This is a genomic window from Streptomyces sp. NPDC031379 (assembly GCF_055569615.1).
Map to the genome: position 1 here is coordinate 130546 of NZ_JBVIIT010000017.1, position 57671 is coordinate 188216.

The 57671-nt window shown below is 72.7% G+C and carries 43 protein-coding genes and 1 riboswitch; of the genes, 25 read left to right on the forward strand and 18 right to left on the reverse strand.

The features are described 5' to 3' along the window. Window positions 1-116 precede the first annotated feature (116 nt). Window positions 117-590: a MarR family winged helix-turn-helix transcriptional regulator gene (locus ACZ5CW_RS24360; RefSeq protein ID WP_468604684.1), complete on the reverse strand. Its 474-nt coding sequence runs from the start codon at window positions 588-590 to the stop codon at window positions 117-119. A gap of 154 nt (window positions 591-744) precedes the next feature. Between ACZ5CW_RS24360 and ACZ5CW_RS24365 the strand changes: the two genes are divergently transcribed. The 3 genes from ACZ5CW_RS24365 to ACZ5CW_RS24375 all read left to right on the forward strand — a co-directional run bounded on the left by ACZ5CW_RS24365 (window position 745) and on the right by ACZ5CW_RS24375 (window position 4559). Further along, window positions 745-1629, forward strand: a complete 885-nt coding sequence (locus tag ACZ5CW_RS24365; RefSeq protein WP_468604686.1) for a hypothetical protein — start codon at window positions 745-747, stop codon at window positions 1627-1629. Further along, window positions 1626-3461, forward strand: coding sequence for a sacsin N-terminal ATP-binding-like domain-containing protein (locus ACZ5CW_RS24370; protein WP_468604688.1), 1836 nt, complete (start codon window positions 1626-1628; stop codon window positions 3459-3461). The genes ACZ5CW_RS24365 and ACZ5CW_RS24370 overlap by 4 nt, the downstream gene beginning before the upstream one ends. Before the next feature lie 93 nt (window positions 3462-3554). Further along, window positions 3555-4559: an urea transporter gene (locus ACZ5CW_RS24375; RefSeq protein ID WP_468604690.1), complete on the forward strand. Its 1005-nt coding sequence runs from the start codon at window positions 3555-3557 to the stop codon at window positions 4557-4559. Here the strand turns inward: ACZ5CW_RS24375 and ACZ5CW_RS24380 are convergent. Next, on the reverse strand, window positions 4552-5151 hold the full coding sequence (locus tag ACZ5CW_RS24380; RefSeq protein ID WP_468604692.1) for a hypothetical protein: 600 nt from the start codon (window positions 5149-5151) through the stop codon (window positions 4552-4554). The two genes, ACZ5CW_RS24375 and ACZ5CW_RS24380, sit on opposite strands and share 8 nt — an antisense overlap. Window positions 5152-5619: 468 nt before the next feature. On the opposite strand from ACZ5CW_RS24380, the gene ACZ5CW_RS24385 reads away from it, so the two are divergent. Further along, complete coding sequence (locus ACZ5CW_RS24385) at window positions 5620-6261, forward strand: alpha/beta hydrolase family protein (protein ID WP_468604694.1); 642 nt, start codon at window positions 5620-5622, stop codon at window positions 6259-6261. A gap of 30 nt (window positions 6262-6291) precedes the next feature. Here the strand turns inward: ACZ5CW_RS24385 and ACZ5CW_RS24390 are convergent, their stop codons facing one another. Further along, complete coding sequence (locus tag ACZ5CW_RS24390) at window positions 6292-6945, reverse strand: maleylpyruvate isomerase N-terminal domain-containing protein (protein ID WP_468604696.1); 654 nt, start codon at window positions 6943-6945, stop codon at window positions 6292-6294. 108 nt (window positions 6946-7053) lie between these two features. Here ACZ5CW_RS24390 and ACZ5CW_RS24395 point away from each other — a divergent pair, with 108 nt between their 5' ends. From ACZ5CW_RS24395 to ACZ5CW_RS24405, 3 genes are all read left to right on the forward strand, one after another. Next, the gene (locus ACZ5CW_RS24395; protein WP_468604698.1) at window positions 7054-8505 is read left to right on the forward strand and encodes a purine-cytosine permease family protein; all 1452 of its coding nucleotides are present in this window, start codon (window positions 7054-7056) and stop codon (window positions 8503-8505) included. A gap of 56 nt (window positions 8506-8561) precedes the next feature. Continuing rightward, on the forward strand, window positions 8562-10826 hold the full coding sequence (locus ACZ5CW_RS24400) for an FUSC family protein (RefSeq protein ID WP_468604700.1): 2265 nt from the start codon (window positions 8562-8564) through the stop codon (window positions 10824-10826). A 189-nt stretch (window positions 10827-11015) separates the two neighbouring features. Further along, the gene (locus ACZ5CW_RS24405) at window positions 11016-12656 is read left to right on the forward strand and encodes a sigma-70 family RNA polymerase sigma factor (RefSeq protein ID WP_468604702.1); all 1641 of its coding nucleotides are present in this window, start codon (window positions 11016-11018) and stop codon (window positions 12654-12656) included. A gap of 100 nt (window positions 12657-12756) precedes the next feature. Here ACZ5CW_RS24405 and ACZ5CW_RS24410 read toward each other — a convergent pair whose 3' ends face one another. Continuing rightward, a complete protein-coding gene (locus ACZ5CW_RS24410) occupies window positions 12757-13380 on the reverse strand; it encodes a TetR/AcrR family transcriptional regulator (RefSeq protein ID WP_468604704.1) in 624 nt (207 codons plus the stop codon). A gap of 155 nt (window positions 13381-13535) precedes the next feature. Between ACZ5CW_RS24410 and ACZ5CW_RS24415 the strand changes: the two genes are divergently transcribed. The 3 genes from ACZ5CW_RS24415 to msrA all read left to right on the forward strand — a co-directional run bounded on the left by ACZ5CW_RS24415 (window position 13536) and on the right by msrA (window position 17151). After that, window positions 13536-15668: an MMPL family transporter gene (locus tag ACZ5CW_RS24415; protein ID WP_468604706.1), complete on the forward strand. Its 2133-nt coding sequence runs from the start codon at window positions 13536-13538 to the stop codon at window positions 15666-15668. Between the two features lie 62 nt (window positions 15669-15730). After that, on the forward strand, window positions 15731-16450 hold the full coding sequence (locus tag ACZ5CW_RS24420) for an LmeA family phospholipid-binding protein (RefSeq protein ID WP_468604708.1): 720 nt from the start codon (window positions 15731-15733) through the stop codon (window positions 16448-16450). 179 nt (window positions 16451-16629) lie between these two features. Continuing rightward, window positions 16630-17151, forward strand: a complete 522-nt coding sequence (msrA, locus tag ACZ5CW_RS24425) for a peptide-methionine (S)-S-oxide reductase MsrA (RefSeq protein ID WP_468604710.1) — start codon at window positions 16630-16632, stop codon at window positions 17149-17151. A gap of 6 nt (window positions 17152-17157) precedes the next feature. Here the strand turns inward: msrA and ACZ5CW_RS24430 are convergent, their stop codons facing one another. From ACZ5CW_RS24430 to ACZ5CW_RS24440, 3 genes are read right to left on the reverse strand one after another with little or no spacing between them, the layout of a single operon-like run. Beyond that, entirely contained in the window at window positions 17158-18510 is a 1353-nt protein-coding gene (locus ACZ5CW_RS24430; protein ID WP_468604712.1) for an MFS transporter, read from the reverse strand. An 8-nt stretch (window positions 18511-18518) separates the two neighbouring features. Continuing rightward, window positions 18519-20531 carry a PEP/pyruvate-binding domain-containing protein gene (locus ACZ5CW_RS24435; protein WP_468604714.1) on the reverse strand — a complete coding sequence of 671 codons (2013 nt, stop codon included), beginning with the start codon at window positions 20529-20531 and terminating at the stop codon, window positions 18519-18521. After that, on the reverse strand, window positions 20528-21901 hold the full coding sequence (locus ACZ5CW_RS24440) for an ATP-grasp domain-containing protein (RefSeq protein ID WP_468604716.1): 1374 nt from the start codon (window positions 21899-21901) through the stop codon (window positions 20528-20530). Before ACZ5CW_RS24440 ends, ACZ5CW_RS24435 begins: the two co-directional genes overlap by 4 nt. A 275-nt stretch (window positions 21902-22176) precedes the next feature. Here ACZ5CW_RS24440 and ACZ5CW_RS24445 point away from each other — a divergent pair, with 275 nt between their 5' ends. The 5 genes from ACZ5CW_RS24445 to ACZ5CW_RS24465 all read left to right on the forward strand — a co-directional run bounded on the left by ACZ5CW_RS24445 (window position 22177) and on the right by ACZ5CW_RS24465 (window position 27072). Next, window positions 22177-23463 carry a PAS domain-containing protein gene (locus tag ACZ5CW_RS24445; protein ID WP_468604718.1) on the forward strand — a complete coding sequence of 429 codons (1287 nt, stop codon included), beginning with the start codon at window positions 22177-22179 and terminating at the stop codon, window positions 23461-23463. 280 nt (window positions 23464-23743) lie between these two features. Then, window positions 23744-24955, forward strand: coding sequence for a S8 family peptidase (locus tag ACZ5CW_RS24450; protein WP_468604720.1), 1212 nt, complete (start codon window positions 23744-23746; stop codon window positions 24953-24955). A gap of 188 nt (window positions 24956-25143) precedes the next feature. After that, a complete protein-coding gene (locus ACZ5CW_RS24455) occupies window positions 25144-25908 on the forward strand; it encodes an SAM-dependent methyltransferase (RefSeq protein WP_468604722.1) in 765 nt (254 codons plus the stop codon). Window positions 25909-26125: 217 nt separating this feature from the next. Further along, window positions 26126-26641 (forward strand): GNAT family N-acetyltransferase, encoded by a 516-nt coding sequence (locus ACZ5CW_RS24460; RefSeq protein ID WP_468604724.1) that lies wholly within the window; start codon window positions 26126-26128, stop codon window positions 26639-26641. Continuing rightward, entirely contained in the window at window positions 26638-27072 is a 435-nt protein-coding gene (locus ACZ5CW_RS24465) for an ankyrin repeat domain-containing protein (protein WP_468604726.1), read from the forward strand. The genes ACZ5CW_RS24460 and ACZ5CW_RS24465 overlap by 4 nt, the downstream gene beginning before the upstream one ends. A 9-nt stretch (window positions 27073-27081) precedes the next feature. Here the strand turns inward: ACZ5CW_RS24465 and ACZ5CW_RS24470 are convergent, their stop codons facing one another. Further along, the gene (locus tag ACZ5CW_RS24470) at window positions 27082-28467 is read right to left on the reverse strand and encodes a hypothetical protein (RefSeq protein WP_468604728.1); all 1386 of its coding nucleotides are present in this window, start codon (window positions 28465-28467) and stop codon (window positions 27082-27084) included. Window positions 28468-28580: 113 nt separating this feature from the next. On the opposite strand from ACZ5CW_RS24470, the gene ACZ5CW_RS24475 reads away from it, so the two are divergent. Continuing rightward, window positions 28581-29870: a molybdopterin-dependent oxidoreductase gene (locus ACZ5CW_RS24475; RefSeq protein WP_468604730.1), complete on the forward strand. Its 1290-nt coding sequence runs from the start codon at window positions 28581-28583 to the stop codon at window positions 29868-29870. Window positions 29871-30186: 316 nt separating this feature from the next. Here the strand turns inward: ACZ5CW_RS24475 and ACZ5CW_RS24480 are convergent, their stop codons facing one another. The 3 genes from ACZ5CW_RS24480 to ACZ5CW_RS24490 are packed head-to-tail and all read right to left on the reverse strand — an operon-like array spanning window position 30187 to window position 32305. Continuing rightward, on the reverse strand, window positions 30187-30987 hold the full coding sequence (locus tag ACZ5CW_RS24480; RefSeq protein ID WP_468604732.1) for a class I SAM-dependent methyltransferase: 801 nt from the start codon (window positions 30985-30987) through the stop codon (window positions 30187-30189). Then, window positions 30984-31601 (reverse strand): TIGR04282 family arsenosugar biosynthesis glycosyltransferase, encoded by a 618-nt coding sequence (locus ACZ5CW_RS24485; RefSeq protein ID WP_468604735.1) that lies wholly within the window; start codon window positions 31599-31601, stop codon window positions 30984-30986. The genes ACZ5CW_RS24480 and ACZ5CW_RS24485 overlap by 4 nt, the downstream gene beginning before the upstream one ends. Then, window positions 31598-32305 carry a glycosyltransferase family 2 protein gene (locus ACZ5CW_RS24490; RefSeq protein ID WP_468604737.1) on the reverse strand — a complete coding sequence of 236 codons (708 nt, stop codon included), beginning with the start codon at window positions 32303-32305 and terminating at the stop codon, window positions 31598-31600. The genes ACZ5CW_RS24485 and ACZ5CW_RS24490 overlap by 4 nt, the downstream gene beginning before the upstream one ends. Window positions 32306-32418: 113 nt before the next feature. Here ACZ5CW_RS24490 and ACZ5CW_RS24495 point away from each other — a divergent pair, with 113 nt between their 5' ends. Together ACZ5CW_RS24495 and ACZ5CW_RS24500 are read left to right on the forward strand one after the other, a co-directional pair. Beyond that, window positions 32419-33150: a response regulator transcription factor gene (locus ACZ5CW_RS24495; protein ID WP_468604739.1), complete on the forward strand. Its 732-nt coding sequence runs from the start codon at window positions 32419-32421 to the stop codon at window positions 33148-33150. 2 nt (window positions 33151-33152) lie between these two features. Beyond that, a complete protein-coding gene (locus tag ACZ5CW_RS24500) occupies window positions 33153-34262 on the forward strand; it encodes a sensor histidine kinase (RefSeq protein WP_468604741.1) in 1110 nt (369 codons plus the stop codon). Between the two features lie 132 nt (window positions 34263-34394). Here ACZ5CW_RS24500 and ACZ5CW_RS24505 read toward each other — a convergent pair whose 3' ends face one another. Then, entirely contained in the window at window positions 34395-35396 is a 1002-nt protein-coding gene (locus ACZ5CW_RS24505) for an NAD-dependent epimerase/dehydratase family protein (RefSeq protein WP_468604743.1), read from the reverse strand. 283 nt (window positions 35397-35679) lie between these two features. Between ACZ5CW_RS24505 and ACZ5CW_RS24510 the strand changes: the two genes are divergently transcribed. After that, a complete protein-coding gene (locus tag ACZ5CW_RS24510) occupies window positions 35680-38337 on the forward strand; it encodes a SpoIIE family protein phosphatase (RefSeq protein WP_468604745.1) in 2658 nt (885 codons plus the stop codon). Window positions 38338-38405: 68 nt separating this feature from the next. On the opposite strand, the gene ACZ5CW_RS24515 is transcribed toward ACZ5CW_RS24510, so the two are convergent. The 3 genes from ACZ5CW_RS24515 to ACZ5CW_RS24525 form a co-directional block, all read right to left on the reverse strand. Next, the gene (locus ACZ5CW_RS24515; RefSeq protein WP_468604747.1) at window positions 38406-40673 is read right to left on the reverse strand and encodes an MMPL family transporter; all 2268 of its coding nucleotides are present in this window, start codon (window positions 40671-40673) and stop codon (window positions 38406-38408) included. Between the two features lie 173 nt (window positions 40674-40846). After that, window positions 40847-42259, reverse strand: coding sequence for an FAD-binding oxidoreductase (locus ACZ5CW_RS24520; RefSeq protein ID WP_468604749.1), 1413 nt, complete (start codon window positions 42257-42259; stop codon window positions 40847-40849). 64 nt (window positions 42260-42323) lie between these two features. Further along, window positions 42324-45608 (reverse strand): AfsR/SARP family transcriptional regulator, encoded by a 3285-nt coding sequence (locus ACZ5CW_RS24525; RefSeq protein WP_468604751.1) that lies wholly within the window; start codon window positions 45606-45608, stop codon window positions 42324-42326. A 111-nt stretch (window positions 45609-45719) separates the two neighbouring features. Between ACZ5CW_RS24525 and ACZ5CW_RS24530 the strand changes: the two genes are divergently transcribed. Together ACZ5CW_RS24530 and ACZ5CW_RS24535 are read left to right on the forward strand one after the other, a co-directional pair. Then, window positions 45720-46277, forward strand: a complete 558-nt coding sequence (locus ACZ5CW_RS24530; RefSeq protein WP_468604753.1) for a DoxX family protein — start codon at window positions 45720-45722, stop codon at window positions 46275-46277. A 90-nt stretch (window positions 46278-46367) separates the two neighbouring features. Further along, complete coding sequence (locus ACZ5CW_RS24535; protein ID WP_468604755.1) at window positions 46368-48872, forward strand: DUF6185 family protein; 2505 nt, start codon at window positions 46368-46370, stop codon at window positions 48870-48872. 5 nt (window positions 48873-48877) lie between these two features. On the opposite strand, the gene ACZ5CW_RS24540 is transcribed toward ACZ5CW_RS24535, so the two are convergent. Then, a complete protein-coding gene (locus ACZ5CW_RS24540; RefSeq protein WP_468604757.1) occupies window positions 48878-49456 on the reverse strand; it encodes a TetR/AcrR family transcriptional regulator in 579 nt (192 codons plus the stop codon). Between the two features lie 275 nt (window positions 49457-49731). Here ACZ5CW_RS24540 and ACZ5CW_RS24545 point away from each other — a divergent pair, with 275 nt between their 5' ends. Genes ACZ5CW_RS24545 through ACZ5CW_RS24560 form a run of 4 tightly spaced genes read left to right on the forward strand, consistent with a single transcriptional unit; the run spans window position 49732 to window position 54584 of the window. Then, a complete protein-coding gene (locus ACZ5CW_RS24545) occupies window positions 49732-50331 on the forward strand; it encodes a 2Fe-2S iron-sulfur cluster-binding protein (protein WP_468604759.1) in 600 nt (199 codons plus the stop codon). Beyond that, on the forward strand, window positions 50328-51320 hold the full coding sequence (locus ACZ5CW_RS24550) for an FAD binding domain-containing protein (RefSeq protein WP_468604761.1): 993 nt from the start codon (window positions 50328-50330) through the stop codon (window positions 51318-51320). The genes ACZ5CW_RS24545 and ACZ5CW_RS24550 overlap by 4 nt, the downstream gene beginning before the upstream one ends. Further along, complete coding sequence (locus ACZ5CW_RS24555; protein ID WP_468604763.1) at window positions 51317-53452, forward strand: xanthine dehydrogenase family protein molybdopterin-binding subunit; 2136 nt, start codon at window positions 51317-51319, stop codon at window positions 53450-53452. Before ACZ5CW_RS24550 ends, ACZ5CW_RS24555 begins: the two co-directional genes overlap by 4 nt. After that, window positions 53445-54584 carry an XdhC family protein gene (locus ACZ5CW_RS24560; RefSeq protein WP_468604765.1) on the forward strand — a complete coding sequence of 380 codons (1140 nt, stop codon included), beginning with the start codon at window positions 53445-53447 and terminating at the stop codon, window positions 54582-54584. Before ACZ5CW_RS24555 ends, ACZ5CW_RS24560 begins: the two co-directional genes overlap by 8 nt. An 87-nt stretch (window positions 54585-54671) precedes the next feature. Here the strand turns inward: ACZ5CW_RS24560 and ACZ5CW_RS24565 are convergent, their stop codons facing one another. Together ACZ5CW_RS24565 and ACZ5CW_RS24570 are read right to left on the reverse strand one after the other, a co-directional pair. Beyond that, the gene (locus ACZ5CW_RS24565; protein ID WP_468604767.1) at window positions 54672-55550 is read right to left on the reverse strand and encodes an MBL fold metallo-hydrolase; all 879 of its coding nucleotides are present in this window, start codon (window positions 55548-55550) and stop codon (window positions 54672-54674) included. Between the two features lie 10 nt (window positions 55551-55560). Then, window positions 55561-55630: riboswitch (guanidine-III (ykkC-III) riboswitch) on the reverse strand. A 128-nt stretch (window positions 55631-55758) separates the two neighbouring features. Beyond that, window positions 55759-57561, reverse strand: coding sequence for a coagulation factor 5/8 type domain-containing protein (locus ACZ5CW_RS24570; RefSeq protein WP_468604769.1), 1803 nt, complete (start codon window positions 57559-57561; stop codon window positions 55759-55761). Between the last annotated feature and the right edge of the window lie 110 nt (window positions 57562-57671).

Below are 57671 nucleotides of genomic sequence, written 5' to 3' on the forward strand. Positions count from 1 at the left end.
CACCGCACCGTGATGGTAGGGGGCCCTGACCCTGCCCGACTCTCGGGGGGGGGGAGAAGAGAAGCCCCCGCTCCCCCCCTCCCCCCCCCCTTCCCCCCCCCCCCCCCCCCCAAGGCTCAGTGGGAGCGCGTGTGCAGGTGCTGGTCGAGTGCCTCGAGCGCGCCCAGGGCGGAGCCGAGGGCGTCCAGTTCGCCGTCGGTCAGGGCGTGCAGCGCGTGCACGACATGGGCGCCCATGAGCTGCTTGACCTCGGTGAGCCGTTGCCGGGCGAGCGCCGTCAGGTGCAGGTGGGCGACCCGCTTGTCCGCGGGATCGGGCCGGCGCTCCAGCAGCCCCTGCTCGGTCAGCTGCGTGACGAGTGCGCTGACGTTGTTCGGCTTCATCAGCAGCGCTTCGGCCGCCGCGCGCACGGTGACGCCGTCATGGGCCTCGACGTGCCGCAGCAGCGCGAGTTGCCCCTCGGAGGGCTTGGGGTGCGGGTAGACCAGGTCCACCCGGCGCTCGAGGGCGCGGGACAGCGCGGGCAGGCACGCCACGAGGCTCGCGGCCAGGTGGTCGAGGTCCTGTGCGGACGCGCTGTGCCGGGACATGGGCCGAATATAGGTAAGCCGATATACCTATGTCAACATACCTAAAGCTGAACGGGGAGCGTGATCATCGTGTGATCATTTCGGGTTATCGTCTGCACATCAGCCGCACATACGGCCTGATCTGCGTAAACGTTGGTGTGAGGGGTGGGCTTCCGTGAGCGGGAAGACGATCGAGGACCTCCGGGTCGAGGTGGACGAGTTGGCGCTGTCCCTCGTCGGATGGCAGGTGGACGACGTCCGGGCACGCCTGGTGACGGACAGCTTCGACGACGTGCACTTCCAGGAGGTCGTCGTCTCCGGAACCGTCAGGTTCCTGCCCGAGGACTGGACGGACCGCTTCACCGGCGACGACCCGGACAGCTTCCCTCCTACTCTGCTGATCGGTCTGAGCCGCGCCGGCGCCCCGGACGCGGTCACCTACACCTACGCCCTGCTGGAGACGATCAAGAAGGCCGGGAAGCGGCCGGTGCGGTTCTCCCGGTCCAGCCGCATCTGGGAGTGCGAGACGCCGCTGCGCCCCGAGGAGATCGCGCTGCGGATGACCTCCTTCGACCTGGAGGAGACGAACATCGACTTCGTCCTGCCACCGGCGGCCCCGCAGGCACTGCCGCTGGACGTGGTCGACGACACCACGCGCGAGGCCGTACGGTTCAAGCCCACCGCGGGCGCCGCCGTCCTGGCCGGCGAGGACACCGACCGCCGCCTGGAGGTCCGGCTCGGCGGCTTCGCCGAATTCCAGACCGCGGACCGGCTGCTCGCGGATCTCGTCGACATGGAGGAGTGGCGCAGCCAGGACCTCGCCGAGGAGTGCCCGTTCGAGACCCCCGTGCCCGGCGTGGCCGTCGAGATCCTGGACAGCACCGGCTTCCTCCTGGATCAGCGGGAGACCTCGCTGTACGGCAGGATCCCCGTCACGGAAGGCGGACGGGTGCCCTCGCGCCAGCCGCGCTGGATCGCCCAGTACTCCTTCGACCTGGACGACCTGGCCGGCGAACCGGACCGTGTCGTCGTGCGTCTCCTGGACGCGGAGGACCTGTGACCGACCTGATCAGGGACGTCACCGTCCTGCAGCGGACCCTCGTCGCCGAGCACGCCCAGGCCCCGGGGCTGTTCCGCGAGATCGCGCGCATGGAGGAACTCCTCGCCGACACCTACCGCGACCGCGTGCCGTACGAACTGCTGCAGAACTCCGACGACGCCGGCGCCACCCGCGTGGTCGTGGAAGACCTCGGAGACGGCCGCTTCCGCTGGGGCAACAACGGCCGGCCGCTGAACGCGTCCGACGTGGAGGCGCTGTGCCGCAGCGCCAACTCCACCAAGACCCGGGGCGGCGACTCGATCGGCTACCGGGGCATCGGCTTCAAGTCGCTCGCCGCGATCGCCACACGCATCGAAGTCCAGTCGGCCGGCGTGCGGTTCGCCTTCGACCGGACGACGGCGGCGGCGCTGCTCGGCGGGGCGGGAGTCGACGCCGTGCCGCTGATCCGGATCCCCGGTGAGGTCGGCGCCGACCCGCACACCGAGCAGGTCGCCTTCACCGTCACGTGCCGCGGCGACAGCGCGGGGGCCCCGGGCGTGCTCGACCCGCTCAGCGCCCTCTTCCTGCGCAACGTCACCGAGATCCGTACGCTCACCGCCGGCGTGGGGCACGACATCCAGGTCGACCGGCAGCCCGGCGGTGTCGTCCTCCGCCTGGACGGGGAGGAAGCCGCCTTCGCGTTGCTGACTCACGGTTCGGCGACCGTCGCCGTACCGCTCGACGCGCGCGCCCTGGCCCTGACCGGCGTCCGGGGACGCCTGGCCTGCTTCCTGCCGCTGCAGGACGAGGTGGGACTGCCCGTCGTCGTCTCCGGCGACCTCCTCACCGACCCCTCCCGTACCCACGCGGTGACCGCGGACGGCTCGACCCGCCGGGTGCTCGCGGACGCCGCCCGTGCGCTCGCGGACGGACTGCGCTCGCCCGGGCACTCGGTGTTCGAGCGGCTGTGGCACCTCGTCCTGGACGGCGAGGATCTGCGCACGGTGATGCTCGCGGCCACCGACTCACCCGCCAAGCTGCTCGTGGCCGCGCTGCGGGAGGACATGACGGCGCACCGCCCGCCGTTCGCCCACTCGCCGCTGCCCCTGACCCCGCACGACGTGGCCGTCCTCTTCCCGGCCGGCGCGCCGCACGTGCTGTACCAGGCGGGCAACCAGTCCGCCGCCCGCGCGCTCAAAGCGGTCCTCGGCCTCGCCGGCCTCGACTTCAGCAGCGTGCTCGCCGGAACCGACCCGTCCCTGCTGTCCGACGAACTCCGCACCCGGCTCGCCGCCCACCTGCGCGAACTCGCCCGGACTCACGGGCGCAAGCTCACACCGGCCGAGAGCCGCCTCGTGGACGACGGCACGGTCCAGCCCGCCGCACCCGCCCCCTTCCCGCAACCGTCCCGTGACGACGGCCCCCGTGTGACCAGGGCCGCCGGAGGTTCGGCCGGTTCCCTGGCCGCCGTACTGACCCGCTGGCGGGCGGCCGAGGTCGCCACCATGGAGTACCTCAACCGACTCGGCTGGAGCCTGCGCGACGTCAGCGCACAGAACGTCGGCTACGACCTGGAGGGGACCGATCCACGCGGGCAGCCGGTGCGGATCGAGGTGAAGAAGGTCGACCGCCCCGACGCACGGTTCGCCATGACCAACAACGAGATGTCGCTGATGCTGACGGAGCCGGGCGGCTATCTCCTGGCCCTCCTCGTCGGAGACGGCCGGCACGCCCGCCTCATGCTGCTCGACCCCTCCCGCAACGACCTCCCCAAGGAGCGCGTCTGCCGCCGCTGGGACTGGGAGTTCACCGACTGGTCACGCTTCGCCGTCCCGGTCGAGCCCACCGGATGAGCCTGCCTCCCAGCTCCTGCCGATATCGTATAGCGGAAATCTAATGCCGCGAAGCGGAATGGCAGGGTTGGGGGCGGGAGTATGCGGCGCCGGATGAGGGTGGGAGCGCTCGGTCGCGGGTCCGGGCCGCACGTGCTGCGCGGCCTCGGGCAGGTCATGTTCCAGGGCAACGCTTGGACGGGCGCCCTCTTCGCCGTGGCACTGTGCTCGGCCGACTGGCGGTACGGCGCCTACGGACTGGGCGGCGCCGCCCTGGGCACCGGCACCGCGGCTCTGCTGGGCGTGCCCCGCGACCGGGTGCGGATCGGGCTGGAGGGCTTCAACTCCTGCCTGACCGCGCTGTGCTTCGCGGTGTTCCTCGGCGCGGGCAGACCGTCCACGGTACTGCTCGCCGCCGCAGGCTGCGTCGTGGTCACCGTCGTCACGGCAGCGGTCGTCCGGCTGCTGGGCGTGTGGAACCTGCCGGCGCTGACCATGCCGTACTGCCTGCTGGCGGGCGCGGTGACCGTCGCCGCGCCCGCCTTCCGGCGGATCCGGCCCCCCGGCGACACCATCGCCGCCCTGCCCCGTGCGGCCTCCGGACCCACCGCCCTGAGCCTGCCCGATGTGGGGCGGGCGTTCTTCCGCAACGTGTCCCAGGTCTTCTTCCTGGACCAGTGGTACGCGGGGGCGCTGCTGCTCGCCGGCATCTTCCTGGCGAGCCGGACGGCGGGTCTCGCGGCCTGCTCCGGGAGCGCGACGGGCATCCTCACGGCCTGGGCGCTCGGAGCGCCGGCCGCGCGGATCGCCGACGGCACGATGGGCTGCAACGCGGTGCTCGTCGCCCTGGCGCTGTGCGGTGCGTTCCTCGCGGCCGCCCCGGCGACGCTGCTGTACGCGCTGCTCGGCGCCGCGACCGCGACGGCCCTCACACCGGCCCTCGCCGCCCTGCTCGCCCCGTCCGGCGGCCGCGCGTTCACCTGGCCGTTCGTCCTGACGGCACTCGGCTTCCTGCTGGCCGCCCGCTCCTTCCCGCGCCTGACCGGCCAGAATCCCGGCCGCGACGCGGCGCCGCCGCCCCGGTGGAGCCCGACACCCGGATGCGGCACCCCTAGGTGACGCGTGCCTTGTACGACTCCGGATAGCGCTGGGTGAACTTGACCACCCACACCAGCAGCGCGACGGGGATGACCCAGTTGAACCAGTCGCTCTGGGACGGGTGACGGATGGCCAGCCAGGTCGAGAGCGTCATCAGGGTGAAGGCCACGCCCCACACCGCTGTGAGCACCCGGTTGATGTGCTTGAAGACGGGGGAGTCCCAGAGGCTCTCAGGAGTCGACTCCCGGGCGTACTGGGCGGTGAAGGGGTCGAAGAGCAGCGATCCGAGCGCCACGACGGCCACCAGCCCGTTCGAGACCACCTGGGCGTACGTCTCGAGCCGGACGAGCTGCCCGCGGTCCAGGACCAGGGCGAGGACCGAGAGCACGGCGAAGAACGCGATGCCGGTCAGGTCGAGGACACGGATCTTTCCGCGGAGCAGGTCCTGCCCCGACAGCACCAGCGAGGCGATCAGCGCGGCGAGGGCGGCGTACTCCCAGGTGCTGGGCGAGGCGACCACCCCGAAGATGATCCAGGGCGCGAAAGCGAAGAACACACTGCCGCTGCCGACAGGCTTCCTGGCCGGGGCTTTCGTCGCCGGCTGCTGCACCATCGCAGCTCTCCCCTCGGATGCGCGACCGTCCCTCCGCCCCTTTCCGTCCATCATGCCGTCGGCCGCCACCGGTCGCATGCCGCATCGTGCGCGCGCCGCACGGCGGGCCCCTACGGTGAGAAGTGCGGTGCGGACGGGCGCGGGGGAGGTGCCGGCCGCCGCGTCAGCGGCGGCGGACGGCGGCGGGGAGAGCTGGTTCACGGTCTGGACGGAGCCGGCCCGGCGGGTACGAGTCCAGGCCGAAGACAGCGCGACGGCCGGGCACACCGTGAGCGCCCGCGACGCCTGGCTGCGAGCCGCCGGCTACTTCGGCACGGCCCTCGTCGCCGTCGACGCGTTCGCGGATCCCGAGGCACGGCTGCGTGAGGTGTTCCCGGAACACCGCGACTGCTTCGACCGTTTCCAGCGGGCCTGGGACCCGCCCGCGGGTACCGCGCCCTGCTGTTCGACGGCCCGGGCCAGCAGTCGATGCTGTGCGAACGCGGGCTCCCCTTCCGACCCGACTGGGAGAACGTCATCACCCCGGTCGTCGACTTCCTCCAGGCCCGCCCGGACGTCGACTCCCGGCGCATCGTCCTGGCCGGGATCAGCCAGGCCGGCTACTGGGTGCCCCGCGCGCTCGCGTTCGAGCACCGGATCGCCGCCGCGGTCGCCGATCCCGGGGTCGTGGGCGTGGTGGAGAGCTGGTGGCACAACCTCGGCCCCGACCTGCGCGCGCTGTGGGAGTCGGGCGACCGCGCATCCTTCGACGCGGTGGTCACCCAGGCGCTGGAGGAGGATCCCGCCCTCGCCGCGACATGGCACCGGCGGGCCAAGCCGTACGCCGTCGACTCCCCCTTCGACCTGCTCACCGAGGTCTCCCGGTACGACGTCACGCCGGTTATCGACCGGATCACCACTCCGCTGCTGATCACGGACCCCGAGGGCGAGCACTTCTGGCCCGGCGCCGCGCGGCGCCCGCACGACGCGCTGCCCGGCCCCAAGCGGCCGGTGCGCTTCACCGAGGCCGAGGGGGCGCATCTGCACTGCGAGCCGATGGGCCGCGCGCTGTTCGAACAACGCGTCTTCGACTGGCTGGACACCCTTCTGGCTTCCCTCGCGGACCGGTGAGCGACGACACCGGCCCCGGTCGGCGAACGCTCAGCCGAGGACGAGGGGGAGCCCCGCCGCGAGGTCGCCCAACGCGGCCTTCTCCGCGTCGTCCGGCAGACGACGCCCGGTGCCGATGAGCAGCGCGTCGGTGTCGGAGAACGAGGCCGGGAAGCGGGAACCGGCGATCTCCTCCAGCGCGGCCCGGGCCGCCGCGAGGGACTCGGCGGGCGGCCCGGCGGCCGACGGCCGATGCGCGATCAGGTCGAGGTGGTGCAAGGTCCATTCGAGCACGTACGCGCAGAGGTAGTCGCCGACGGTCAGCACCACGTCGCGGGTGTTCACCCGGAGCGTGCGATCGGCGAGTTCGGCGGCGCGGCCCGCGGCGGAACCGACGTCGTCCAAGTGGAACCTGAGCAACCCCGGATCGCCGTACGCGGCGGCCAGCCGGGGGATCAGCGCATCGAGCGGGTCCTCGCCGGTCGGAGGCGCGACGAGGTTCCAGTAGCCGACCGCGTCCACGGTCGGTTCGGTCTCGGCCGGCGTGACCAGGGTGATCAGGACGTCCTGGGCGTCGATGACCAGGTGGCACACCAGGTCCCGCACGAGCCAGCCGGTACATCCCGACGGCCGCTCGAAGTCCTCGTCCGGAGTCTCTGCGACCGCCTTCAGCAACGCCGTCCACGAGTGTGCGAAGAGATCCACTCCGGCACGGTAGTACCGGACCGGATCCCGTGGCACGTGGTTTTGTCACCGTGTCCGCGCGGGAGAAGAATGTGTCCGAGGGGAGGCGTCCCGGCCTCGGGAGGTGGCATGAGCACTTCAGCTGAACCAAGGGTCTCCGGCCTCGAGGTCCGGTCCATCGACTACGTCCCCCTCGACGAGCGGCACGGCAAGCTCTGGCATCTGGGCCCTCTGTGGTTCATGTCGAACGCCCAGATCGCCACCCTGGCGGTGGGGCTGATCAGCATCACCGAGGGCGGCAACCTGATCTGGTCGCTGCTGGCCATCGTCTCCGGCACCGTCATCGGCACCTTCTTCATGGCCTTCCACTCGGCGCAGGGCCCCCAACTGGGCCTGCCCCAGATGATCCAGTCACGGCCCCAGTTCGGCTACGTCGGCGCCCTGCTGGTGTGGCTCTTCGCGTACGTGCAGTACGCCGGCTTCAACGTCTTCAACAGCATCCTCGCCGCCGACTCCCTGCACACCACGCTGCACGGCAGCGTCAAGCTGTGGGTGGTCGTCGTCACCGTCGTCGCACTGGGCATCGCACTGGTGGGCTACGACGTCATCCACAAGGCCGAGCGGCTCCTGACCTACACCTTCCTGGTCGTCTTCGGCGTCTTCACCGTCGGCGTCCTGGTCGGCCTGCACTACCCGGCAGGCTCCTTCGACCTCGACGCCTTCGCATGGACGCCGTTCCTGGCCCAGTTCGGCGTGGTCGCCGGCTACCAGATCAGCTGGGCCATCTACGTCTCGGACTACTCGCGCTATCTCCCGCCGGACGTGACCGTCCGCAAGACCTTCTACTGGACGTACTTCGGCTCCGCGCTCGGCGGCATCTGGCTGATGGTGCTCGGAACGCTGCTCGCCGCCTGGGCCGGCAAGGACTTCGAGACCATCGCGTCCATCAACGCCGCCGGTGACAAGGTGTTCAGCGGCTTCGGCGCGATCGTGCTGCTCTTCGCCGCCCTGGGCCTGGTGTCCGTCACCGCGCTGAACATGTACGGCGGTTCGCTCACGCTCATCAGTGCCATCGACTCGTTCAAGCGGGTACGGCCGACGCTGGGCGTACGACTGCTGACCATCGGCCTGACCGCGGCGCTCTCGCTGATCGGCGCGCTGTCCGCCACCTCCAATTTCCTTGCGAACTTCAACAACTTCCTGCTGCTGGTGCTCTACCTGTTCATCCCGTGGACCGCGGTGAACCTCATGGACTACTACGTCGTACGCCGTGGCCATTACGCCATCGCCGAGATCTTCAAGCCGAACGGCATCTACGGGCGTTGGGGCCGGCACGGCATCATCGCGTACGTGGTCGGCTTCGCCGTCATGATCCCGTTCTTCTCCGTCGGCACGCTGTACGTCGGCCCCGCGGCCGAGGCGCTCGGCGGAGCGGACATCTCCCTGTTCATCGGGCTCCCGGTGTCCGCGGCGCTGTACTGGTGGCTGACTCGCTCCATCGACGTGGCGGCCGAGACCCGCCTGGCCCGGGCGGAGGAGGAGGAACTGGAGCGCGCGGCGCACGAGCACCGCGAGCCCTGACCCCGTGCGGCGCCGCCGCCCGGGGCGCCCTCCGGCAAGGTGCCGGGTGGGCGGCGGTGGGCGATTCTGTAAGGGTGTGGGGTGTCCCGGCCGGTCGCATACCGGCGGCCTACGCCGCCGCGGGCCGCCGGGCCCTGCGCGTGACGCTGGTCGCCGCGGCCGGCTTCTACCTCTTCCGCTACGGCCTCGGCCGCCCCGTCGCGGCGACCTACGCCCTGTTCGCCGCGGTGGCCCTCGGCGGACTCTCCCGCATCCCCGGCACCGGACGGCAGCGTGCCGCGACGGCAGCACGTCTGCTGCCGGTGTCGTGGGTGCTGGTGGTCATCGGCACCTACCTCTCGGTGCAGACGTGGAGCGCCGTCGTCGGCATGCTGGTGGTCGGCTTCACGCTGGCCTTCTCCGCCGTGGGCGGGCCACGTCCGGCGGGGGCGGCGCCGGGCCTCCAACTGCTCTACATCCTGCCGTCCTTCCCCCCGTACGACCCCGGCTCGCTCGGCGACCGGCTGACCGGCACGACCACCGGACTGGTGCTGTTCATCGCCGCCGAGGCGCTGATCCTGCCCGAGCCCGGTCCGCCGCCCTACCTCGACCGGGTCGCCCGGGCCGCCCGGACCGCCGGGCACTGCGCGACACTCCTCACCGCACCCCCGTACGCCCTGACCGACGCGGACTCCCGGGCGGCCCTGGAGAGCGGGCAGGCGCTGCGGCCCCTGACCGTGCCCGAGGCGGAGCGCCCGGCCGGGCCGGGGGTGCGCGATCGCGCCCTCGCCCACACCGGTCTGGCCACCCGGGCCCTGCTCAGCCGGCTGGCGCGACTGCCCTCCGTACCGGGGAGGCGTCCGGGAACCGAGGTGAGCACCGTGCTTCAGGCCGTGGCGCGACTGGCCACTGCGAGCGAAGCCTGTCTGCACGGGGGGCCGTCCCCCGTGGCGCCGCACACGTCACTGGTCGCCGCACGCGCACACCTCTCGGCCGCGTCCGCGGGCCCCGCTTCCACCAAGCCCTCCCGCGCCGTCGCCCGGGCTTCCGATCGCGTCAGCGGGGATGCCGACCGGCCCGCCACGGCTTCCGCCCTCCCGCCCGCCGTGCTCCGCCGGCACGCCGCCGTGCTGGAGATCGCCGACGCCGCGCTGGCCATGGGCACGGCGGCCGATCTGGCGGTACGGGGCCGCCACGCCTCGGTGGAGGTGGCGCGGGGCCGCTTCTGGTACGCCGGATCCCGGGCCCCCGTCCTGTGGTGGCACCGCATGCGCGGTCACGCCGGGCGACGGTCGGTGTTCTTCCAGAACGCGGTCCGTATCGCCCTGGCTCTGACGGCGGCCCGGCTCGTGGCCGGGGTGGACACGCTGCCGCACGGGTTCTGGGCCATGCTGGCGACGCTCACCCTCACCCGGACCACCATGGACGAGACCTGGAGCACCATCCGCCTGGCGCTCACGGGCACACTGGCCGGAGCCCTGGTCACCGCCGGCCTGTTCACCCTGGTGGGGGGCGACACCGCGGTGTACGCGGCCGTGCTGCCGGTGTGGATGCTGTTCACCTTCACGGTGGGACCGGTGAAGGGCGTGGGCTGGGCGCAGGGCCTGTTCACCGTGCTCGTGGCGCTCGTCTTCGCCCAGCTGGCACCGCCGACGTGGCGGTTGGCGGAGGTCAGGATGCTGGACGTGCTGGTCGGCAGCGCGATCGGCGCGGTCTTCGGTCTGCTGGCCTGGCCCCGTGGAGCCCACGACGAGCTGCGCCACACGGCGGCGGATCTGCTGCGCCGAGCGGCCGAGATCGTGGTGGCCACCGGTGCCTCGGTGGCGGGAGGCGGTGTGGTGGCCGCCGCCTCGACGGGGGTTCCCGGCCACCGGTCCCTGCAGCGTGCCCTCATCCTCGCGGAGTCCGCGTACGCGCAGTTCCAGAGTGAGCCGACGCCCTTCGGCGGCCGGGGGCGCCGTGCCGCCCTGCCCGCCGCGGACTGGCAGGCGTTGCTGATGACCGGGCACCACACGCTGTGGGGCTCCGACCGGTTGCTGGAGCCACCGCTCGCCACTCTGGACGCGGCGGCGGCGGAGTCGGTCGACGGGCTGGGGGAGCGGGTGGCCGGCCGGATGCTGCTCGTCTCGGCGGCGGTCGACCCCGGAGACGACACCCCGACCGCGCGGCTGCCCCTGATCGATCCGACCCTCGCGGAGTCCGGCACGGAACCACGCGATGCCCCGCGGCTCTACTACGCGACCGTGTCATGGCTGGACTCACTGCTGACCGACCTGACCCGTGTCGCCCACGGCGGACCCCCACCTGAAGCCGGCCCGGAACCGAAGCCGGCCCGCGGCTGACCCTCACCGGTCGGCGAGGACCGGGGACTGCGGCAAGGGGCCGCACCGCCGGCAGGGGGGGCGCCCCTGTCCTCGCCGCGAAGCCGTAGCGGCGAGAACTCGTTCACGAACAAGTGTTATCCGAGGCGCTCCGAGCGGTCTCCCAGGCATCGGACACAATCGTTCGGCGTCGAGGACGGGAAGCATTTGATGAGCGCACAGCACGCGGTGGAGACGGCGGCACTGGTGACCGCTGCCCGAGAGGGTGACACGCAGGCTCAGGACGCCCTGGTCAGCGCGTACCTTCCGCTGGTCTACAACATCGTGGGGCGGGCTCTGAACGGCTCGGTGGACGTCGACGACGTGGTGCAGGAGACCATGCTGCGCGCCCTCGACGGGCTGGGCGGGCTGCGTACTCCCGAGCGGTTCCGCTCCTGGCTCGTGGCGATCGCGATGAACCAGGTCCGGGGGCACTGGCAGGACCGGCAGTCCGCCCCGGGCGCGGTGGAGGAGGCGGAGGACCTGGCCGATCCGGGCGCCGACTTCGTCGACCTGACGGTGGTGCAGCTCCAGCTCTCCGGGCAGCGCCAGGAGACCGCGCGGGCGACGCGCTGGCTGGAGCCGGACGACCGGGGGCTGCTGTCCCTGTGGTGGCTGGAGTGTGCCGGTGAGCTGACCCGGGCCGAGGTGGCCGCGGCGCTGGACCTGTCGCCCCAGCACACGGCGGTCCGGGTACAGCGCATGAAGGCGCAGCTGGAGGCGGCCCGCGTGGTGGTGCGAGCGCTCGACGCGCGGCCGCTGTGCGAGGAACTCAGGGTCGTACTGGCCTCCTGGGACGGCAGGCCCTCGGCGCTGTGGCGCAAGCGAATAGCCCGGCACGCTCGCGGGTGTGCCGGCTGCTCCGGTCTGTGGAGCGGACTGATGCCCGCGGAGGGACTGCTGGCCGGCCTGGCGCTGGTCGCGGCCTCGTCCGCGCTGCTCGCGAGCGTGCGCTCCGCCTCGGGCGGGATGGCCGTGGCCGGTTCCGCGACCCGGCTCGGCACGTCCGGCGGCCGGAGCGGGTCCGCGCCGGGAACCGGCCGGCGCGCCGCAGGTCGCAGGGCCGCCTCCCGCAGCGAGTCCCGTCGGCGCCGGCGCCTGCGCCGCCGGGCCGTCAGCGGTGCCGTCGTCGCGGCCTGCGTGGCGGGCGGTGGCCTCTGGTACTTCGGCACGGACCCGGGGACCGGCGGCGACGGCGGCGCGACCGCCGAGCGGACCGCGGGCGTCCCGGTGGTGGACCTCTCCGCACCCAGCGCCGTCGAGACCTCACCGTCGGCCTCGCCCTCCGCGTCGCCGTCCGCGACGAAGTCGAAGAAGGCGACCGCCTCCAAGTCCCCGAGCCCCGTCAGGAAGAGCACGCCCACGCCCCGGCGGACCACCCGTCCCGCTCCGGTCCCGTCCGCGACGCCGCAGACGCAGTCCGCCCCGACGGACACCGTCGGCCAGGTGGTCGCGCTGGTGAACAAGGAACGGGCGGCCGCCGGCTGCGGCCCGCTCACCGAGGACCCGCAACTGGAGCAGGCGGCACAGAGCCACTCGGACGACATGGCCGCCCGCGGCTTCTTCGACCACACCAACCCGGACGGGGCCGACCCCGCACAGCGCATCACCGCGACGGGCTACCGCTGGTCCACCGAGGGGGAGAACATCGCGCAGGGCCAGCAGAGCGCGGAGTCCGTGATGGATTCCTGGATGAACAGCCCCGGCCACCGCGCGAACATACTCAACTGCTCCTACAAGGACATCGGCGTGGGCGTCCACAAGGGCGCGGGCGGCCCCTGGTGGACGCAGGACTTCGGCGCCAAGATGTGACACCGCCTCAGCGGTGGCCGCGGCGCGGTCCGACCGGGCCCCCGGCCGGCCTGAGCCGCCGCCTTCAGCCGCCGTGCTCGGCCGTCGTGCTCGGCCGCCTTCAGGACCGTTCGGCCGAGCCGATCTCGCGCAGTATCCCGAACGCGCGCAGCAGAGGCGCCGGGCCGGCGTCCGTGATGCCGGCCGCGCGCCGCGCCCGGCGCGTCCGCAGTACGGCACGCACCGCGGAGAGCGCGGCGCACGCGATCACGGCCGCCTCCAGGTCGGCGTCCGGCGTGTCCGCGGGCAGCCTGCGCCGCACCAGCACGGTGAGCCGCTCCTCGAAGTCGGAGAAGGCCTGCACCAGGCGGGCCGTGACGACGTTCTCGATGTCCTCCAGCGGGTGACCGAGGGCGGTCAGGGTGGAGGCCGCGAACGGCTCGGCCGCCTCCAGCAGGGCGTTGCACACCGCGTCCAGGGGTGCCTCGCCGGCCGGGCGTTCGGCCAGGGCGTTCTCGACGTAGGCGAAGATCTGGACGCCGTCGGGCAGCAGCAGCGCTTCCTTGCCGTCGAAATAGCGGAAGAACGTGCGCACGGAGACGTTCGCGTGCGCGGCGATGTCCGCGACCGTGGTGCCCTCGAACCCGCGCTCCGCGAACAGGCGCGCGGCACCTTCCAGCAGCAGGCGCCGCGTCTCCTCCTTCTTGCGTTCACGCAGTCCGGCGGGGGCGGTCTCACTCGGCATGGGCGAAGCCTGTGCCAACGGTGTCGCGACTGTCAATCGGCACGCGTGCCACGCGGAGGCATCGCGACAGCTAAAAGTCACTCATGCCAATTGTCATGCGTGCCACCTTGTCTCTACAGTTCGTGTCACTCGTGACACTTTCCTGGGAGGCGCCAGTGCCCCGACGTTCGCAGCACGGCCGCCTCGGCGCCTTCTGCGCCCGGCATCCGGCCGCGGTCATCGCCGCCTGGCTGCTGATCCTCGGCATGGCGCTGGCCGGCCGGCACCTCGCCGCGCCCGTGTTCAGCGACCAGATCAGCCTGCCCGGCACCGCCTCGCACACCGGTGCCGACCTCCTCGCCACCTCCATGCCCCAGGCGGGCCGGCCCAGCGGCAAGGTCGTCTTCCACAGCGACACCGGCACCGTGGCCGACCAGCGCTCCGCGCTCGACCGCACCCTGGCCGACCTGCGTGACCTGCCGCGCGTCACCGCCGTCTCCGCGCCCGTGACCAGCGACGACGGCCGCACCGCATACACCACCGTCTCCTTCGACGAGCAGCTGAAGAACCTCGGCCACGACTACACCGGGCGACTCGACAAGGCGACGCAGGCCGCCCGGAAGGCGGGCCTCGGCGTCGCCTACGGAGGCGACCTCGACCAGGTGGTCCGTGAACCGGCCGACGACAAGCTGAGCGAGGGCGTGGGCGTCCTCACCGCCCTGGTCATCCTGCTGCTGGCCTTCGGCAGCGTCCTCGCCGCCCTGCTCCCGCTGGTCACCGCGCTGATCAGCGTCGGAGTCGGCCTCGGTATCGTCGGCATCGTCGCCGCCACCCTCTCCTTCGCGACCTCCGCCACGACCCTGGCCGGCATGATCGGCCTCGGCGTCGGCATCGACTACGCCCTGTTCCTGACCACGCGCTTCCGCCAGGACCTCATCGAGGGGCACGATCCGGTCGAGGCCGCCGCCCGCACCACACGCACCAGCGGACGAGCGGTCCTCGTCGCCGCCCTGACCGTGGCCGTCGCGATGCTGAGCCTGTACGCGTGCGGGCTGAGCTTCATCGGCAAGATCGGCCTGGCGGCCACGCTCGCCGTGATCGTGACCGCCGCTGCCGCCCTCACGCTGGTTCCGGCGGCCCTGGGCCTGGTCGGCAGGCGCATCGACCGGCTCCGGCTGCGCCGCCCCGTCGCCGAGGGCAGGGGAGGGCACGACGGCCGGCACCGCTACGCGGAACTCGTCGCCCGGCGCCCGTGGACGTTCCTGACCCTCGGCCTCGCCCTCCTCTGCCTGTGCTCCATGCCGTTGCTGTCGATGCGCCTCGGCCACGTCGACGCCGGTGCCGACCGACCCGGCAGCAGCACCCGCACCGCGTACGACTGGATCGCGCGGGCCGAAGGGCCGGGCTTCGGAGCGGGCGCGAACGGCCCGGTCCTCACGGTGATCGACGTCAGCGAGGCGAAGACACCCGTCGACCGGATCGCGAACGACGTGACCACCGCACTGCGGCACACCCACGGCATCGCGTCCTTCACCCCGCTCAGGGCGAGCGCCGACCGGAAGGTCCTCGTCACCACGGTCACCCCGGCCGCGGGCCCGCAGGACGCCGCGACCGACACCCTGCTCGACACCCTCTCCGGGCGAACGCTGCCCGAAGCCCTCGACGGCACCGGAGCCGAGGGCCTTCTCACGGGCAGCGTGGCCGGCCAGGCCGACTTCCGCGACACGGTCGGCGAGCGGCTGCCCCTCGTCATCGGCATCGTCCTGGTCCTCGCCTTCCTGCTGCTCATGGCGGTCTTCCGCAGCGTGGTGATCCCCCTCAAGGCCGTCGTCCTCAATCTCTGCACCACGGCCGCGTCCTACGGCGTGCTCGTCGCGGTCTTCCAATGGGGCTGGGGCGACAAACTGCTGGGCCTGTCCGAACCGGTGCCCATCGAGTCGTACGTCCCGATGATGATGTTCGCCATCGTCTTCGGGCTGTCCATGGACTACGAGATCTTCCTGCTGTCCCGGATCGCCGAGGCCTGGCACCGCACCGGTGACAACCGGCTCGCCGTGGGAGAGGGACTGTCCGCGACGGCCCGCGTGATCTCCGCCGCGGCCTTCATCATGACCGCGGTGTTCCTGTCCTTCACCGCCTCGCCGACCGTGGTCGTGAAGATGCTCGCCCTGGGACTCGCGATCAGCGTGATCGTCGACGCCACGGTGGTCCGCCTGGTCCTGGTGCCGTCCGCCATGTTCCTCATGGGCGGGGCGAACTGGTGGCTGCCCCGCCGGCTCGACCGGGTCCTCCCGCGCCTGCACGCGTGAACATCCCCCACCCGTCCCCGATCCCCCGTCCCCGTCCCGACCGATCCGGAGCAAGTGACCACGTGACCTCGAACCGCCGGACGAAGACCCGCATCCTCGTCGCGCTCACCGTGACCCTGGCCGCCCTCGTGTGCGCGACCGATCTCCTGGTCGAGCACAGGACCGAGGAGCGGGTCGCCGCCCAGGCTGCGCACCGGCTGAAACCGGACGGGCCCGTGCACGCCGACCTCACCACGCCGCTCGCGGGGTTGCGCACCCTCGGCGGGGAGGTCGGCGACGTCGAGATCAGCGCCCGGGGTGTACGCCGTCAGCACACGGTGATGGACGTGACCGTCCGCCTGAAGGGCGTCACGACGGACGGTCGCAGCGCCGGCGGCACCGCAACCGCCACCGTGGGATACGACCAGGTCACCCGGCGCCTGGGCGCGCTGGGCGACGGCCAGACGGCCGGCGGCCGGGACGGCGACCTGATCCTCGGCGGGAGCGTCGGCCGCCTGGGTCTGCCCGTCACCGTGCGGGCCAGGCTGTCGACGACGCCGGACGCGTTCACCATCACGCCCACCACGGTGAGCGTCCTCGGCCGCGGCGTGGCGGTCGAGAACCTCGCCGGCCTGCCGGCCGCGGCCGGACTGCGGGACCGGCTCGAGCCCCGGACCGTGCACGTCACCGGGCTGCCCCATGGCGTCGCGCTCACCTCGGCGCACGCCGCCGGCAACGGCCTCGTCCTCGGCTTCTCGATCGCCGCCGGACCGACCCCGAGCGCGGGCGCGGGAGCCGCCTGACCGTCCGGGCGGCGGCGCCCGAAGGGGCGTCGACCGGGGAAGAATCCAGGCCTTCCGCCGGTTCCACCAGTACGTACCGAGCGGCCGTCGATCGGCCGCTCGCGGACGGTAATAGGCTGAGTGACCGTACGACCGGCACGTCGACGACCGTGCCGCGCCGAAGCGTGAGGGAGCGACCGATGACAGTGGGAACCGAGCGAGCCGTACTGGCGGGCGGTTGTTTCTGGGGCATGCAGGACCTGATCCGCAGGCAGCCGGGCGTCGTGTCCACACGCGTCGGCTACAGCGGAGGTGACACCCCGAACGCCACGTACCGCGATCACGGCGACCATGCCGAGGCCATCGAGATCCTCTTCGATCCCGCGGCCACGAGCTACCGCGACGTCCTGGAGTTCTTCTTCCAGATCCACGACCCGACCACGAAGGACCGCCAGGGCAACGACCTGGGGCGCAGCTACCGGTCCGCCATCTACTACGGCGACGAAGAACAGCACCGCGTCGCCGTGGACACGATCGCGGACGTCGAGGCGAGCGGCCTGTGGCCGGGCAAGGTGGTCACGGAGGTCGAGCCCGTGGGCGACTTCTGGGAGGCGGAGCCCGAGCACCAGGACTACCTGGAGCGCTACCCCGACGGCTACACCTGCCACTTCCCGCGCCCCGACTGGAAGCTGCCGCGCCGGGCCTCCTCCACGACGCACTGAGCGGGCTCACGGACGAGGCGCCGCACCTTCGTCGACCGGCAGGGGAACGGGCTCGTGCGGCGATCGCACACCGGTGTCGCGGTGGCCGGCACCGGTGTCGTGCGCCCCGGGCGAGACCCTTCCCGGACGGACTCGGTGCAGCGCCAGATGCAGCACCGGTACGAGGACACAGGTGACCGCGGCACTGTGCCACAGCAGCGCGTCGAGCCGGCCCGCGGCCAGATAGGCGCCCGCGGCGACAGCGGCCACCGCGCACACGCCGCGGTCCACGATGCTCTCCACCGACAGCAGCGTGGCCCGCGGGGCGTCCGCCGGGACGGCGTCGTTGACGAGCTTGCGCTGCACCGGATAGACGAACCCGGTGATCGCGGCGAACGCGCACAACAGCCCGACCACGGCCCAGGGCCCGCCGACGGCGGTGCCCGCGAGGGTGCCGGCGAGCGCCACGCTCAGCACGGACACCCACACCGCGGGCGACAGCCGACGCCCCAGCCACTGCGGGCGGGCCGAGGCCACCGCCTCGGCGACCGTCATCGCCGCGAGCACACCGCCGTGCGCGCTCTCCCCGATGCCGTGCTCCAGGAGCACCGGCTGGAACAGGTTGACCTGGCAGATCCGGGACAGCGTGAAGACCGCCACCCCCTGCACCATGAGCAGGGCCAGCCAGGGTGAGGACCTGAGGGCGCGCCAGGCGGCGCCCGTGTCACGCAGGAGGGTTCCGCCCCGCCGCGCACGGGCGCGAGGCCGGGCGTCCGGACCAGGCGCGACGAGCCGCGGCAGGGCCAGGGCGCAGCCGAGGGAACCGGCCGCGCTCGCCGCGCTGAGCACGTACGGCGTCTGCGGGGCCAGCGCCATCAAGGGCCCGACGAGCGGCCAGCACACGACCTTCGCGGCCAGCCCGAGGGCGCGCGCCGTGCCCTCGGCCCTCAGGTAGTGGGCGTCCGCCCCCTCGGCCCGCAACCCGTCGTAGAGGTAGGCGCTCGCAGCGCCCGACGTCAGGGACCGCCCGGCGGCGATGGCGAGGAAGTGCACGAGGAAACCCGTGTACGACGGGGCCAGTACCGGCGCCATGTTCGCCGCCGTCATCACCACCGCGCCCGCCCGCAGGCAGTTGCGGGCACCGATGCGGTCGGCGACGACTCCCGTCGGTATCTCGAACAGGCAGAAGGCGACGTAGTAGATGCTCTGGATGCCGAAGATCTGGCCGTCGGACAGGCCCGCGTCACGCTGGTAGGCGTAGAAGACGGGCATCCACCACAGCAGGTTGAACAGCAGTTGGAACCCGTTGTTGAGACGGATGACGCGCCGCGCGGCCGGAGTCGGAACCGGCCCGGGGGAGGGGGACCGCAGGAAGGGCATACGGCGCCTCACCGGGCGTAGGGGCGGACCTGCACGAGGTGGCAGGCCCCCTCGGCGGTCAGCAGCCACTCGATGTCCAGGGCCTCGTCCGGATCGTCCGCGCTGAAGTGCGACTGCAACAGCCGCCCCGTCAGCGCCAGCCGGCCCAGTGACGCGCGCGTCGCGGCCGGGAGGTCCTCGCCCGACGAGCCGACGTCGACCGTGCGCCCGCCGCCCTCGACGGTGTTGTAGAGGTACTGGTGCGGCAGGACCGTGCCGTCGACCACCCGCTCGGGCGAGCCGGGCGTGCAGTTGAGGTACACGTTGCGGAAGTCCTCGCGACGGGTCGGGTTGCAGGTCACCAGCACACCCCCGAGGCGGGCCGGCACATACTCCTGGACGATCACACCCATGTAGGTGTCGTCCAGGGAGATGCCGACCTGGTGCCGCAGCCGCACGCTGCGCGGCGACAGCAGCGACGCCCACACCTGCCGTACGGCGTCCATGAGTTGCTCCGCGCCCCGCACCGTGGTGACCGAGTCGTAGATCCCGGCGGCCGAGAAGCCGGGCAGGTCCTCGGCGTTCGAGGAGGAACGCACCACCAGACGACGCCCGTCGGCCACCGCACCCGCCACCGCCGCGGTGATCGCCCGCGCCACCTCCCCGGGCATCGGCGTACCGCGCATCAGGTGCTGGAGGCTCAGGCACAGAGGGTCGACCACGTCGAACGCCTCGAGTTCGAGCGCCATCTTCAGCTTGCCTATGCCCTGTTGCAGCGCGGGCGACGAGGTCAGGAAGAGATGGTGCAGACGGAACGGAAGCGCCACGCCCTCGGGGGCCCGGACCGTCTCCGCCACGTGTACGGCCGCCGCGGCCCGCAACCGCTCCGGCGCCGTGCCGGCCTCGCCGAGCCGGGCGGCGAGATGGCCCAGCAGATCGGGCCGTGGCGGACGCGGGCGCGCGTAGAAGACCGTCAGGTCCGCGGTGCGGCTGTCCAGGACGTGGTGGAGTTCCCCGAGGTTGGCCGCCTTGGTGCCGTAGCTGTCGCGGTCCGCGCGCCGCAGCCGGTGCAACGCGAGGATCGGCGCGTCCTCCAGCAGCGGTGTCTCGATGCGGATGCGCTGCTGGTGCCAGGTGGGCCTCTCCAGCGTCGGCGCGCCGGGCAGCCGCTCCAGGGTGATGGTGTCCTCCCGGACGCGGTAGCGCACCCACGCGCCGTCGAGGCGGCGCTCGCGCACCAGGGCGTCGAGGTCGCGCACGATCGCGTTCGGGATGTTCCAGCCCGAGGCGAGGACGTTGGTGTGCGAGAGCGGAGTGGTGGGGAGCGTGTTGATGAACCCGGCGACCCGGGGCACGTCGTCGGGCAGACACGGCATCGCGACGATGTCCGACCAGCCCAGTTCCGCGGCGGCCCGCTCGTACTCCGCCGTGGTGCGGAAGCAGCGCAGCCGGCCCTCGGCCTCACCGGGGTTGAGACAGGTGCGGGTCCGGTTGCCGAACAGTTCGTGGCTGAGGATGCGCGGTACGCGGATCTCGCTGACCGAGGCCAGCTCATGTTCCTGTCCGTGGTTGGCGGGCTTCAGCAGCAGCGGCAGGCGTCCGTCGACCCGTCCGCGCACGTAGAGGTAGAACTCCTCCAGCAGCGCGGCGGGCATGGTGTCCGCCTCGGTCGTCTCCAGCACGAGGAAGGGCCGCTCGGTGCCGTCCGCCTCCTCGTCGGTGTGCAGGGACAACACCCCCAGCAGGAAGCGGCGTTCGGGAGCCATGTACACGGAGGCGTTGAACGCGTCCAGATCCGCGTCCAGTTCGTCCAGGGTCAGGCCGAGGACGCGGGTCGCGATGTAGTTGACGTGGAAGGGATGCACCCGCGTGTCGAGCAGATGCCAGGTGTGCTCGGCACGGTCCACCACGACCTTGAGGTACGGGTGTCCGGCCAGCACCCCGGACAGGGCGCGGAACAGCGGCAGCGAGAGGTTGGCGCCGACGACGGTACGGTCGCCCGAGGCGTCGGGCACGCCCGCCTCTTCCGGTGCGAGCGTCATGCCCGGGCCCCCTCGGTGACGTCCGTGGGCAGGATGCGCGGCAGGGCGTCCACCAGGGCGGTGAAGTCGCGGACCACCGCCTGCGGCCGCTCGGCCGACAACAGGCACAGGCCCGCCATGGTGTTGGCGCCGGCGGCCGGATCGTAGACCGGCACCAGGGTGCCGTCCGGCAGCGAGGCCTCGCGGACGACGGACAGGGTGCTGCCCGCGGCGACCGGTGCGGAACGCACGACGGTCGCGGAGTCCCACCGATGGCGCCGGAGCCAGGGGGAGCCGTCGCCGTGCACGGCGAGGACCACCAGGGACCCGGCCGCGCCCTCGGCGTCCTCGGGCGTCAGCGCCCGTGCGGGCCAGACGGGACGGCCGCCGAGCAGCTGGTCGGTGAACATACCGACCAGGTCGAGACCGAAGACCTCCTCGATCTGCGGCACGGTCATCGCGCCGCCGAACCGCGCGGCCGTCTCGATCACCCACATCCGGCCGTCCGCGCCCAGCTTGATCTCCGTGTGGGTGCCGCAGTCCTCGAGCCCGAGGGCGTCCACGGAACGCCGGGCCAGCTCCACGATCCTGCGCTGGGCCGCACTCCCGAGCGCGGCCGGGGTGATGCCGGCCCGCTCGGTGAACGGCGCCACCGTGGGCATCCGTCCGCTCAGGCAGACCGGACGGAAGACCCCGTCGACGACCACGCCCTCGACACTGACGTAGTCACCCCAGCCGGAGCCGTCGAACCATTCCTCGGCGCAGCCGCTGACGATCTCCTCCACGATGAAGTCCTCACAGGCACCGGCCACGTGCAGTTCCGCGAACCCGAGCAGCGCCGACTCCGCCATCACCGCGTGCGACCGCTCCCAGGCGTCCCGCACGTCCCCGGGCGCCTCGATGATCTGGTGCGCGGTCGAACCGGCGCTCCAGGCGGCCTTCAGCAGCAGCGGGAACGACAACTGGTCTGCGGCGCACTCCAGTTCGGCTGCCGTGGCGACGGCGCGGAACCGGGGCTGCGGTATGCCGCGGCGCTCCCAGGCGGCGCGCATCAGCCGCTTGTCGCGGGCGAGCGCGGCGGCGGGCCCGGCCCCCCGCAGCCCGAGCCGCCGGGACGCCTCGGCGACCGCGACCACCGCGTACTCCGAGAAGGTGACGACCGCGTCCGCGCCCACTTCGCGGGCTCGGGTGGTGATCAGCTCGACGAGGTCGCGCCCCTGCACCTCGAGGGCGGTGACGACCGAGGTGCATCGCCGTCCGGCGTCCGCCGCCACGGTGGCGGGCAGTTCGCTGAGTGCCAGCAGGTGCACCACGGACCTCGCGGCCACCCGGGCCAGGGCGTACCCCGCCGGGGGCCCGCCCTTGGCATGCACGTACAGCACCTTGCTCACGAAGACCCAACTCCTCTGATTCTCGGGGACGTTCCGCCGTCTCCTTCCAGCGAACCAGCCCCGGCTCCCGTCCGAGGGGCCTCGCTGCGCCAACCGCTCAGGCAAATGCCCAACCGGTGCGCGCCGTGGCCGTCCTGCGCGGGTCCGGTGATGCGCTAGTGCCCTTCCGGCCCAAAGGGGCGCGACTCGGGGCCGTTCCGCATGGCTGCCGCGCTACGGGATACGCATGAGGTGTTACGCAAAGTAATGTGGTGGAAGCTTGAAGGAGTTGGGCCGTGCACGAGTCCGATCTCAAGACATTGCTCGCTTCCCTTCCGGTGTCCTGGTGGGAGGCCGACGGCGGACTGCGAGTGGTCGACAGCGGGGGCGGCGCGTTCGGTGACGAGCGCACCGCCCGCCGCTTTCTGGAAGCCCTCTGCGCCGACCGCGGAGGCCCGTCCGGTTCACCCGACGCCGGTCCCTTCCAGGCGTGCTTCGAGGGACGGGTCTTCGACGTGAACTGGCCGGCCCGCGGCGACGGCCCGGACCGGCCCGGCAGCAGGGGAGTGGCGGTCGAGGTGGGGGGCCGGCCGGACGAGGGGCCGTACGCCTCGTTCGCCGACCTCACCCCGGCCGCGGCCTTCGTACGGGACGCCACCGGCCGCTACCTGTGGGCCAACCACGCCTACGCGCACCTGTACGGCACCACGCGCGACGCCGTGATCGGCCGCCACCTCGCCGACCTCGACGGACCCGACGACGTCGCCCGGTTCCTCGCCCTGGACCAGGAGGTCCTGACGCGGGGCAGATCCGTACGGCACACCCTCACCTACCGGCGTGCCGACGGATCCCCCGGGCGCGCCGCGGGCTACCGCTTCCCCGTCCGCTGGGGCGAGGGGCGCTGTGTGGCCGGCATCTACGTCGACATCAGCGACTACACCCGGGTGCTGGACCAACGGCGCCGGGCCGAGGAGGACTTACGGGCCCTACGGGACCACAGCGGCCTGCCCTGCGTCCGGCTGTCCCCGGACGGACGGGTGGGGGAGGCCAGCACGGCGGCCGCCGAACTCCTGCGCCTGCGGCTCTCCGACCTCATCGGGCTGCCGGCCGACAGCCTGCTGGCCCGGACGCCCGAGCGGGGCACCCTGCACCGGATCTGGGCCGACCTCGTCGGCGGCCGGCGCAGGAGTGCCCGCACCTCCGCCGTGCTCGTCGACGGGGACGACGGACAGCGCCGGGCCCGGGTGCACCTGAGCGCCGTGTGCCGTACCTCGAATCGGGTGTCCGGCGTGTGGGCCGTCCTCACCGATCTCGGACTGCGCCACGCGGCGTACCCGCCCCTGACGGCCACCCAGGTGCGCATACTCGCCCTGCTGGCCGCCGGGCGCAGCAACGCGGACATCGCGGGGACCCTGCACCTCTCGCGGCAGACGGTGGACTACCACCTGAGCCGGCTACGCGACCTCCTGGGCGCCGCCACCCGCCCGGCCCTGGTCGCCCGCGCCTATGTGCTCGGCGTTCTCTCCCCCCAGGCCTGGCCGCCGCGGTCCGCCACGGCGGCGCATCCGCTGAGCCCGGTCTGAGCGAACCGGCCCCGGTTTCGGCCGGCCCGTGAACGGCCGGTGAAGAGATCGGCACTGATAATTCTTGACCGTTCCTTGGTGATTCAACCAGCGCGAAGCGCTGCGCGTTTGCTTTCGGGTTGCCTGAAACCTGCACATGTCCTGTGAAGATCGGCCCTTCCGGGGGCGTCGGGTCCGTGGCCAGGGGATTGATCTGCTCGCGACAAGTCGGCACGCTCCATGGCGCGAGCAGGAACTTCCCTGCTCGCGCGAATCCCCCCACACGACGAGGAGACCCCTCTTGACGGCGCAACACAAACGCATAGGCAGGGCCAAGATCGTCACCGCGATAGCGGCCGCTGCCACCGTCGCCGGCACCGCCCTGTACGTGTCGCCCGCCGCCCAGGCGGGACAGCCCGCGGAAGGCGTGGTCTACGGCCTGAACGCCGAAGGAGCCGTGGCCGGCAGCTACATCGTCCTGCTGGACCAGAAGGCCTCCCAGGCCGAGAAGCAGGATCTGGCCACGGAGTACGGCGGCCGGATCAGCCGGACCTTCGGCTCGGCGGTCAACGGATTCTCCGCCGGCAGCCTCACCGAGACGGAGGCCAAGCGCCTGGCCGCCGATCCCGCGGTCGCCACGGTGGTGCAGAACAAGAAGTTCCACATCGATGCCACCCAGGACAAGCCGCCGTCCTGGGGCCTGGACCGCATCGACCAGAAGGACACGGCCGGCGACGGCAAGTACACCTACCCGGACAAGGCCGGGGAGGGAGTGACCGCGTACGTCATCGACACCGGCGTGCGCATCAGCCACAAGGACTTCGACGGCCGGGCGAGCTTCGGGTACGACGCCGTCGACAAGGACGACTCCGCCGACGACGGCAACGGCCACGGCACCCACGTGGCCGGGACCATCGCAGGCACCGCCCACGGTGTGGCGAAGAAGGCCAAGATCGTCGCGGTCAGAGTGCTCGACGACAACGGCTCGGGAACCACCGAGCAGGTCGTCGCCGGCATCGACTGGGTGACCCAGAACCACAAGGGTCCCTCGGTGGCCAACATGAGCCTCGGCGGAGGCGCCGACCCCGCGCTCGACGCGGCGGTCGCCAAGGCCATCGCCTCGGGTGTCACGTTCGCGGTCGCCGCCGGCAACGAGTCGGCGGACGCGGGGCAGAGTTCACCGGCCCGCGTGCCCGAGGCCATCACGGTCGCGTCCAGCACGAAGGACGACGCCCAGTCGGACTTCTCCAACTTCGGCAAGCTGGTGGACCTCTACGCGCCGGGCTCGGACATCACCTCCGACTGGAACGACAGCGACCAGGGGACCAAGACGATCTCCGGCACCTCGATGGCCACCCCCCACGTCACGGGAGCCGCCGCGGTCTACCTGGCAGGGCACCCGGACGCCACACCCGCTCAGGTCGCGTCCGCGCTGACCGGCGGGGCGACCAGTGACAAGATCACCAACCCGAGCAGCGGAACGGCCAACAAGCTGCTGAAGGTGACCGAGTAGGGTCGGTCCCCCCTGGGCGACACGAACACCGCGGCCCGGTGGTGCCTGGAGCGCGCAGCGCGACGACACCACCGGGCCGTCCCCGTCCGAGCGTCTCACCGGCATCGGACACCACCGGCCCGAGTGAACCCGGCCTCGCCCCGGCCCCCCTGGACAACCGAGTGGTGGTTCGGCTTGAGTTCCTGCATGTGACTGCCTTGAGTGATCTTGTACGTCCGGACCGCTATCCCCGTTCGTCCCGCTACGACCCGGCGTGGCTCGTCGGTCTCGACATGGGGCCGAACCCGTTGTGGCTGCTGGAGGACCTGGCCGCGGACCTCGATCTGCGCCCGGGGATGAGGGTGCTCGACCTCGGTTCCGGCAAAGGGGCCACGTCGGTGTTCCTGGCCCGCGAGTTCGGCGTCAGCGTCGTCGCCGCCGACTGGTGGATCGCCGCACAGGACGCGGCAGCCGTCTTCGCCGAGGCGGGGGTCGGTGACAGGGTGGAGGCCGTGCGGACGGAGGCGCACGTCCTGCCGTTCGAGGAGGAGAGCTTCGACGCCGTCGTGAGCATCGACGCGTTCGAGTACTTCGGCACGTCGGACTCCTATCTGCCCTACCTGGTGCGGTTCCTCCGCCCCGGCGGCCAACTGGGCGTGGCAACTCCCGCCATGAAAAGGGAAGTCCGCGAACTCGGCTCGATCCCACCGCACATCAAGCGGGTGGTCGGCTGGGAGGCGATCGCGTGGCACACCGCGCAGTGGTGGCGCTTCCAGTGGGAGATCACCGAACTGGTGGACGTCACGTCCGCGCGGCTGCAGCAGGACGCCTGGCGTGACTGGCTGCTGTGGGCCCGGGCATGCGCCGAGCACCAGCCGCACGGCCGCGAGGCGAACCAGCCCGTGATCGACATGCTCACCGAGGACGGCGGGGAGTTCCTCTCCTTCGCCCTGGTGACCGCCCGGAGGAAGTGAACGCGACCGGGCGGGTCGGCCGACCTGGCCGTCCCGGGGAAAACCCTTTGCTCCGGCCGATGGCAGGTTGCTAGCCTCACGCGGCACAGGATGTACGTGATCACGGGACAGGGAGGTTGATGAATATGGCCGCCGACGGCCCTCCTCAGCATGCCCTTGTCCGGTCCGCGCGTCGGTACGGCGCGGACCGGGTCGTTCCCACGATCAGGAGTCACCCGTGCATTCCTCCGTCTCGGCAACCCACCCCGAGCTGACCACCGACCGTCTTCTCCTCCGCCCCTGGACCACGGCCGAGGCCACCGCGGTCCTCGACGACACCAGGTCGGCCCACTGGGCCGACGACTTCCCCGCCGAAGGCGACCGCGTCATCGCGGGCCTCTTCGCCGAGCATCCCGCCTGGCTCGGCGCACACGGCCACCGTCTGGTCATCGAACGGGACAGCGGCCTGGTGGTGGGCTCGATCGGCCTGTTCTGGCCGCCCCGCGAGGGAGTCGTCGAAATCGGGTACGGCATCGTCGCCTCCCGCCGCGGCCGGGGCTACGCCCCCGAGGCCACCAGGGCGCTCGCCGCGTTCGCACTCGGCGCGCCCGGTGTCCACACCGTGGTCGCCACCGTGGAGTCGACGAACCCGGCCTCCGCCCGTGTGCTGGAGAAGGCCGGCTTCCACCGACGGGCCACCGAGGAGAACCTGACCCATTACGGGATCACGAAGTCCGGCCATGGAGAACGATGAACCGGCGGCGACGCAAGAAGCTCTCCCGGTGCCTGTTCGCAGCGATCCTGGTCGGCGACCCCGCCCGCGTGACGGCGCTGCTGCGGTCCGGCGCCGGCCCGGAGCACGCCGACCGTGAGGGCACCACCCCCCTCTACCTGGCATCCGTGAACGGAGAAGCCGAGATCACACGGCTGCTCCTGGCGGCGGGGGCCTCCCCCGACACCGAGAGCGCCGGAGCCGGTTCCGAGGGCACACCGTTGTGCGCGGCCGCCTGCTGGGGACACACCGAGACCGTGCGCGAGCTGCTGGCGCACGGCGCCGATCCGAACCTTCGTGAGGATCACGGCACGGGTCGCTCGCCCCTGGACTGGGCGCTCGGCGGCCCGCACCCCCGGACCGCCGGCCTGCTCACCGCCGCGGGAGCGGTTCCCCGGGGAAGGGCCCGTTGAAGGCCGCCCTCACCAGCCGGTCAGCAGCAGGTGGTTGAGGAGCAGGGCGAGCACCGCCTGCGCGGTGAGCCAGGCGCGGCGGCGGGGCAGGAGCGCGCAGGCCGGCAGCAGCCACAGGGCGAACGGGAGCCAGATGCGTTCCGTCTCCGCCTTGCTCATGCCCGACAGGTCGGCGACGAGCAGCGCGAGCAGGGCGGCCGACACGAGGACGGCGAGGCGGAACCGTGCCGTCGTCCGCTCGGTCCGTGCTCTCGGCGAGGCGTCGTCGGCGCCGCGGCGCCGCAACGGTTGCCTGCGGCGGCGGAAGAGTTCCACCGCCGTCCGCCGCAGGCCGGCCGCCGTCGCCGGGCCGGTGATGAGCACCGTGCAGGCGAGGTTGGCCCACACCCAGTAGCCGTAGGGACGGGTGCCGCCCACCCCTTGGTAGTAGCGGACGATCAGCAGGCGGTAGGCCTCCCACCAGTCGAAGCCGGCCAGGGCCGACACCGCGGGGAACGCGGCCAGTCCGGCGAGGAGTGGCAGCAGCAGGGCGGGGCGCTCCCGGAGTTCGTGCCGGCCGAGCAGGAGTACCGCGGCACCGATCACCGCGAAGAGGGTCAGGCCGTAGGAGAGGTAGCAGGTCAGACCGAACAGCAGTCCCGAGCCGGCCGCCCAGGGCAGGGAGCGGCGGGTGAGCGCCAGGGCGAGCGTCGCGACCGCCCACGCGGCGACGGCCGCGAAGTAGGCGTCGGCGGACGTCCCCTGCCACACGGCCGCGGGTGCCAGCACCAGGAAGGGCGCGGCCCGCCGCGCGAGCGCCTTCCCGGCCAGCGCGCGAACCGTCACCAGCACGGCCACACAGCCCGTCGCGCCCACGGTGATGCACCACATCCCGGCCCAGCCGCCGCCCCGCAGCCCCACCCGGTCGAGCAGGACGAAGGTCAGGGTGGCCGCCGGGGGGTGGCCGGCGACATGGGCGGGCCAGGGTTCGGGAGTGCCACTGACGATGTGGTGGGTGAAGTCGCGCAAGGCGGCCGGGATGTCGTGGAAGCGGCCGATGACGCGCAGGTACTCGTTGTGGGTGGTCAGCCGGCCGGCGACGCCCTGGTGCCAGCCGTCGACCAGCGCGAGGGAGAGGATCCACGCCAGCGCGGTCGCCCAGGAGGCCGCCAGCAGCGCTCGCCAGGGAAGGCGGGTGGCGAGGGCGGGGCCGTAGACGACGGTGGCCACCGCCACCGCCGAGGCCGCCGCGGTGCCGGGGCCGACGTGCGGATCCCACTCGGCCAGGACCGGCGGCCAGTGCACGAACAGCGTGTGGCGGGTGCCCTGGACATGACGGCCGATCAGTACCGCCACCGTCACGAGCAGGGCGGCGGCACCGGCGGCGTACAGGTCGCGGCGGAGAGAGCGGGTCACGCCCGAACGCTAGGCCCGGGAAGCCGCGGAGAGCCGTCATACGGGCCGGACGTCAGCGTTTCGTCATCGGTCGCGCACCCCTTCCCGGGTGTGTCCCGGCCTACGGTCGGCACATGAGCGACCATCCCCGGCTCCCCACCTCTCCCGGCTTCTGGCGCAGCCCCCTGCGCGGCCCGTGGTTCACCTCGGTGCTCGGCCTGGTGCTGCTCGTCGGCATCACCGTGCTGTTCGTGACCGGCCTGGTGTCGTACGCCGCCTACAACCCGGGCCTGTCCCCGGTGAACGACCAGACACCGGACAAGGGCGCCCTCGGCTTCTACCTCTTCGCCTGGCCGACCGACCCGGTATGGCTGTACCGGTTCACCCAGGGCGTGCACGTCACGCTCGGCATCACCCTGGTCCCCGTTCTCCTGGCCAAGCTGTGGTCGGTGGTGCCGAAGCTCTTCGAGCTGCCGCCGGCCCGCTCCGTCGCGCACGCGTTGGAGCGGATCTCGCTGGTGCTGCTGGTCGGGGGCGGGCTGTTCGAGTTCACGACCGGGGTGCTCAACGTCCAGCTGGCCTACGTCTTCCCCGGCTCCTTCTACCCGCTGCACTTCTACGGGGCCTGGGTGTTCTTCGCCGCGTTCGTGGCCCACGCCATGCTGAAGGCACCTGCCGCGCTGCGCACGGTACGCCGGCGCCTGACGGCGGACGCCACCACGGGCGACGACCCGTCGGCCCCCCGGCAGGACCCGTCGGCCTCCCCGAGGGACCCGTTGGTCTCCCCGCGGCCCGATCCGCCGACGGTCTCCCGGCGTGGCGCACTGGGGCTGGTCGGCGGCGGTTCGCTGCTGCTGTTCCTGACCACCGTCGGGCAGAGCCTGGGCGGACCCTTCCGTCGCACGGCCCTGCTCGCACCGCACGGAACGGCCGACCCGGGCGGCGGCCCGAACGGCTTCCAGATCAACAAGACGGCCGGCTACGCCGGAATCACCCCGGCCGACACGCACGAGGACTCCTGGCGGCTCGTCGTCACCGGCCGCACCGGCGCGGTCCGGCTCGGCCGTGCCGAGCTGCTCCGGCTGCCGCAGCACCGTTCGTCGCTGCCCATCGCCTGCGTGGAGGGCTGGTCGACCGCCGACCAGTGGTGGCGCGGTGTGCGGCTGCGCGATCTCGCGGCGCTCGTCGGACACGACGGGGATCCGCCGGACCTGTTCGTGGAGTCCCTGCAACGGCACGGCGCCTTCCGCCGTGCGGCCCTGCGCGCCAATCAGGTGGCAGACCCGCGCTCCCTGCTCGCCCTGCAGGTCAACGGCGAGGATCTGTCCCCCGACCATGGCTATCCGGCACGGATCATCGTGCCCGCCGCGCCCGGTGTGCTCACTACCAAGTGGGTGGCCCGACTGACCTTCGGAGACCTGTGATGCCGCGCTGTCGTCCGCCCCTCGGCAGCCCGTTGCAGCTGCTGCCGCTCGCCTGCTCCTTCGCGCTCGCCGCATACGCGGGGGTACGGCTGTTCGCCGGTGACTGGTTCGGCGTGGCGCTGTGGTTCGTGGGCGCCGCCCTGCTGCACGATCTGGTCCTGCTGCCGCTGTACTCCGTGGCGGACCGGGCGGTCGTACGCAGTCTGGGGGCGGCCGGGCGACGCGGCCGGACGCCGTACGTGCGGGTACCGGCCGCGCTGTCCGCCCTGCTCCTCCTCGTCTGGTTCCCGCTGATCAGCGGCATGGCGGGAGCCCGCTACCGGTCGGCCACCGGGCTCTCGCCGCACGGCTTCCTCGCACGCTGGCTGCTGATCAGCGCCGTACTCTTCGGCGGCTCGGCGCTGCTGTCGGTGCTGCGCGCACGCAGGGCCGCGAAGCACCGGCCGCCGGCCCCCCACTGAGCGACGGCCCGCAGACCGGCCCCGCGCGCGTACCGCAGCAGAGCAGGGGTGCCCAGGCGGGCCCAGGGGAAGGGTGCGCCCATGCCGGCGCAGGCGTCGACGACGTCGACCACCTGGACCCGGGAGCGTTCGTCGACGTCGGCCGGCACGGTCTCGACGATCAGCAGACCGTCCGGGCGCAGCAGCCCGGCCACCCGCTCCAGCAGGGCGGCCGGCTCCCCGCCGATGCCGATGTTGCCGTCCATGAGCAGGACGGTGCCCCAGCGGCCCGCACCGGGCAGCGGGTCGAAGACCGAGCGGCAAAGCGCCTGCCCTGCCCCCCGCATCCGCCGACCCGGCCGAGGAGACCCCAACCGGCGTACGGTGTGCTCGACGGCGGCGGCGCTGACGTCGATGCCCAGCACGGTACGTCCCCGGGCGGCGAGTTCCGCCACCAGCCGGCCCGGCCCGCAGCCGACGTCGAGGACGGCGCCCTCACACCGGTCCAGGACCTCCCGGTCGACCGGATCGGCCCGTGCGCACCAGCGCTCCACCTCCAGCGGCAGCAGCCAGCCGTCCGCACGGCGCAGGAACAGCGGGCCGCGTCCGCTGCGCAACGCGGTGGAGTACGGGTCGGCGGCCGCCCACGCGAGGCGGGCGGCGGGCGGGCTGCTCATCGCCCGGTGGCCGACGTGCAGCGCGCCAGGCGCGCGGCGAACCGGCTGTGCGGCGCGAGAGCGGCCACGGCTCGGGCGTCGGCGGCGACGTCGACGTCCCGCAGCCGGGGCAGGTCCCGCACCCGCAGCCCGGCGGCGACCAGGCGCGCCCGCTGCACGGCCCCCGTCACGGGCGTCGACATGGGAACGCCGCGCAACAGTGCCGGGTCGGGCGCGGCCAGTCCCAGCGCCCAGAACCCGCCGTCCTCCGCCGGGCCGAAGCACGCGTCGTGGTCCGTGAGGTCGGCGGTCAGCAACTCCGGTGTCACCTGCGGGGTGTCCATGCCGATGAGGAGGGCCGGGCCGTGGCAGTGCGCGAAGGCGTCCGCCAGCCGCTCGTCCAGGCCGCCCGCGCACTGCGGCACCACCTCGAAGCCGGGCGGCAGCCATGGCCCCGGAGCACCGTCGAGGACGAGGAGGCGCCGGGAAGCGGGCGTGGCCGCCACCGCGTCCAGGGTGTCGGCGAGAGCCGCTTCGGCGAGTTCCGCCGCCTCCTTCGGGCTGAACGGCGGGGTGAGCCGGGTCTTGACCCGTCCGGGGCGCGGCTCCTTGGCGATGACGAGCAGCGTGGTCACCGCACGGTCCTCCGGCCGGCCGGGGCCGGGGCGGCCGGTGCCTCGGCCAGGACCCGGCTCATGTCCCGTACCGCCTGCCAGGTACCCCGCCATGTGCCGGTCACCTTCGAGGCTCCGGTACGCGGCAGATAGGGCACGTCGTGTTCGGCGACACGCCAGCCGGCGTCGGCCGCGCGTACGACCATCTGCAGCGGGTAGCCGCTGCGCCGGTCGGTCAGGCCCAGCGCGAGCAGCGCCTCGCGGCGGGCGGCACGCAGCGGTCCGAGGTCGTGCAGGCGCAGCCCGGTACGACGGCGCAGCATCCGGGCGAGCAGGAGATTGCCGGCCCGGGCGTGCGCGGGCCAGGCGCCCCGGCCCCGCGGACGCCGTCGGCCGAGGACCAGGTCGGCCTCGCCGCGCCGGACCTCGCGGACGAAGCCGACGAGCAGCGAGGGGTCGAGGGAGGCGTCGCAGTCGCAGAAGCACACGATGGCGCCGGTGGCCGCGGTCAGGCCGGCGTGGCAGGCGGCGCCGAAGCCGCGCCGCGGCTCGTGCACCACCGTCGCGCCGAGAGCGCGGGCGACCTCGGCGGAGCCGTCGGTGGAACCGTTGTCGACGACGAGGGCACGCCAGCCGGCCGGGATCCGAGCGAGCACCCACGGCAGGGCCTCGGCCTCGTTCAGGCAGGGGAGCACCACATCGACGTCCGTTGAAGGGGTCGTCACGGTTTCACCCTACGAACCGGAATCGGGCATAACGGGCGAGCGGTCCTTACGAAACGCGGACGCCGTACCCGCCGGCCCGGCGCCGGTAGGCGCGCCGGTGCGAGGCTGGGGGCATGCAACCGCCGTACGAGGCCCCCGGGGCCGAAGCCTGTGACGGTCCGGCCCGGGTCCTGGTCGTCGACGACGATCCGACCGTCGCCGAGGTCGTCACCGGATATCTCCACCGCGCCGGCTATGTGGTCGACCGGGCCGGCGACGGCCCGACGGCGCTCACGTGCGCCGCGGCGCACCGGCCCGATCTCGTGGTGCTGGATCTGATGCTGCCCGGCATGGACGGTCTGGAGGTGTGTCGGCGGATGCGCGAGCGCGGTCCCGTACCGGTCATCATGCTCACCGCCCGCGGCGACGAGGACGACCGCATCCTCGGGCTGGAGATCGGCGCCGACGACTATGTCACCAAGCCCTTCAGCCCCAGGGAACTCGTCCTGCGTGTGGAGTCGGTGCTGCGCCGCAGCCGTCCCGTCGGCACCGGGCCCCGGCTGGCCGGGGCGGGACTGTCGGTGGACGTCGAGGCCCGCAGGGCCACCAAGGACGGCAGCGAACTCGCCCTCACCCTGCGGGAGTTCGACCTGCTCGTCTTCTTCCTGCGGCATCCGGGCCGGGCGTACGGCCGCGAGGACCTGATGCGCGAGGTCTGGGGCTGGGACTTCGGTGACCTCTCGACCGTCACCGTCCATGTCCGCCGGCTGCGCGGCAAGATCGAGGACGACCCGGCCCGGCCCCGGCTCATCCAGACGGTGTGGGGCGTCGGCTACCGTTTCGAGCCCCGTGGGGCGGTGCGCTGACCATGCGCGACACCCTCCTCATCGCCCTGTACGCCTTCGCCGGCGCCGCGGCCACCGGCCTCGCCGGAGCGGGCGTGCTGCGGGTGATCCGGCGCCGTTCGCTCACTGCCTCGCTCACCGTGGTGGCGGCCGTCGGCGTCGTCGCGATGTTCGCCGGCACCCTCGCCGTCGCCCGGGCGATGTTCCTGTCCTCGCACGACCTCACCGTCGTCACCACCGTCGTCGCGATGGCGACCGTCGTCTCGCTGGCCACCGCACTGCTGCTCGGCCGCTGGGTCGTCGCCCGCAGCCGTGACCTCGCCGAAGCCGCCCGCCACTTCGGTGACGGCGGCGAGTTCGCCGCCCCCGCCGCTCCGGCCACCGCCGAACTGGACGCGCTCGGCCGCCAGCTGGCCGCGACCAGCGCCAGGCTCGCCGAGTCACGGGCGCGGGAGCGGGCGCTGGAGACCTCCCGGCGCGAGCTGGTCGCCTGGATCTCGCACGACCTGCGCACCCCGCTGGCCGGGCTGCGGGCGATGTCGGAGGCGCTGGAGGACGGCGTGGCCGCCGACCCCGAGCGCTATCTGAAGCAGATCCGCACGGAGGTCGAACGGCTCAACGACATGGTCGGCGACCTCTTCGAACTCTCCCGCATCCACGCGGGCACCCTCCCGCTGAGCCCCTCCCGCATCTCCGTGTACGACCTGGTCGGCGACGCGCTGGCGGGAGCCGACGCGCTCGCCCGGGAACACGGGGTACGGCTGGTGGGTGACCGCGTCGAGCCGCTGCCGGTGGAGGTGGACGGCAGGGAGATGAGCCGGGTACTGGGCAACCTGCTGGTGAACGCCATCCGCCGGACCCCGGCCGACGGAACGGTCGCGGTCGCGGCGGAGCGCATCGACGAAGGTGTGCTGCTGTCCGTCACCGACGGCTGCGGCGGTATCCCCGAGGAGGACCTGCCGCGTGTCTTCGACACCGGCTGGCGCGGCACCGACGCCCGGACACCCCCGGCGGGCGCGGGTCTGGGCCTCGCCATCGTGCGGGGCATCGTGGAGGCCCACCAGGGCCGGGCGACCGTCCGCAACATTCCGGGCGGCTGCCGCTTCGAGGTGACCATCCCGGCAGCGCGGTGACGCACTCACCGAGTGGTCCCGGCGGTGTGGTGACTGCCTTGCCGTGTGGGGCCGGCGGCGCGGGGACGCACTTCCTTGTGGGCACGGCCGCCCGGTGCCTGCCTTCCCGCGTGGTTCCGGCGGCCGCCCGGCTCACTCCTCGCGCAGCCCGGACCGCGCGAACTCCCGCATGCCTTCCGCGAAACCCACCCGCGGCTTCCAGCCCAGCGCCGTCCGCAGCCGGGACGAGTCCGCGGTGATGTGCCGCACGTCGCCCAACCGGTACTCCCCGGTGACCACGGGGGCGCGGCCACCGTACGCACCGGACAGGGCCCGGGCCATCTCCCCGACGGTGCGCGGCTCACCACTCCCGGTGTTGTACACCGTGAGCACACCCGGCGCGGACTCCGCCTCCAGTGCCACCACGTTCGCCGCGGCCACGTCCCGCACGTGCACGAAGTCCCGCCGCTGCCGTCCGTCCTCGAACACCCGGGGCGGCTCCCCGCGGGCGAGCGCCGAGCGGAAGAAGGAAGCGACCCCGGCGTACGGGGTGTCGCGGGGCATCCGGGGTCCGTACACGTTGTGGTACCGCAGGGACACCGCCGTCCCGCCCGTGCAGCGGGCCCAGACGGCGGCCAGGTGTTCCTGGGCGAGCTTGGTGACGGCGTACACGTTCCGGGGATCGGCGGGGGCGTCCTCACCCACCAGACCGGGCACGAGGTCCTGCCCGCACCGCGGACACCGCGGCTCGAAGGACCCTCCGTCGAGATCGGCCACGGCCCGCGGCCCGGGCCGCACGGCACCGTGGCGCGGGCAGTCGTACCTCCCCTCCCCGTACACGACCATCGAACCGGCCAGCACGAGACGCCGCACCCCCGCCTCCGCCATGGCGGCGACCAGCACGGCCGTACCCAGGTCGTTGCGCGAGACATACTCCGCCCCGTCGGCGACACCGTTGCCGAGCCCGACCATGGCCGCCTGGTGGCAGACGGCGTCCACACCGGACAGCGCCCCGGCGACCGCCCCCGCGTCCCGGACGTCCGCGCGGGCATCGACCCGGACGTCGTACACGAGCGGCTCGTGCCCGCCCTCTCGCAGGGCCTCGACCACATGGGACCCGATGAACCCGGCACCGCCGGTGACCAGTACGCGCATACGGCCACGCTAGGCCGGACCGCGCCGCGCCCCCACGTGGGCGCCCCTCGCGTCACGGGTCCGTAAGACGTGGCAGGCCCGAAGACGGCACGCGATGCGGGGGCAGCGGACACACCGGTCGCCGAGCGGGGAGCCCCAGTGCTAGAAAAGGGACATGAGCGGGCGTTCCCGCCGGCCATGGGCGAGAGCGGCGCCGCCGCCCGGCGCACGGCGGTCATCCGGACCGTCCGGTCGCCCGAGGTCCCGGCCGTCACACGGGCGCCGCCTCTCGTCGGCCCTGAGCATGCGCACACTCGCCGCACAGGTGTTCCTGCTCCAGGCCCTCATCGTGCTGGTACTGGTGGCGGTGGCGGCCGCCTCCCTGGTCCTGCAGGGCCGGTACGACGGCGAGCGCAGCGCCAGGGAACGGTCACTGGCCGCCGCCGAGTCGTTCGCGAACGGGCCCGGCACATCGCTCGCGCTGCGTTCACCGGGCCCGTCGCCGCGGCTGCAGACGGCGACGGAGGAGGCGGGAAAGGCCTCCGGCGTCGACTTCATCAGCGTCCTGGACGTACACGGGGTCCGGCTCGCCGACTCCGACCCCGCCCTGGTCGGCACGAAGGCACAGGGCGTAGGCCGCGCCGCCGCCGGTGAGGCGTTCACGGAGGCGTACCACGGCCGGCCCAGCGACGCCGTACGCGCGGTCGTACCCGTGACCGACGCCAGCAGACGTGTGGTCGGCATGGTCAGCGCCGGGATCCAGTACGCCAATCTGGCCCACGTGCTGAACCGGCAGCTGCCGATGCTGCTGGGCTCGGCGGCGGGGGCACTCCTGCTGGCGACCGGCGGCACCGCTCTGGTCAGCCGCCGACTGCTGCGCCAGACCCATGGCCTCGGCCCGGTCCAGATGACCCGGATGTACGAACACCACGACGCAGTGCTGCACGCGGTGCGCGAGGGGGTGCTGATCATCGGCGGTGACGGACGGGTACTCCTCGCCAACGACGAGGCACGCCGGCTGCTGGAGCTTCCCGCGGACGCCGACCGGCGGCAGGTGACGGAGCTGGGGCTGGGGCCCGCCCTCACGCGGCTGCTGGCGTCGGACGAGGCCGCGTCCGACAAGGTGATCCCGGCCGGGGACCGGCTGCTGGCCGCCAACATCCGGCTCACCGCACCGTACGGCGGCGGCCAGGGGCTGGTCGCCACCCTCCGCGACACCACGGAGCTGACGGCCCTCTCCGGCCAGGCCGAGGTGGCACGGGGCCGGCTGTCGTTCCTGTACGAGGCAGGGGTGCGGATCGGCACCACGCTCGACGTGCGGCGCACCGCCGAGGAACTCTCCGAGGTGGCGGTCCCGCGCATGGCCGACTTCGTCACCGTGGAACTCCTCGACTCCGTGCTGCGCGGCGCGGAGCCCACGGGCGCCGTGCACCGGATGCGGCGCACCGCGCTGCGCGAATCACGGGCCGGGCACCCCCTGCAACCGGTGGGAGACCTGATCCGGTTCGTCATGGCCGACACACCGATGGTGGCGGCACTGCACCGTGGCAAGGCCGTCCTCGTGCCCGACCTGCACACCGCCCAGGACTGGCGGGCCCAGGACCCGGAGGGGGCCCAGGAGGCGCTGGACTACGGCATCCGTTCCCTGATCACCGTGCCGCTGCGGGCCCGCGGGGTGGTCCTCGGCATGGTCAACTTCTGGCGGGGCACCGACTCCCCCCGGTTCGAGGAGGAGGACGTCGCCGTGGCCGAGGAACTGGTGGCCCGGGCGGCCGTCGCGATCGACAACGCCCGCCGGTACTCCCGCGAGCACGCGCTGGCCGTGACCCTGCAGCGCAGCCTGCTGCCCCTGGACCTGCCGGAACAGGACGCGCTGGAGATCGCCTCCCGCTATCTGCCGGCACAGTCCGGTGTGGGCGGCGACTGGTTCGACGTCATCCCGCTGCCCGGCTTCCGGGTGGCACTGGTCGTCGGCGACATCGTGGGACACGGGCTGCAGGCCGCGGTGACCATGGGACGGCTGCGGACCGCCGTGCTGAACTTCTCCTCGCTCGACCTCGCCCCGGACGAACTGCTCGGCCACCTCGACGAGATGGTGACCCGGCTGGACATGCAGACGGCCCACGGCGACGACGACCAGGCCCCGCTCACCGGAGCCACCTGCCTGTACGCCATCTACGACCCGGTCTGCGGACACTGCACACTCGCCCGCGCCGGGCACATCGCACCCGCCGTGGCGGATGCCCAGGGCCGGGTGACCTTCCCCGACCTGCCGCTGTCCCCACCGCTGGGAGTGGGCGGACATCCCTTCGAGACCGGCGAGCTGGATCTCCCCGAGGGCAGTCGCCTCGTCCTGTTCACCGACGGCCTGATCGAGAACCGCGGACGGGACATCGACGAGGGCCTGGACCTGCTGCGCGCCACCATCGCCAGGGCGGGCGGGACACCGGAGGAGACCTGCCGCGCCCTCGTGGAGACGATGCTGCCCGACCACCCCAGCGACGACGTGGCGCTGCTGGTCGCCCGGACCCGGCTGCTCGATCCGTCCCAGGTCGCCACCTGGGACGTGCCGTTCGACGTGACGTCCGTGTCCCGGACCCGCTCCGAGGTGAGCCGCCGGCTCACCGACTGGGGCCTGGAGGAGCAGGCGTTCACCACGGAACTGATCCTCAGCGAACTCCTCACCAACGCGATCCGCTACGGCGCTCCACCGGTACGCGTCAGGATCCTGCTGGGCCGCACCCTCGTCTGCGAGGTGTCGGACGGCAGCAACACCTCACCCCGGCTGCGCCGCGCGGCCACCACCGACGAAGGCGGCCGCGGACTGTTCCTCGTCTCGCAGTTCGCGGACAGCTGGGGCACCCGCTACGCGGCCCGGGGGAAGGTGATCTGGGCCGAACAGACCCTGGGCCGCGTTCCGGAACCGGACATGTCCCTGCTGTTCGACGAGATCGCCTTCTGACACCTGCCGGATCCTTCGGCCGGGCCCCGGTCATGAGGGCGAGCCCCGGTCATGAGGGCGGGCCCCGGTCATGAGGGCCGTGCCTCGCGGACCGCCGTCCTGGTGACAAGGCTCCGCAGGCACCACCAGTTGGCCTCTCCGGCCAGCGACATCACCGCGGGCGCCAGCAGAGGGCGGACGACGAGCGCGTCCACGGCCACGGACAGAGCGACGGTGACGCCGATCAGCTTGATCGTGGTGATCCCGGAGCCGGCCAGGCTGAGCAGCACCGCCGCGACGACCGTGGCCGACGCGGTGAACAGCGGTGCCGCCGAGGCCAGCCCGGCCGCGACGGCCGCCTTGGTCCGGCCCGTACGCCGGTGCTCTTCCAGCACTCTCGCCAGCAGCAGGACCTCGTAGTCCAGGGACAGCCCGAACGCGAGACAGAACACGGTGACCGGGCTCATGATGTCGGTCTGGCCGGTGACCGTGAAGGACCCCAGCAGCCACCGGAGATGCCCTTCCTGGAAGAGCCACACCATCGCACCGAACGTCGCCGTCATGCTCAGCGCGTTCATCACCAGGGCCTTGACCGCCAGGAACAGTGCGCCACCGGTGAACGCCAGCAGCAGCGCCAGGGTGGCCGCCACGACGATGGCGAGGGCCGTCGGCAGGCGGGAGGCCACGGCGTCCCGTACGTCGAGCAGCCGGGCCGGCGGGCCGGCGACCAGCACGCTCGTGGGAGCGGCCGCGGCGCGCACCGAGCGGGCCAGCCGCACACTGGCCGGACCGAAGGGTTCGGCCGGTCCGCGCACCGCGAGCCAGGTACCGGCCGAGGACACGTGGCGCCCGGCGAGGACCGGGCAGCCGGCCGCCGGGCAGGGCCGGGACAGCCGTTCGCCGTGTGCGTAGATTCCGGTCGCGGTGCGCACGGACGTGGCGTCCGGCAGCGCCGACAGGCGCCGGGCGTAGGCGTCCAGCGCCGCCGTACGGGCGGCGTTCCGCCCGGGCGCCCAGCCGGGCAGGATGACGTCCACCTCGGTGCTGCCGAACTCGGGGAACGCGGTGCGTACTTCGCGCATCGCCCGGACCACGGGGGTGTCACCGGGCAGCACCCGCTCGTCGCTGAGGGCGAAGGAGACATGCCGGAACGGCAGCGCGCACACGGTCAGCGCGAGGGCCGCCAGTACCGAGACCCGGACCCGATGGCGCGTCACCGCCAGGGCCAGCCGCTGCCACCGGCCGTCGGTCCCGCCTGAGGCGCGGGCCGTGCCCCGCCACCGGGCGAACCGGTCCCGGGTGCCCAGGCGCCCGCCGAAACAGGAGAGGCCCGCCGGGACCAGGACCAGGGACACGGCGGTGGCCAGGGCCACCACGGGGATCCCCGCGTACGCCAGTGACCTCAGGAACGGCAGCGGGAAGACGAGCAGCCCGGTCAGGGACAGCGCGACGATGCTCGCGGAGACCAGCACCGTACGGCCGGCGGTGACCATCATCCGCTCCACGGCGGCGCCGTGGGCGGCGCCACGGGTGCGTTCCTCCCGATAGCGCGCCACCAGGAAGAGGCTGTAGTCGACCGCCAGCGCCAGCCCCACCGCCGTCGTCATGTTCAGCGCGTACAGCGACACCTCGGTGACCTGGGCCACCAGCCGCAGCACCGCCAGTGTGCCGACCACCGCGACCAGTCCCACCGCCAGGGGCAGACACGCCGCCCCGAAGCCGCCGAACACCCACAGCAACAGCAGCAGCGTGGTCGGCAGGGCGATCAGCTCCGCCCGGCGCAGGTCGTGCCGGCTCTGCGCCTGGAGGTCCCTGACCACCAGGGCGGCACCCGAGACCGTCACCCGCAGCGTTCCGTGGCCACCGGTGACCGCGGGCACCAGCCGGTTCACCGTGCTGTGGTGCGTGTCCGACACCAGCCGGACCAGGACCAGCGCGGCCCGCCCGTCCTTCGAGCGCAGCGCCGCGTCCGGCGGGACGGCCCCGTGGGTGCCGCCGTCCGGGCCGGTCACGGGGCCGGTCCAGTAGGACTCGGCGCCGGCCACCTTGGGGTCCGCGAGCACCCGCCCGACCAGCCGCCTGCCGTCCTCGCGGGCGGCGGGGGAGTCGACCGAACCGGACGACGTCCGGGCCAGCAGCACCAGGTCGGGCACGCCGCCGTGGAAGCGTTCGGTCAGCAGGGCGTCGGCCCGCAGCGAGGGCGCCCCCGCGGGCGCCCATCCGCCGGTGACCAGATGTCCCGTCACCCCGTGCCCCACCACCGCCGAGGCGGCGGCGAACAGCAGGGTCAGCCCGATCACGATCCGCCGGTGCCGGGAGGCGACCCGGCCCAGCGCCACCGACACGGCTGTGATCACCTGATCTCCCGTCATCACGCTGCGCACGTCCGGATCTCCGAGACCGACGCCCGTTCAGGGCGACCGGCCCACGATCAACGGCGATCCGGATCATGCGCAACACAGGACCGGACGGCAGTCCACGATCGGGTGATCATCTGTACGACCAACGGCCGGTGTCCGCCGTCGGCGGGTCATGCGGCGGCCGACGGCGGGATGTTCTGATTGAGGCGGAACAGGTTCGTCGGGTCGTAGGCGTCCTTGACGCGCACGAGCCGGTCGCGCACCGCGCCCGGGTAGGAGGCGCGCACCCGGTCCTCGGCGGCGTCACCGGTGAAGTTGACGTACATGGCGCCGTGACCGTGCCGTGCGATCTCCTCGCGGGTCTCACGGGCCCAGGCGACGTGCCCCTCGAAGCCCGTCGCGTCCGGGGAGCGCGCGATCACGTTGCACAGCACGCCCGGATCCCGCTGGCTGAACGCCGAGTCCTGTGAGGGCACGCGCGCGAAGGCGCCGCCCAGCTGGTGCATGTGCAGCTCGCTGAAGGGCGTGGGCGCCGTCTCGTGGCGTCGCAGCAGGGCGTCCAGCGCGGCGTCGGAGGGCTCGATGAACGCCGAGGTGAAGTAGTTGTGGGCCCCGGCAGTCCACAGCGGGTCCAGCATCGACTGCATCCCCGTGTACGGCATGGGACCCATCAGGTCGGCGATGGGTGTGCCCAGCGTCCGCAATGGACCGACCGCCGCCTCGCCGGCCGCGAGGTCACCCGCGTACATGCCGGCCAGCACCACGATGCGGGTGCCGTGGACCTCCTGGGGCAGGAAGGGCAGCGGCGGTGCCGTGGTCAGGTCGATCAGCGTCGTCAGCTCGTCGGGCATGCCCGCGATCAGCTCACGCCAGCCCGTGATCACCTGCCGGGCCTCGGCCGCGGGGTAGACGATCAGGCCGGCCAGGACCTGCGGCCCGACCGGGTGCAGCTGGTACTCGAGCGAGGTCACGATCCCGAAGTTGCCGCCGCCGCCCCGCAGGGCCCAGAAGAGTTCGGGGTGCTCGTGCGGATCCGCGCGCACCACGCGGCCGTCAGCGGTGACGACCTGGGCCGCCGTCAGGTTGTCTGAGGCCAGTCCGTGGCGGCGCAGCAGCCAGCCCACTCCGCCGCCGAGCGTGAAGCCGGAGATCCCGGTCGAGGAGACCAGGCCGCCCGGCACGGCGAGGCCGAAGGCCTGCGTCTCGTGATCGAGGTCCGCCCACGTCAGGCCGGCCTGGGCGACCACCCGGCGCCGTCCGGGATCGACGACGGCGCCCTTCATCGGGGACAGGTCGATGACGATGCCGTCGTCGCAGGTCGAGAACCCGGCGATGCTGTGGGCGCCGCCGCGCACGGCGACGAGCAGGTCCTGGCTGCGGGCGAACTCGACGGCACGCATGACGTCGGCGGTCCCGGCGCACCGCACGACCAGCTCCGGATGCTTGTCGTGCGCGGCGTTCCAGACGGCGCGGGCCTCGTCGTAGCCGGGGTCGTCGGGGCGGACGACGGTGCCGCGCAGGCCGGCTTCCAGTTCGGCGATGGTGGCGTCCCCCAGGATGCCCTTTGCCGTGTCGATCGACATGATCGGCTCCTTGGTGTGAGTGCTTGCACCGATGTCCAGGACGCTAGGCGGCGCCGCTTAGCACTCACTCAGCAGTCGCTTTGCCGCCGGGCCCGACCGCCACCGCGCGCCGCAGGACGGCCGGCCCACGGGTGTCGCCGAGCCGTGCGAAGAGATCACCGGCCCGGGCCGCGGTCACCCTGGCCGCCTCGCGCTCGCCCGCCTGCCACTGCAGCCGCGCGAGCATGAGGGCGACCCAGCCGGCGGCGGAGGGCGAGCCCGCGACGTGCTCCAGCCGCTGGGCCCGGGCCAGCAGGGCGCGCGCTCGCGCCGAGTCGCCGGTGGCCCGGGCGACGAGCCCGAGGTGGAGCAGGCTGTTGGTGACGCCCGGGATGTCGTCGGTCTCCTCGAAGCCCGCGAGGACACCGGCGATGGTCGCCTGCGCGCCGGCGGTGTCCCCGTCGGCCAGCTGGAGCAGACCCAGGCAGCCGAGGGTGATGCCCTCCTCCCGGCGGTCGCCGAGCCGGCACCTGATCGACAGGGCCGCGTCCAGATGTTTGCGTGCCCCGTCGTGATCGCCGCGGCTTCGGTGGATGTTGCCGAGCGCGTTGAGGGCCAGGGACTCCCCGTGCGGATCGTCGAGCGCGCGGAAGCGGTCGGCACTGCGTTCGGCCGCCGCGACGGCGGCGCCGGTGTCACCGTCGAGGCGGCTCGCCCACGCGAGATTCGCCAGCGCGTAGCCGCGTGCCCGGGACGGGCCGACCGTACGACCGGCGAGCACCGTCTCCTCGAAGTACAGCGACACCGGCCCCGTCCCGTCGTCCTCCAGCGTGTATCCGGGTGTCATGACCGGGAAGAACGGTCCGCGCCCGGCCGCGACGTCGTCCAGCAGCCGGAGACTCTCCTCGCAGGCCTCACGGGCCGCCGCGCCCTCGCCGCGGCAGACGGCCCACACGCCCTCGAGATGCGCCGCGACGGCGAGGACCGACGGCTCGCCCGTCTCCTGGGCCAGGGCGCGAGCCAGGTCGAGGGCGGTGCGTGCGCGGTCCCAGGCACCGCGCATCCAGAGCAGGACCGCCTGCTGACAGCGGGCGTACGCCAGCGCCGCCGCCTCGGGCCGCCGCTGGTGGATCCCGACGATCTGCTCGGCGATGTCCTCCAGCGGGGAGCCGTCCCCGAGCCGGATCGCCAGTACGGCCCTCCCCATCAACGCCCGCGCCCGCTCGGGGGACGGCTCCGGTGCGGCGGCCAGGGCGTCGTCCAGCCACCGCCTGCCCTCGGCGAGGCGGCCCCGCTCGGGCCAGAACGACCGCAGGGCGACGGCCAGCCGCAGCGCCCTGTCCGGTTCGTGACGCAGCAGGGAGCGCAGGGCGGCCCGGAGATTGCCGTAGTCGGCCTCCAGTTCCAGGGACGCGGCCCCCGAGACGCCGGTGGGCGGCTCCCGGTCCCGGGCCTCGGCGAGCGCCAGGTAGTGACGGCGGTGCCTGGCCTCCGTGGCCGCGAGTTCCCCAGCGGTCCGCAGCCGGTCCCTCGCGTACTGCCGGATCGTCTCGAGCAGCCGGTAGCGGACCTCGTCCTGCCGGGGCTCCACCCACACCAGGGACTTGTCCGCCAGCCGGCCGAGCAGGTCCAGCACCGAGGCGGCGTGCACACCGTCCGCGCACACCTCCTCGGCCGCGGCCAGGGAGAACCCGTCCACGAAGACCGCGAGCCGGCGGAACAGCCGCCGTTCCTCGTCGTCGAGCAGCCGGTGGCTCCACTCCAGCGTGGCCAGCAGGGTCTCCTGGCGGGTCGCACAGCGCCGGCTGCCCCGGCCGAGCAGGGCCAGGGCGTCGTCGAGGCGTTCGGCGATCTGCCGGGGGGCCAGCACGTGCACCCGGGCCGCCGCGAGTTCCAGGGCCAGCGGCATCCCGTCGAGCCGGAAGCAGATCTGCGCCACGGCGGCCGCGTTCTCCGCCGTCAGCCGGAAGCCGGGGGCCGCGTCGGCGGCCCGCTCGACGAACAGCCGCACGGAGGCGAAGCGGCCCAGTTCCGCGACGGACGGCAGCCGGCGCGGATCCGGCAGGCTCAGCGAGGGCACCCGGAAGGTTCGTTCCCCGTAGGAGCGCAACGCCTCCCGGCTGGTCGCGAGGACGAGGACGCGCGGGCAGTGGGCGATGACCTCCGAGGCCAGGGCGGCGCACGCGTCGATCAGGTGCTCGCAGTTGTCCAGCACCAGCAGCATCTCCCGGTCACCGAGCTGTGCGACCAGTGCGTCCCGGCCCCCGCCGTGGGGCGGAAGGTGCAGTGCCAGCGCCGCGGCGACCGCCTCGGGCACGAGGTCGGGTTCCGCCAGCCCGGCGAGGTCGACGAACCACGCCCCGTCCCGGAAGTCGTCGCCCCGACGGGCCGCCACGGCGAGCGCGAGCCGGGTCTTCCCGCAGCCGCCGGCCCCGGTGAGCGTGAGCAGCCCGCTCCGCCCGAGCAACTCCTCCACCTCGGCCATCTCGCGTTCCCTGCCGACGAGCCGGGTGGCCGGCGTCGGCAGATGGTGCCGAGGCGGCCGCTGCGTCCCCGCGGGCTCCGCCTGCCGGTGCCCCGCGCCCTTTCCCCGCCGGTCCCGCGGCTGCGGTTCCCGCTCCTCGACCGAGTCGGCCAGCAGCGCCCGGTACAGGCGGCGCGTCTGCGGGTCGGGGTCGGCGCCGGTGTCCTCACGGAGCGCGTCCCGCAGACGTTCGTAGGCGGCCAGCGCCTCCCGGCGCCGTCCGGCGTCGGCCAGGACCCGCATCAGGGCCCGGTTCCCGGGCTCGTGCAGCGGATCCTCGTCGACCAGGGCGCGCAGCACCTCGCCGGCCTCGGCCGTGCGGTGATCCCGCTCCAGCGCCTCGCCCAGTCCCAGCCGCAAAGTCGTACGCCGTGTCTCCAGCGCCTCGGCCGCCTCGCTCACCCACACCTCGTACCGGTCCTCCGGCAGCAGACCCGGACCGGCCAGGGCGAGCGCGGCACGGTAGTCCGCACTCCCGCCGCCGTCGAAGGCCCGCCGGGCCGCCTCGTCGAACTCGTCGAGGTCGATCCGGACCTCTCCGCCGGGGCCGAGCAGCACCATGTCGTCGTGGAGCACGACGACATCGCCCGGCGTGCCCGCGGCGGCCAGCGCACGCCGTACGGCGTGCAGCACCTGGTGCAGGTTGTTGGCCGCGGCCGTCCGGTCGAGGTCCGGCCACAGGAGGTCGTAGAGCCGTTCCCGGTGCATCCGGTGGCCCGGTTCCAGGCAGAGCAGTTTCAGCAGGCCGCGGGCCTTGCGCAGCCGCCACGCCCCGGCGGGGACCGGGCGGTCGTCGACCGTCACGGCGAAACCGCCGAGGAGCCGGATGCGTACCTGATCGGCCATGGCTGCCCTCACGAGCAGGCTACCGCCGCGAGGGCGGCCCCGCCCCAGATGCGTGATCATGGTCGTTGCGGAAGGATCGGCAACGGGGTACCGTCCGTTCCGGAGCACGTCATGGCTGAGAGACGCATCCCGCACCGCCCGTCGAGTCCCACCGACTCGGGAGCGCCCGTCACCACCGCACCGGCGTCGTCCGCCGCCGACTGGGCCCTGCTGCTCCTGCGACTGACCTTCGGACTGATGATGGCCGCGCACGGGGCCCAGAAACTCTTCGGCGTCTTCGGCGGAGGCGGCCTGACAGCGACCGGCAACGCCTTCGCCGGGCTCGGCTACCGGCCGGGAAAGGTCTTCGCCCTGATCGGCGGCCTCTCCGAGTTCGTCGGTGGTCTCGGCCTGGCCCTCGGCCTGCTGACGCCCCTGGCGGCCGCCGCCCTGATCGGCGTGATGATCAACGCCATGGCGACCGTCACCGGCGCCCACGGCCTGTGGGAGACGGACGGCGGCGTGGAGTACAACGTCTGCATCGCCGTGACCGCCCTGGCCATTGCGGCCATCGGCCCGGGCCGCCTGGCTGTCGACCGGTTCCTCCCCTGGGGCAAGGGCGGCTGGGGCGAGGCCGCACTGGCCCTCGGCCTCGGGGGCATCGGCGCCGCGATCACGCTCAGTCTGTGAACGACGCCGTCATCGGCTGTCAGGGTGGACATGCGTGCGACCGCCGTGCCATCGAGAGGCCTCCGACGCCGGTGTGAAGATCCTTGAGAGGTGACCGGTCCCAGACGTTCCGCGCCGCTCGTGCTGTCGGCTCTCCTGCTGGCGTTGCTCTCCCTGTGGACCGGTACGGGCGTCTCGCATGCGGCCGGTGCCTATCGGGCCGACTCCTGCCGGGTCGACCAGCTCCGGGCCGCCAAGGTCACCGCGTCCGTGAAATTCGATCACCGCGGAAGTGACTACAGCACGGTCACGAGCACCATGGAGGTCAAGATCCCGACGGGCTGGCGGCATGCCTCCGATCTGCTCCTGGATGCCGATTCGTCCCGTTACCGGGAGGCGCTGCGCTGTCTGCTGGGGAAGGCTTCGGAAAAACAATTCGATGACGCGTACGAGTGGCGTCTGAAGCCCCTCACGGTGACTGCCGACGAAAAAGAGGTGCTGGTTCACTACGAGGCCGTCACCTGGATCCAGTACCTCGCCGACTATCACATCGGACTCTGGAATCTGGCCGCGGGCAAGGGCGTATGGGACCTCCAACTCTTTCCTGGGAACCTTGCCGGCGCGGACTGGGAAGACGTGGAAGTCCGGATGGGCGGCCCCGGGGCGGAATCAGTCACCCCGGCGTCGGCCATCGGTGAAGAAGGCACCGTGGTCAGCTGGCACGACAGGAACCCGACCGAACACTTCAGGGTCAGGTTCCGCCCGCCCGTGGTGCAGCAATGGAATGCGCTGACGCTGACGCCGGGCGAGGCCTGGGAAGCCCTGGGAATGTACAGCGGATCGGGGGCACTCTGGTACGTCGCGGCAGGAGTCCTCCTCCTCATCGGTGCCGGCAGACTGCGAAATGACCTCGGACGGCCCGCCACCGAGGAGGAGGACAAGGCGCTCAAGACGCTGCGTACCTGGGCTCTCCTGCAGATGTTTCTCTGCCTTCCCGTCTATATGGGAGACAACCTCCTCGATTTCCTGAGCACGCAGTTCTCCTGGTTCCACGACTACACCTCGGCGATGTCTTTGCTGGCATTGAGTGCCATCGGACTCGCGCTGTGCTGGTTCGGGATGCCGCGCAGGCGCCTGCTCGTCGTCGCCTGCGTCCTGACCTTCGCTGTTGTCGGGATTTCCATCGGTTCCGAGGTGTCAGAGCATCCGCTGATGTCGGTGAGTGAGAACGACCACCTGGTTTCCCCGGCCGGCTCCTGGCTGGTGGCGACCGCCTACGCGGCAACACTCTTCGTGTGCTGCCTGGGTGTCCTCTCGGCGGGGTGGCGAGTCCTGCGGACCGACGGGCGAGGTGTGTCGTCATGGCTGGTCGTCTCCGTCTCCGCGGCCGTCGCGGTGCTCACCGTCCTCTGGTCGTTCCTCGCCTTCCGGCGCGACTGGAACCGCCGCACGTGGCTCGCCGACACCCATTGGGCGACCTACACGAGCGCATGGCGAGCGTCCTCCGACTACTGGTGGTGGTCGTTCCCGGACAATGCGCTGGCGCCTGTCTGGGAGACTGCCGCGTTCATCTTGACCGCGCTCGCGCTGGTGGGGACGCTCCGGGTCTGCCGGGCCGAACGGCGTGACGCTCGGTCGTTCACGCCGACCGAGGCGGAGAAGTTTCTGCTCGTCGTCTTCTTCTCGCTCGTCGTGGTGCCCGGCGGTGAGATGTACTTCGGTATCTGGGGGGCCATCCTCGACACGCTCCTCGGCCTCTTTGCGGCCTTGCTGATGCTCTCGTTCTCCCGCTCGAAGTGTGTACTGCAGCAGCCGGGCGCAGGAGATGTGCAGCTCGGCCAGGTCATTTCACAGACCGACCGAACCGGATTGTTGCGCCTGGTGCGCCGTTATCGAGAGCTGCAGGACCAGCTGCGTCATCCGGGTGCCGGGAGTTCCGTCGAACGCGCCGCGCAGTACGAGTCGATCGAGCGGGAGATCGACCAGCTGCACGAGGGGCTGCCCGCAGGGGTCGGCCCCATGGACCTGGCCTTCGCCTGGGGGCCTATGGACACGTGGTGGGCCAACGCCCGCAGGTGCGCGCTCATCGCCTGCCTCGCGGGTCTGCCCGCGACCGGTCTGATGTACTGGCTCGACTACGTCGCGAACAACTCCTGGGTTCCGATCACGCAGAACTCGTCCGGGTTTCTCGCCATCGTCCAGGACCTTCTCTACTGGCAGCTGACCTGGGTGGGCGGAGGGTTCTTCCTCGGGGCGCTCTGGCGGGACCTTCCCTGCCGCCACGGGCCGACGAAGGCGTTCTGTATCGCCGCCGTTTTCGTGGTTCCCGTCGTCGCCCAGTGGGTCATCGACGAACTCATCGGGCAAAGCGTCCAGGGTGTGGTCCCCGCCATCGTCGTCTTCACGTCCGTCCTGACGTTCACCGGCCTGGTCATGGACGTGCAGACGTTTCTCAGCGAACAGCGTTACTGGCCCACCAGCGCCAGTCTGGTCATGTACGTCTACCGGATGCGTATCGCGTCGCTGGCCTTCTTCCTGACGCAGATCGTCGCGCTTGCCACCATCTGGAAAGCACTCAGGGAGGGCGGCCCGACCTCGCCGCCGCCCACCCGCTGAGTGCGTCACCGGCCGGGCGCCCCCGTGCGCAGGCCGTCCATGACGAGGTCGAGGAGCCGCGTGGCCCGGGGCTGCCAGTCCTCGTGCGGGGCGAGCTGCCAGAGGCCCGCGATGGCGAGGAGGAAGTCGTCCGCCGTGATGCCGGGGCGGATGGTGCCGGCTTCCTCGTTGGCGCGGAGCAGAAGTTCCGCCGCGGAGGTCACCGGCGTGTGGGCGGGCTTCGCCGGACTGCCGGGTGCGCCGGTCGCCTGCCGTATGGCGGTGGCCAGACCGGCCTTGGTCATGGCGAACTCGGCGAGCCGGTCCATCCAGGCCCGCAGGGCCTGCTCGGGCGTCCGCGTCCCGAGCAGCTGGGCCGCGCTGTCGGCGACCTGCTGCATCTCGTGCCGGTAGATCTCGAGGACGAGTGCCTCGCGGTTGGGGAAGTTGCGGTAGAACGTGCCTTGCCCGACGCCGGCCTTCCTGGCGATGGTGCTCAGCGGGGCGTCGGCGCAGCGCGTCAGCTCGGCGAGTGCCACTTCCAGGATGCGCTCGCGGTTGCGCTGCGCGTCCGAGCGCAGGGGTGCGTCCTTCTTCTGCGGCACTCGTCCGTCCTCCTCGAGGGTCCGTGGCCGAACCCGCCCTTGCTAACCGGACAGCTGTCCGTTACGGTCTCCAGATAGCGGACAGCTGTCCGGTTACGTCCACGATAGCCGTGGACGCCGCCCTACGGCAGTCGGCGGCCGTCACCTCCGGCCCCAGCATCCCGCACTTGCGCTTCGCCCCTGCGACCTCGACCCGCACCACGCACTCTCCACGGCGTCCGGTCCCTCCGGCTGCCGGACCCTTACCTGTTCTGGAAACGCGAAAGAAGCTGCTCATGGCCCAATCGACGTCCAGTGTCATCACCCTGAAGATCAACGGCGAGAAGTACACACTGCCCGTCGACCACCGCACCACCCTGCTCGACGCACTGCGCGAACGCCTCGAACTGACCGGCACCAAGAAGGGCTGTGACCAGGGTCAGTGCGGTGCCTGCACGGTCCTGCTGGACGGCCGGCGGGCCGTCGCCTGTCTGCAACTGGCCGTGGCGGCCCAGGACCGGGAGATCACCACCATCGAAGGCGTCGCCGACGGCGAGCGGTTGCACCCCGTGCAGCAGGCCTTCCTCGATCTGGACGGTTACCAGTGCGGCTACTGCACCCCCGGCCAGATCTGTTCGGCCATCGGGGTGCTCCAGGAACACGCGGCGGGCTGGCCGAGCGCCGTCACCGACGACGTCCGGCCCGAAGCGGGGCCACCGCCCCTCACCGCCGAGGAGATCCGGGAACGGATGAGCGGCAACCTGTGCCGTTGCGGTGCCTACGTCTCGATCGTCGAGGCGGTGGCCCGCGCGGCCGAGGCCGGTACGGACCCGAACGCCGCCACCGGCGCGCGCGTCAGCCCCGCGGCGGCGGCCACGAAGGAGGCCCTGGCATGAGGGAGTTCGGCTACCAGCGGGCGTCCGACGTCGCCGGCGCCGTCGCGCTGCTCGGCGCCGATCCGGACACCCGGTTCCTCGGCGGCGGCACCAACCTCGTCGACCTCATGAAGACCGGTGTCGAACGCCCCGCCCGGCTCGTCGACATCCGCGAACTCCCGCTCGACGACATCGAGTCGACGCCGGAGGGCGGCCTGCGCATCGGCGCCACCGTCACCAACGGCGACCTGGCCGCCCATCCCGAGGTACGGCGCCGCTACCCGGCGCTGGCCCAGGCGGTACTGGCCGGCGCGTCCGGGCAGCTGCGCAACATGGCCACGGTCGGCGGCAACCTGCTGCAGCGCACCCGCTGCGGCTACTTCACCGACGTCACCAAGCCGTGCAACAAGCGTGTCCCGGGCAGCGGTTGCCCCGCCGTCCAGGGCGAGCACCACAACCACGCGATCCTGGGCGCCACCGAGCACTGCGTGGCCGTACACCCCTCGGACATGGCCGTCGCGCTCACCGCCTTCGACGCCGTCGTCCACTACGAAACCGCCGACGGGCCGGGGGAGTTGCCGCTCGCCGAGTTCTACCTCCCCGTCGGCGACACCCCCCACCGCGAGACCGCGCTGCCGCCGGGCGCGCTGATCACGGGCGTCACCCTGCCGCCGGTGCCCACCGCCGCCCACTCCTGCTACCGCAAGGTCCGGGAGCGCGCCTCGTACGCCTTCGCCATCGGCTCGGTCGCCGCCGCGCTCGACGTCCGGGACGGCGTCGTCCGGGACGCCCGCCTGGCCTTCGGCGCGGTCGCCTCCCGACCGTGGCGGGCCCTCGCGGCCGAACGTGCCCTGACCGGTGCGCCGGCCCACGCCGAGACCTTCGCCGCCGCCGCCGACGCGGAACTGGCCGCGGCGCGGCCGCTGCCCCACAACGCCTACAAGGTGACCCTCATGCGCAACCTCGTGGTGGCCGTACTGACCGAACTCGCCGAGGAGGCCGCCCGATGACCACCGTCACCACCGGAAAACCCACACCGACGCCCTCCGTCGGCACCGCGCACACCCGCGTGGAGGGCAGGGACAAGGTCACCGGAGCGGCCCGCTACGCCGGAGAGATCCCCTTCGCCGACCTCGCGCACGGCTGGCTGGCGCTGTCCACGGTCGCCCGCGGCCGCATCCGCGCCCTCGACACCGACGCCGTCCTCGCCATGCCGGGTGTCCTCGCGGTCCTGGACCACCGCAACGCCCCCCGCGTCGACACCGACTACATCGGCCTGCTGGGCACGCGGCCGGACCCGACCTGCGCCGTCTTCCAGCACGACCGGGTGCCCCACCTGGGCTGGCCGGTGGCACTGGTCGTCGCCGAGACGTCCGAGCAGGCCAGGGAGGCCGCCGAGGCGCTCGTGGTGCACTACGAACAAGAGCCGCACGACATCGGTTTCCGCAGCGAGCACCCGGACGCCTACCCGCTGGACAGCCACGGGCCGGCAGTGACGGGGAAGGGCGACCTCGAGGCCGAGCTGGCCGCGTCGGCCTTCGTCGTGGACGCCGAGTACACCACTCCCGAAGAACACCACAACCCGATGGAACCGCACGCGGCGACCGCCCGCTGGGACGCCGGCCGGCTCGAGCTGGTCGACTCCAACCAGGGCGCCTCCTGGGTCATCGGCGAACTCGCGAACCTCTTCTCGCTCGACCCGGCCTCGGTGCGCGTGCGCTCCGAACACGTCGGCGGCGGCTTCGGCAGCAAGGGCGTCCGTGCCCACCAGGTGGCCGCCGTGATGGCCGCGACCGTCCTGCAGCGCCCGGTACGCGTGGTCCTGACCCGCCGTCAGATGTTCTCGCTGGCCGGCTACCGCAGCCCCACCACCCAGCGCGTCCGGCTCGGCGCCGACGCCGACGGACGGCTGCGCGCACTGGAGCACCGCTCGCTCAGCCTCACCTCCACCGTGCACGAGTTCATCGAAGCGAGCGCCGGGGCGGCCCGGGTGATGTACGACGCCGACGCCCACCACACCGCCAACCGGGTGGTGCGGCTCGACGTACCCACCCCGACGTGGATGCGCGCCCCGGGCGAGGCACCGGGATCGTTCGCGCTGGAGGCGGCGCTGGACGAACTCGCCGAGAAGAGCGGTATCGACCCGGTCGAGCTGCGCCTGCGCAACGAGCCCGACAGGGGACCGGTCTCCGGCCTGCCGTTCGCCGGCCGCAATCTGCCCGCCTGCTTCCGGGAGGGCGCCCGCAGGTTCGGCTGGGCGGACCGGGACCCGCGCCCCGGGCTGCGCAGGGACGGCCGCTGGCTGCTCGGCACCGGCACCGCGGCGGCCTCCTTCCCGGCGGGCGCCGCACCGTCCACGGCCACCGTGACGGCACACCCGGACGGCACCTTCACCGTCCGGATCGCCGCGGCCGACATCGGCACCGGAGCCCGGACGGCCCTCACCCTGGTCGCCGCGGACGCGCTGCGCGTGACCACGGACCGGGTCCGCGTCCGCATCGGCGACAGCGACTTCGGACCGGCGATGATCGCCGGCGGTTCCATGGGCACCCGCTCCTGGGCCTGGGCGGTCACGACCGCCGCCGACGAACTGCGCGACCGACTGGCCCTGGGTCCCGTCCCCCCGGAGGGCATCACGGTGCGGTCGGACACCGCCGCGGCCATCGGCGCCCTCGCCCCGGCCGAACGCCATTCCTACGGCGCGCAGTTCGCCGAGGTGGCGGTGGATCCCGGCACCGGCGAGGTGCGTGTGCGGCGGATGCTCGGCATCTTCGCGGCGGGCCGCATCGTCAACCCGCTCACCGCCCGCAACCAGTTCCTCGGCGGCATGATCTGGGGCATCTCCATGGCCCTGCACGAGGAGGCGGTACGGGACCGCGCCTCGGGCGGCCACGTCGGCGCCGACCTCGCGGGCTACCACGTGGCCACGCACGCCGACGTACCGCGCATCGAGGCCGACTGGATCGACGACCACGATCCGAAGGACCCGGTCGGGATCAAGGGCATCGGTGAGATCGGCATCGTGGGTGCGGCGGCCGCCGTCGCCAACGCGGTCTGGCACGCCACCGGCGTACGCCACCGCAACCTGCCCATCCGGCCCGATCGCATCCTCTCGGCCGCCGGAGGAGCGCCGGATGCTTGACCTGGCCGAGGAGCTGAACCACTGGATCCAGGAGGGCCGGGAGTTCGCCGTCGCCACCGTCGTGGCCGTCGGCGGCAGCGCGCCGCGCGGTCCCGGCGCCGCCCTTGCGGTCGACGGCGAGGGCACCGTCGTCGGCTCGGTCTCGGGCGGCTGTGTGGAGGGCGCGGTGTACGACCTGTGCCTGGAGTCCCTGCGCACGGGCGAGAGCGTCACGGAGCGGTTCGGCTACAGCGACGAGGACGCCTTCGCCGTAGGACTGACCTGCGGTGGGACGATCGATGTGCTGATCACGCCGGTGGGCGGGCAGGCGCCGGACCGCACGGTCCTGGCGTCGGCGCTGGCGGCCGCCGGCCGGGGCGGTCCGGCCGCCCTGGCCCGGGTCGCCCGCGGCCCCGCCGAACTCCTCGGCCGGGCCCTGCTGGTGCGCGACGACGGCACGTACGAAGGCGGTCTCGGCGGTCACGCCGAGCTGGACCGGACGGCGGCGGCCGAGGCCCTGGCCCGGCTGGAGGCGGGGCGCACCGGCACCGTGGACATCTCGGCGGACGGCTCCCACTGCCCCGGCGGCCTCACCCTGCTGGTCGAGGCGCACACACCGCCCCCGCGCATGATCGTCTTCGGTGCGGTCGACTTCGCGTCGGCGCTGGTGCGGGCCGGCAAGTTCCTCGGATATCACGTGACCGTCTGCGACGCCCGGCCCGTCTTCGCCACGCGGGCCCGCTTCCCCGAGGCCGACGAGGTCGTCGTCGACTGGCCGCACCGCTACCTGCGGCGCACCACGACCGACGCCCGTACCGTCCTGTGCGTGCTCACGCACGACGCGAAGTTCGATGTGCCCCTGCTGAAGACGGCCCTCGGCATGCCGGTGGCGTTCGTCGGTGCGATGGGCTCGCGCCGCACCCACGAGGACCGCGACCGGCGGCTGCGTGCGGAAGGCGTGAACGAGCGGGAGCTGGCCCGGCTGCACTCCCCGATCGGCCTCGACCTCGGCGCCCGGACACCCGAGGAGACCGCGCTGTCGATCGCGGCGGAGATCGTCGCCGTCCGGCGGGGCGGCACGGGAGTTCCGCTGACCGGCTCGAACGCGCCGATCCACCGTGACCGGGAGCGCAGCGGGGCGACGGCCGCCTGAGAGGGGCAGGCGCCCCCGGAAGCGGACCGGGTGGGGGCGGCGCCGGGACGTCCTCGGCGCCGCACAGCGGGTCGGCCGGTGGATCGCTCAGCTGTGCGGGCAGAGGACGAAGTCGGAGCAGGCGCGCCAGGTGAGGTCGTCGTCGAGTTCGGTGAGGGCGTCCCGGATCCGGCGCAGGTGGGCGGCGGTCAGCTGGAGCGGGGGCTCGTCGGGCTGGTAGGTGGTGCGGACCGGGTAGTCCACGCCCGGCTCGGTGGTCATCTCGATGTGGCAGCCGAGTACATGGGTGACCGGCCGGCGCTCGGCGAACTCGATCAGGCGCTCGATACTGCGGGTGAAGGCGGCGAGGTCCTGGATGTAGAGCCGGCCGGGGTAGACGCTGTCGCCGGTGAGCAGGAACCCGGTGGCCGGGTCGTAGTAGGTCACGGCCGCCTCGTGGTGGCCCGGGGTGGCCAGGCACTCCAGCACCCGTCCGCCGAGGTCGATGCGGGCGACGGCGTCCGGGTCCGTGTCGAACCCGAAGTACGGCCAGGCGGTGGCGCGGTCGGCCCCCACCACCGTGGTGCCGGGGCGGCCCGCGAACTGGCCGTCGCCCGCGATGTGGTCCCCGTGCCCGTGGGTGTGCAGCACGAGCAGGTCGTAGTCCTCCCGCGGATGCCGGGCGAGCCGGTCCGCGAGCAGTCCGTCGACCACCCGGCGCAGCGGGAAGAACTCGGGCGACTCGGTGGCCCCGGTGTCGATCAGTACGGCCCGTTCGTCGCCGCACAGCAGGAAGAGGAACGGCGCCTCGTAGTGGACGGCCATGTTCTGCCGCAGGATGAACGTGTGCTCGTCGTAGGCGTGGACCTGGATGTCCGGGTCGGTGTTGTGCTTGGCCGACGGTGAGCCGTGGATCCACCGCACGTCCAGAGGGCGCGCCGGGGGAGTGGTGCCGGTGAAGCCGACCGGCTGCGTGCCGGAACCCACGATGCCTCCACGTGCGTCGTCTTGGCGGGCCGGGTACGGCGCACATCTCGTCCGGGGCAGGCACGGCCGCGCCTGACGACGGGACGCTACCACGCCGCCGGTGACCGCGACCGTGTCCCGGAGCGCCGCGCAGGGCCCGGCCAGGCCGGTGGCCCAGGGCCGCCGCGCGGACGCCCGGCGGCCCCGGGCGGCACGTGCCGCGCCGGTCTCAGGGGTAGGACACCACCGTGGAGGGAGTCGTGGACGTTCCCGAGGTCGGCGATCCCGTCTCGTTGATCACGTGTTCGTACTGGCCGTTGCCGCCGAGCGAGACGACCAGCAGGTCGTGGAACTTCACCCCTGGGCGGTTCGGCGCGGCGAAGCCGTGGTGCTGCACGATCGACGGGGCCACGTTGTAGTAGCAGTAGCTGCCCAGGCCCCAGCCCTCGTGCGTGGTGACGTTGTCGCCGACCTTGTAGGCCGCGTAGCCCTTGACCGAGCCGTTCTGGACCGCGGCCTGGTTCGGGGCGTCGTACGCCTTCTCGTTCTGGAAGAAGATCGTGCGGCCCCGCTGGCCGTACCACTGCACGTCGTACTTGTTGAAGTGCTCCACGAACAGGCCGGTGCACAGCACGTCGTCGCCGTTGACCACGACACCGTAGTCGGCGCGGTTGGTGTCCCAGCCGACACCCGTGCCGTGGTCGGCGCGCCACACCCAGGTGTGGTCGACGATGGTGTGCCGGCTGTTGATCACCATGCTCGTGGTCGCCTTGCCGGCGCCCGCGCCGCCGATGCGCACGAAGACGTCCTGCACGGTCGTCGGGTTGGCGGAGTGGTCCTGCGCCGAGCCGGCCGGCCCGACCTCCAGCAGGGTGGCGGAGTTGACGGGTCCGGCGTCGATGAGGAAACCGGCGAGGCGCACGCCGTCGACATCGGCGACCTTCAGCACCGTGCTCCCGTTGTCGGGTACGAGCGTCGCGTATCCCAGACCCAGCACCACGGTGCCGGCGCGGTTGACCTGGATCGGCTGGTCCACGTGGTAGACGCCCGGCGTCAGGAGCAGGTGGAGTCCCTGCGCGAGTGCCTGGTTGAGGGTCGCCGCGCTGACGCCCGGCTTCGCGACGTAGAACTGCGACAGCGGCAGGGACGTGCCTCGCGGTGTGCCGTTGCCCCAGGTCACGCCGCGGGCGTTCGTCCGCTTCTCCGGCAGGAAGACCCGGAACTCGCTGCCGCTGACGTACAGGAACGGCTTCTCACGGGAGACGGGCGTGGTGTCGAGGGTGGTGTACGGCGGGTTGGGGAAGCTCTGCGCCGGGGCGCCCTGGACACCGGAGAACACCATGTTCCACACGCCGTTGAGCCAGCTGCCGACAGCGCTGTCCCGGGTGTACCACTGCTGCTGCGAGTACGGCCCCACCTGACCGTCGATCCGGCTGTCCGCGATGTACCCGCCGCTCGCCCAGCCGTAGCCCGACGGGGCGAGGTTGAGCCCGCCCCGGATGTGCATCCGGCGGAAGGGCGCCGCCTGGGCCACCGCCCACCGGTTCGTGCCGTTCGCGGGGACCAGGGCCAGGTTCTCCGCCGAACGCCAGAAGTTCTGCGTGGCGTTGCCGTTGAACCAGCCCGCGTCGACCGTGACGTCACCGTTGATCGTCGTGTCGTCGGGCGACAGACCGAGGCCCGCGATGGAGGTGTAGAAGCCGATCTGGGCGTTCAGGCCGTTGTACGTGCCGGGCTTGAACAGCAGGGCGTAGCGACCGGTGCCGAACTGGGCCGACTCCTGCTGCCGGAAGACCTGGTCCAGCTTGGCCTGGATGCCGGGCGTCGCGGGATCGAACACGAGCACGTTCGGGCCGAGGTCGCCCCCGCCGGGCAGGGCGCGGGCGGACGTGCGGGACGAGCCGGCCGCCCGGGCGGGCGTGGACACACCGGCCAGCACGGGCACCGCGGCCGCCGCGGCACCGAGAACGGCGCGGCGGCCGACGGACGGTGACGAAGACGAGGAGGGGGACGAGGGGGAGGCGGGGGGCATGCGCGGCTCTCCTTGTTCAGGAAATGAACGAAGTGGGGTGGGGGAGCGCTCTCTCGACGTTGGATGCTTCATTGGCGTGAACGGTGCGTCAAGAGTTACGACCGAATTTC

Coding starts and splice junctions, on each gene's coding strand:
- ACZ5CW_RS24435 (WP_468604714.1), bottom strand. CDS start 20,531: ATGACGCTCGCACCGGAAGAGGCGGGCGTGCCCGACGCCTCGGGCGAC.
- ACZ5CW_RS24480 (WP_468604732.1), bottom strand. CDS start 30,987: ATGAGCAGCCCGCCCGCCGCCCGCCTCGCGTGGGCGGCCGCCGACCCG.
- ACZ5CW_RS24545 (WP_468604759.1), top strand. CDS start 49,732: ATGGCCCAATCGACGTCCAGTGTCATCACCCTGAAGATCAACGGCGAG.
- ACZ5CW_RS24375 (WP_468604690.1), top strand. CDS start 3,555: ATGAGGGTGGGAGCGCTCGGTCGCGGGTCCGGGCCGCACGTGCTGCGC.
- ACZ5CW_RS24380 (WP_468604692.1), bottom strand. CDS start 5,151: ATGGTGCAGCAGCCGGCGACGAAAGCCCCGGCCAGGAAGCCTGTCGGC.
- ACZ5CW_RS24520 (WP_468604749.1), bottom strand. CDS start 42,259: ATGTCGATCGACACGGCAAAGGGCATCCTGGGGGACGCCACCATCGCC.
- ACZ5CW_RS24405 (WP_468604702.1), top strand. CDS start 11,016: ATGAGCGCACAGCACGCGGTGGAGACGGCGGCACTGGTGACCGCTGCC.
- msrA (WP_468604710.1), top strand. CDS start 16,630: ATGACAGTGGGAACCGAGCGAGCCGTACTGGCGGGCGGTTGTTTCTGG.
- ACZ5CW_RS24530 (WP_468604753.1), top strand. CDS start 45,720: ATGGCTGAGAGACGCATCCCGCACCGCCCGTCGAGTCCCACCGACTCG.
- ACZ5CW_RS24475 (WP_468604730.1), top strand. CDS start 28,581: ATGAGCGACCATCCCCGGCTCCCCACCTCTCCCGGCTTCTGGCGCAGC.
- ACZ5CW_RS24560 (WP_468604765.1), top strand. CDS start 53,445: ATGCTTGACCTGGCCGAGGAGCTGAACCACTGGATCCAGGAGGGCCGG.
- ACZ5CW_RS24570 (WP_468604769.1), bottom strand. CDS start 57,561: ATGCCCCCCGCCTCCCCCTCGTCCCCCTCCTCGTCTTCGTCACCGTCC.
- ACZ5CW_RS24360 (WP_468604684.1), bottom strand. CDS start 590: ATGTCCCGGCACAGCGCGTCCGCACAGGACCTCGACCACCTGGCCGCG.
- ACZ5CW_RS24550 (WP_468604761.1), top strand. CDS start 50,328: ATGAGGGAGTTCGGCTACCAGCGGGCGTCCGACGTCGCCGGCGCCGTC.
- ACZ5CW_RS24465 (WP_468604726.1), top strand. CDS start 26,638: ATGAACCGGCGGCGACGCAAGAAGCTCTCCCGGTGCCTGTTCGCAGCG.
- ACZ5CW_RS24555 (WP_468604763.1), top strand. CDS start 51,317: ATGACCACCGTCACCACCGGAAAACCCACACCGACGCCCTCCGTCGGC.
- ACZ5CW_RS24510 (WP_468604745.1), top strand. CDS start 35,680: ATGCGCACACTCGCCGCACAGGTGTTCCTGCTCCAGGCCCTCATCGTG.
- ACZ5CW_RS24430 (WP_468604712.1), bottom strand. CDS start 18,510: ATGCCCTTCCTGCGGTCCCCCTCCCCCGGGCCGGTTCCGACTCCGGCC.
- ACZ5CW_RS24525 (WP_468604751.1), bottom strand. CDS start 45,608: ATGGCCGATCAGGTACGCATCCGGCTCCTCGGCGGTTTCGCCGTGACG.
- ACZ5CW_RS24410 (WP_468604704.1), bottom strand. CDS start 13,380: ATGCCGAGTGAGACCGCCCCCGCCGGACTGCGTGAACGCAAGAAGGAG.
- ACZ5CW_RS24505 (WP_468604743.1), bottom strand. CDS start 35,396: ATGCGCGTACTGGTCACCGGCGGTGCCGGGTTCATCGGGTCCCATGTG.
- ACZ5CW_RS24385 (WP_468604694.1), top strand. CDS start 5,620: ATGCTGTGCGAACGCGGGCTCCCCTTCCGACCCGACTGGGAGAACGTC.
- ACZ5CW_RS24495 (WP_468604739.1), top strand. CDS start 32,419: ATGCAACCGCCGTACGAGGCCCCCGGGGCCGAAGCCTGTGACGGTCCG.
- ACZ5CW_RS24500 (WP_468604741.1), top strand. CDS start 33,153: ATGCGCGACACCCTCCTCATCGCCCTGTACGCCTTCGCCGGCGCCGCG.
- ACZ5CW_RS24395 (WP_468604698.1), top strand. CDS start 7,054: ATGAGCACTTCAGCTGAACCAAGGGTCTCCGGCCTCGAGGTCCGGTCC.